Source organism: Longimicrobium sp., assembly GCA_036389795.1.
Taxonomy (GTDB): Bacteria; Gemmatimonadota; Gemmatimonadetes; order Longimicrobiales; family Longimicrobiaceae; genus Longimicrobium.
Window position 1 is genome coordinate 1 of sequence record DASVWD010000222.1, and the last position, 52,895, is coordinate 52,895.

Annotated in this window: 39 protein-coding genes; 10 read left to right on the forward strand and 29 right to left on the reverse strand. The window is 73.4% G+C overall.

The annotated features are described in order from the left end of the window. Positions 1–203: 203 nt before the first annotated feature. The 18 genes from VF746_25825 to VF746_25910 all read right to left on the reverse strand — a co-directional run bounded on the left by VF746_25825 (position 204) and on the right by VF746_25910 (position 22,424). Positions 204–1,589: a hypothetical protein gene (locus tag VF746_25825; GenBank protein ID HEX8695861.1), complete on the reverse strand. Its 1,386-nt coding sequence runs from the start codon at positions 1,587–1,589 to the stop codon at positions 204–206. Between the two features lie 16 nt (positions 1,590–1,605). Beyond that, positions 1,606–3,603, reverse strand: coding sequence for an ATP-binding protein (locus VF746_25830; protein ID HEX8695862.1), 1,998 nt, complete (start codon positions 3,601–3,603; stop codon positions 1,606–1,608). Then, a complete protein-coding gene (locus tag VF746_25835) occupies positions 3,596–5,146 on the reverse strand; it encodes a hypothetical protein (GenBank protein ID HEX8695863.1) in 1,551 nt (516 codons plus the stop codon). Before VF746_25835 ends, VF746_25830 begins: the two co-directional genes overlap by 8 nt. Further along, entirely contained in the window at positions 5,143–7,368 is a 2,226-nt protein-coding gene (locus VF746_25840) for a phage tail protein (protein HEX8695864.1), read from the reverse strand. Before VF746_25840 ends, VF746_25835 begins: the two co-directional genes overlap by 4 nt. Position 7,369: 1 nt before the next feature. Then, positions 7,370–9,574, reverse strand: a complete 2,205-nt coding sequence (locus VF746_25845; protein HEX8695865.1) for a putative baseplate assembly protein — start codon at positions 9,572–9,574, stop codon at positions 7,370–7,372. Positions 9,575–9,580: 6 nt separating this feature from the next. Continuing rightward, positions 9,581–9,967 carry a GPW/gp25 family protein gene (locus tag VF746_25850; GenBank protein ID HEX8695866.1) on the reverse strand — a complete coding sequence of 129 codons (387 nt, stop codon included), beginning with the start codon at positions 9,965–9,967 and terminating at the stop codon, positions 9,581–9,583. Further along, the gene (locus VF746_25855) at positions 9,964–11,697 is read right to left on the reverse strand and encodes a hypothetical protein (GenBank protein ID HEX8695867.1); all 1,734 of its coding nucleotides are present in this window, start codon (positions 11,695–11,697) and stop codon (positions 9,964–9,966) included. Before VF746_25855 ends, VF746_25850 begins: the two co-directional genes overlap by 4 nt. A gap of 201 nt (positions 11,698–11,898) precedes the next feature. Continuing rightward, positions 11,899–12,558 carry a phage baseplate assembly protein V gene (locus VF746_25860; GenBank protein ID HEX8695868.1) on the reverse strand — a complete coding sequence of 220 codons (660 nt, stop codon included), beginning with the start codon at positions 12,556–12,558 and terminating at the stop codon, positions 11,899–11,901. Then, entirely contained in the window at positions 12,555–13,643 is a 1,089-nt protein-coding gene (locus VF746_25865) for a contractile injection system protein, VgrG/Pvc8 family (protein ID HEX8695869.1), read from the reverse strand. The genes VF746_25860 and VF746_25865 overlap by 4 nt, the downstream gene beginning before the upstream one ends. Continuing rightward, positions 13,636–13,812: a hypothetical protein gene (locus VF746_25870; protein ID HEX8695870.1), complete on the reverse strand. Its 177-nt coding sequence runs from the start codon at positions 13,810–13,812 to the stop codon at positions 13,636–13,638. The genes VF746_25865 and VF746_25870 overlap by 8 nt, the downstream gene beginning before the upstream one ends. After that, on the reverse strand, positions 13,809–15,359 hold the full coding sequence (locus tag VF746_25875) for a hypothetical protein (protein ID HEX8695871.1): 1,551 nt from the start codon (positions 15,357–15,359) through the stop codon (positions 13,809–13,811). The genes VF746_25870 and VF746_25875 overlap by 4 nt, the downstream gene beginning before the upstream one ends. Positions 15,360–15,508: 149 nt before the next feature. Next, positions 15,509–16,090: a phage tail protein gene (locus VF746_25880; protein HEX8695872.1), complete on the reverse strand. Its 582-nt coding sequence runs from the start codon at positions 16,088–16,090 to the stop codon at positions 15,509–15,511. Between the two features lies 1 nt (position 16,091). Beyond that, a complete protein-coding gene (locus VF746_25885) occupies positions 16,092–18,146 on the reverse strand; it encodes a phage tail sheath C-terminal domain-containing protein (protein ID HEX8695873.1) in 2,055 nt (684 codons plus the stop codon). A gap of 132 nt (positions 18,147–18,278) precedes the next feature. Continuing rightward, a complete protein-coding gene (locus tag VF746_25890) occupies positions 18,279–18,734 on the reverse strand; it encodes a phage tail protein (protein HEX8695874.1) in 456 nt (151 codons plus the stop codon). 14 nt (positions 18,735–18,748) lie between these two features. Then, on the reverse strand, positions 18,749–20,590 hold the full coding sequence (locus VF746_25895) for a phage tail sheath subtilisin-like domain-containing protein (GenBank protein ID HEX8695875.1): 1,842 nt from the start codon (positions 20,588–20,590) through the stop codon (positions 18,749–18,751). A 28-nt stretch (positions 20,591–20,618) separates the two neighbouring features. Then, positions 20,619–21,464 (reverse strand): hypothetical protein, encoded by an 846-nt coding sequence (locus VF746_25900; protein HEX8695876.1) that lies wholly within the window; start codon positions 21,462–21,464, stop codon positions 20,619–20,621. After that, positions 21,461–22,066, reverse strand: a complete 606-nt coding sequence (locus VF746_25905) for a DUF4255 domain-containing protein (protein ID HEX8695877.1) — start codon at positions 22,064–22,066, stop codon at positions 21,461–21,463. Before VF746_25905 ends, VF746_25900 begins: the two co-directional genes overlap by 4 nt. A 4-nt stretch (positions 22,067–22,070) precedes the next feature. Continuing rightward, a complete protein-coding gene (locus VF746_25910; protein HEX8695878.1) occupies positions 22,071–22,424 on the reverse strand; it encodes a hypothetical protein in 354 nt (117 codons plus the stop codon). A gap of 377 nt (positions 22,425–22,801) precedes the next feature. Here VF746_25910 and VF746_25915 point away from each other — a divergent pair, with 377 nt between their 5' ends. Beyond that, positions 22,802–23,290, forward strand: a complete 489-nt coding sequence (locus VF746_25915) for a hypothetical protein (protein HEX8695879.1) — start codon at positions 22,802–22,804, stop codon at positions 23,288–23,290. A gap of 28 nt (positions 23,291–23,318) precedes the next feature. Here the strand turns inward: VF746_25915 and VF746_25920 are convergent, their stop codons facing one another. The 5 genes from VF746_25920 to treZ form a co-directional block, all read right to left on the reverse strand. Continuing rightward, positions 23,319–24,548 carry a hypothetical protein gene (locus VF746_25920; GenBank protein ID HEX8695880.1) on the reverse strand — a complete coding sequence of 410 codons (1,230 nt, stop codon included), beginning with the start codon at positions 24,546–24,548 and terminating at the stop codon, positions 23,319–23,321. 59 nt (positions 24,549–24,607) lie between these two features. After that, entirely contained in the window at positions 24,608–25,291 is a 684-nt protein-coding gene (locus VF746_25925) for a response regulator transcription factor (protein ID HEX8695881.1), read from the reverse strand. A gap of 668 nt (positions 25,292–25,959) precedes the next feature. After that, positions 25,960–27,099 (reverse strand): pyridoxal phosphate-dependent aminotransferase, encoded by a 1,140-nt coding sequence (locus VF746_25930; GenBank protein ID HEX8695882.1) that lies wholly within the window; start codon positions 27,097–27,099, stop codon positions 25,960–25,962. 638 nt (positions 27,100–27,737) lie between these two features. Next, on the reverse strand, positions 27,738–29,792 hold the full coding sequence (locus tag VF746_25935) for an amylo-alpha-1,6-glucosidase (GenBank protein ID HEX8695883.1): 2,055 nt from the start codon (positions 29,790–29,792) through the stop codon (positions 27,738–27,740). Continuing rightward, positions 29,785–31,743, reverse strand: coding sequence for a malto-oligosyltrehalose trehalohydrolase (gene treZ, locus VF746_25940; protein HEX8695884.1), 1,959 nt, complete (start codon positions 31,741–31,743; stop codon positions 29,785–29,787). The genes VF746_25935 and treZ overlap by 8 nt, the downstream gene beginning before the upstream one ends. Before the next feature lie 337 nt (positions 31,744–32,080). On the opposite strand from treZ, the gene VF746_25945 reads away from it, so the two are divergent. Beyond that, positions 32,081–32,638 carry a hypothetical protein gene (locus VF746_25945; GenBank protein ID HEX8695885.1) on the forward strand — a complete coding sequence of 186 codons (558 nt, stop codon included), beginning with the start codon at positions 32,081–32,083 and terminating at the stop codon, positions 32,636–32,638. 1 nt (position 32,639) lies between these two features. On the opposite strand, the gene VF746_25950 is transcribed toward VF746_25945, so the two are convergent. Next, positions 32,640–35,120 carry a BTAD domain-containing putative transcriptional regulator gene (locus VF746_25950; GenBank protein HEX8695886.1) on the reverse strand — a complete coding sequence of 827 codons (2,481 nt, stop codon included), beginning with the start codon at positions 35,118–35,120 and terminating at the stop codon, positions 32,640–32,642. A 139-nt stretch (positions 35,121–35,259) separates the two neighbouring features. Between VF746_25950 and VF746_25955 the strand changes: the two genes are divergently transcribed. The 5 genes from VF746_25955 to VF746_25975 all read left to right on the forward strand — a co-directional run bounded on the left by VF746_25955 (position 35,260) and on the right by VF746_25975 (position 39,283). Then, on the forward strand, positions 35,260–36,024 hold the full coding sequence (locus tag VF746_25955; protein HEX8695887.1) for a DUF4257 domain-containing protein: 765 nt from the start codon (positions 35,260–35,262) through the stop codon (positions 36,022–36,024). 104 nt (positions 36,025–36,128) lie between these two features. After that, on the forward strand, positions 36,129–36,482 hold the full coding sequence (locus tag VF746_25960) for a hypothetical protein (GenBank protein HEX8695888.1): 354 nt from the start codon (positions 36,129–36,131) through the stop codon (positions 36,480–36,482). Between the two features lie 15 nt (positions 36,483–36,497). Next, positions 36,498–37,589 (forward strand): hypothetical protein, encoded by a 1,092-nt coding sequence (locus VF746_25965; GenBank protein HEX8695889.1) that lies wholly within the window; start codon positions 36,498–36,500, stop codon positions 37,587–37,589. 356 nt (positions 37,590–37,945) lie between these two features. Continuing rightward, positions 37,946–38,383 carry a hypothetical protein gene (locus tag VF746_25970; GenBank protein ID HEX8695890.1) on the forward strand — a complete coding sequence of 146 codons (438 nt, stop codon included), beginning with the start codon at positions 37,946–37,948 and terminating at the stop codon, positions 38,381–38,383. Positions 38,384–38,656: 273 nt separating this feature from the next. Continuing rightward, positions 38,657–39,283, forward strand: a complete 627-nt coding sequence (locus VF746_25975) for a hypothetical protein (protein ID HEX8695891.1) — start codon at positions 38,657–38,659, stop codon at positions 39,281–39,283. Here VF746_25975 and VF746_25980 read toward each other — a convergent pair. Then, positions 39,231–41,879, reverse strand: coding sequence for a BTAD domain-containing putative transcriptional regulator (locus tag VF746_25980; protein ID HEX8695892.1), 2,649 nt, complete (start codon positions 41,877–41,879; stop codon positions 39,231–39,233). The genes VF746_25975 and VF746_25980 overlap by 53 nt on opposite strands. A 185-nt stretch (positions 41,880–42,064) precedes the next feature. Between VF746_25980 and VF746_25985 the strand changes: the two genes are divergently transcribed. After that, on the forward strand, positions 42,065–42,967 hold the full coding sequence (locus VF746_25985; GenBank protein ID HEX8695893.1) for a hypothetical protein: 903 nt from the start codon (positions 42,065–42,067) through the stop codon (positions 42,965–42,967). Positions 42,968–43,104: 137 nt separating this feature from the next. Here VF746_25985 and VF746_25990 read toward each other — a convergent pair whose 3' ends face one another. Then, positions 43,105–44,037: a ribose-phosphate pyrophosphokinase gene (locus tag VF746_25990; protein ID HEX8695894.1), complete on the reverse strand. Its 933-nt coding sequence runs from the start codon at positions 44,035–44,037 to the stop codon at positions 43,105–43,107. Positions 44,038–44,175: 138 nt separating this feature from the next. Between VF746_25990 and VF746_25995 the strand changes: the two genes are divergently transcribed. Together VF746_25995 and VF746_26000 are read left to right on the forward strand one after the other, a co-directional pair. Continuing rightward, positions 44,176–44,541, forward strand: coding sequence for a hypothetical protein (locus VF746_25995; GenBank protein ID HEX8695895.1), 366 nt, complete (start codon positions 44,176–44,178; stop codon positions 44,539–44,541). Further along, positions 44,538–45,026 carry a hypothetical protein gene (locus VF746_26000; protein HEX8695896.1) on the forward strand — a complete coding sequence of 163 codons (489 nt, stop codon included), beginning with the start codon at positions 44,538–44,540 and terminating at the stop codon, positions 45,024–45,026. The genes VF746_25995 and VF746_26000 overlap by 4 nt, the downstream gene beginning before the upstream one ends. A gap of 453 nt (positions 45,027–45,479) precedes the next feature. Here the strand turns inward: VF746_26000 and VF746_26005 are convergent, their stop codons facing one another. The 3 genes from VF746_26005 to VF746_26015 form a co-directional block, all read right to left on the reverse strand. After that, positions 45,480–48,086 (reverse strand): hypothetical protein, encoded by a 2,607-nt coding sequence (locus VF746_26005; protein ID HEX8695897.1) that lies wholly within the window; start codon positions 48,084–48,086, stop codon positions 45,480–45,482. Between the two features lie 25 nt (positions 48,087–48,111). Continuing rightward, positions 48,112–49,830, reverse strand: a complete 1,719-nt coding sequence (locus VF746_26010) for a hypothetical protein (protein HEX8695898.1) — start codon at positions 49,828–49,830, stop codon at positions 48,112–48,114. A gap of 381 nt (positions 49,831–50,211) precedes the next feature. Further along, positions 50,212–52,503 carry a fused MFS/spermidine synthase gene (locus VF746_26015; GenBank protein ID HEX8695899.1) on the reverse strand — a complete coding sequence of 764 codons (2,292 nt, stop codon included), beginning with the start codon at positions 52,501–52,503 and terminating at the stop codon, positions 50,212–50,214. Positions 52,504–52,895 lie beyond the last annotated feature (392 nt).

Below are 52,895 nucleotides of genomic sequence, written 5' to 3' on the forward strand. Positions count from 1 at the left end.
ATCCGATGGGGCCGATGCGGGGTCGTCATGTCCACCTCTCCCGAAGTCGGGAGAGGGTTGCCGCTCCAAGGCGGCGGGTGAGGGCCTGCCCGCGGGGCGCCGACGCCCGCCCGCCGAACGAGAGTACTTTCGCACTTTCGCACTTTCGCACTTTCGCACTCTCGCACTCTCGCACTTGCACTTCGCACCTCGCACTTCGCACTTCACCCGTCTCCCCGCACCGCCGCCAGCATCCGCGCGCTCCGGGCGGCGTCGGCGCGGGCGGCCAGCGCCTCGCGCAGCGCCACCTGCTCCTCCAGGAACGCCACCGTCAGCGCGTGGCGCTCGGCGTCCCAGAGGGCGGCGGCCAGCGCCTTCTCGGCGTCCGCGTGGTCGGTGGCCAGGGTGTCGCCGTCCACGCCGCCCAGCTCGGTGAGCGTGGCCTCGGCCTCCAGGAAGCCCACCACCCTGCGCCAGACGCTCTCCGGCAGCGCCGACGAGAACGCCGTGAAGTCCTCGGCGAAGGTGGGCGGGGCGCTGCCGTCGGCGAACTCCACGTACTCGCCCTGGGCGTCGGTGAAGGCCGTGCGGGCGTCGCTGAGCGCCTGCTCCGCCGTGTCGACGGCGGGGGCGGCGCTCACGTCGGCCGTGGGGTCGGGGGCCAGCGCCGTGGTCAGCGCGTCGCCGAGGCCCACCTCGGCCTCGATCACGTCCTTGCGGGCGTCCTCGCGCGCCGTGCGCTTGGGCACCGCCGCCGCGCCCGCCGTCTCGCGCGCCGCCACCTCCGCCTCCTCGGCGTCGGTGAGGAGCGAGGTGCCCGCGTTCACGGCGGCCGCCTGCACCAGCGCCTGCGTCAGCCGCCCCGGGCCCTGCTTCACCCAGGCGCGCAGCGCGGCGTCGGCGCGCGCGAAGCGCAGCTGCAGCGCCGCCGCCTTCTCGTCGAGCCCGCCCTTGCCCTCCAGCTCGGCCAGGAGCAGGTCCTCCACCGCCTCCAGCGAGGCGGCCTGCTGGCTCCGGCGCAGGTCCTCCACCTCCACGCCCTTGCGCGCGGCGGTGAGCAGGTCGGCGGGGATCTCGTCGGTCACCCGCTTCTTCGCGTCGTCGAACTCGGTGCCGGCCCCCTTGGCGGCCGCCGCGTCGGCCGCCAGCGTGTCGAGCGGGGGGTCGGCCACCGCGTCGCGCAGCTCCTGGCGCCGGGGGCCCTCCACCGCCTCGCGCACCAGCTCGGCCTGCGCCTCGGAGAGCGCCGCCGAGACGCGGTCCAGGAAGCCCGAGGCCGCCTTCACCTCGGCCTCGCCGCGCGCCACCGCGTCGGCGTCGTCCAGCAGCGCGGCCTGGAGGGCGCGCGCCTCGGCCTGCAGGTCGGCCAGCTCCTCCACCAGCGCCGCGGCCTCGGTGGGGACCTCGGCGTCGGCCAGCTCGGCGCGCTTGGCGGCGATCTCCTGGTTCTTGGCCGCCAGGGACTCGCCGCCCGCGCGCACCCGCTCGCGCGCGGCCGAGAGCGAGGTATTCGCGGCGGCGACGGACTCCTGGGCCTCGGTCTTCGCGGCGGCGTAGAGGGCGGCGACCTGTACGGCCAGGTCCTGCAGGGTCTCGGGGACGGCGGCCATGGGGGATCCTCTTGGTTCAGGGCGCGGACATCCCGGACGGCAGCCCGGGGAAGGCGCGGCCGGTCTTGTCGTACTCGCGCCGCACGGCGCGGACGGCGTGGCGCCGGGTGATCGGGGTGCCCTCCGCGGCCGCCAGGAAGGCGGCGGCCACGGCGGCGTTCTTGATGAAGCCGCCCACCACCGGGTACAGGGCGGCCAGCTCGGCCGGGTCCAGGTCGGGCGCCCGGGGCGCGCCCGCCGGGAGGTGGCAGCGCCAGAGCGCCTCGCGCTCGGCGGCGGCCGGCTCGTCGAAGTCCAGCACGAACTCCAGCCGGCGCAGGAAGGCGGGGTCGATGTTCTGCCGCAGGTTGGTGGAGAGCACCGCCAGCCCCTCGAAGCGCTCCAGCCGGGTGAGCAGGTACGCCGTCTCCAGGTTGGCGTAGCGGTCGTGCGCGTCGCTCACCTCGGTGCGCCTGCCGAAGAGCGCGTCGGCCTCGTCGAAGAGCAGCACCGCCTGCGCGCCCTCGGCCACGTCGAACACCTCGGCCAGGTTCTTCTCGGTCTCGCCGATCCACTTCGAGACCACGCGCGAGACGTCCACCAGCAGCAGGTCCACCCCGAGCGCCGAGGCCAGCACCTCGGCCGCCAGCGTCTTCCCCGTCCCCGGCGGCCCGGCGAAGAGCATGCGGACGCCGCGCGCGCCGGGGCGCCCCTCCAGGAAGCGCCACTCGTCGAGCACCGTGGCCTGGTGCAGGATGCGGCCGACCGCCTCGCCGAGCACCGCCTTGCGCTGCGGCGGGAGGACCAGCTGGTCCCACCCGGCCGTGGGCCGCACCAGCCGCACGCCGCTGGAGAGGGCGAGCCCGGCGCGGGTGCGCACGCTGCGCCCCACGTCGCCGGCCCGGGGCGCCCGGTCCTCCAGGGCGGCCAGGGCGCGGGCGTCGTCGGCCGCGGCGCGGGCGGTGGCGGGGTCCACGGTGTAGCGCGCCCCCAGCGCGGGCGCCTCGTCGGCCAGCTCGGGGAGGAGGCGGGCCCACATCTCGCTCCGCGCGGCGGTGGTGAGCCGCCGGGCGGGGACCTCCAGCACCGGCCGCTCGCCCCTGACCCGCGCCCCGCCCGCGCGGGCGCAGAGCACCACCGGCCCCGGGTGCCGGGCGAAGGCGGGGCACTCGCGCGCGCCGGGTCCGTCCGCCGGCGGCAGCCGCAGCACGGGCACCATCCCCCGCAGCAGCGAGTGCAGGGAGACGAGCGACTCGGCGCCCTCCGGGTGCCCGTGCGGGAGGGTGAAGCGCGCGGGCTCGGCGCCGGCGGCCGCCGCCAGGGCGGCGCCGCGCTGGGCGGCCAGCTCGTCGGAGTCGGCGCTCACCAGCACCGTCCACGGCTCGCCCGAGGCCAGGGCGGCGCGGGCGGCCAGCGCCTCGCGCTCCTCCAGCCAGTCCTCCAGCCCGGCCAGGACGATGGGGCCTTCGGCGCGGGCGAGGGCGGCGGGCCAGGCGTCGAGCCCGTGCAGGGCGGACCACAGCCCCTCGGCCGGGTGCAGGGTGCGCTCCCAGAACGGCCCCTCGCCGTCGGCGCGCACGGCCCCGGCGCCCGTGGCGGCGCCCGTCTCCAGCACCCGCCGGAAGAGGAGCCGCTCGCCGGGCGAGGCGCAGAGGAGCTGGGCGGCCAGCCCCGTGGTGGGCCGCGGCTCGCCGCGGGGGTGGAGCGTGCGCAGCACGCCGGCGTAGCCCTCGTGCTCGTCGGGGAGCCCGGCCAGGAGGAGGAGGTCCACCTCCACGGGCGAGAGGCGGAGGGCGCCGGCCAGGCGGTCGAGCGGGTGCGGCTCGGCGTCCGCGGCGGCGGGCGGCTCCTCGTCGGCCGCGGCGGCCATGGCGCGCAGGAAGTCGCGCGCGGCGCCGTGCTCGCCGGGCTCGGGGAGCGCGTGCTCCAGCAGCTGCGCCAGCCGGGCGGCGAGCGCGGCGGCCTCGCGGGCCAGGCGGGCGCCGGGCGCCTCCGCGGCGGGCGCGGGGAGGGCGAACAGGGCGGCGCTACTCATAGACGAACCTCACCGCCACGCCCAGCCAGGGCACCCAGCCGGGGTCCAGGTCCAGCCCCGCCCGCCGCACCTCCGTGGTCACCTCGTCCAGCATGAGCCGCACGTCGATCCACCCCGGGTCGGCCAGGACGACGGCCGTGCGGCGCCCCACCTCGCGCAGCAGCGCGGCGGCCGCCCGCGCGTCCGGCGCCTCCTCGCCCCGCACGCGCTCGTGCAGCGCGCGGGCGACGCGGCGGGCCAGCTCCCCGATCCGCGCCTGCTCCTCGTCGTCCACCGGCGGCTCGCCGCGCGAGGGCGGGTCGCGGTCGGGGCCCAGGCCGCAGAAGGCCAGGGCGGCGGGGTCGCGCTCGTCCAGCGCCAGCAGCTGCAGCGCGAGCCGGTGCAGCACCCAGCGGAACGGCCGCGCGGCGAGCGCCTCGTCCGCGTCGATCTCCTCCGGGAGCCCGAGCTCGCCGACCAGGTGGACCAGGAAGAGCAGCCCGCCCCACCGGGTCTCGCCCTCCGCGCGCACCGAGGGGAGCGGCCGCTCCTCGTCTTCGCCCGCTTCCGCCGGCGCGACGGCCTCTTCCCCCGTCCTCGGGCGATCGAAGTCGCTCGACACCTCGGCGCGCCGTTCGGTCCGCTCGGCCACGGCCGGCTCCCGCTCGTCGGCGGCCGGCCCCGCCGGGCGCTCGGGGGACGGGGCGATCCCCATCTCCCGCTCGACGTGGCGGAGGACGGCGGCGGCCTCGGGCGGCGGGCGGCGCAGCGCGGCGGGCTCCGTCTCCAGCAGCGCCAGGACCGCCAGCGAGCGGACCACCTGCGGCGACGAAGTGAACGGAGTGAACGCCGCGCGGGCGATCGCCGACGCGCGGACAGCGCGCTCCGCGATGATGGTCGTCGCAGGCGAGTCGAGAGCCTGGGGAGACGGGGATGCGTCCGCGGCGGCGGCGAGGAGCGCGGCGGCGGCCTCGTCCCCGATCGATGCGGCGAGCGCGGCGCGGGCGAGGAGCGTCCAGAGCACGACCGGGACGCGCGCGGCGAGCGCGGGGAGGGCCCCGGCGCGGGCGGCGGCGGCGAGCGCGGCGGGCGCCTCCGCGGGGTGCCGCAGCAGGACGCGGCCCGCCTCCTCCGCCGCGGCCGCGGCCGAAGGCGACTCGCCCGCGCTCCAGGTCCCCAGCTGGCGCCACGCCCAGGAGCGCCGCAGGTCGCCCGCGGCCACGGAGACCAGCAGGTCCACCAGCGCCTGGGAGCGCGAGCGGTAGCGCACCACGCCGGGCCCGCCCGCGGCGAGCGTGGCGCGGATCGCCTCGGCCAGCGCGGCGCCCCACGCCGAGGCCAGCGCGCCGTCGGCCTCGCCCAGGCTGAGCCGCGTCGACGCGTCCACGTGGCGGAGGCACACCTCCTCGCCCGCGGCCACGCCGGAGCGCTCCAGCGCGTCCTCGAGCGCGCCGTCCAGCACCTCGCGCAGCACGCGGTCGAGCCGCGCGCGGGCCTCCGGCGACCCGGCGGGGAGGCGGTAGCGCGCCTGCAGACGGGAGACGTGCACGGCGTCCATCGTCACCCCACCCGCGTGTCGACGTTCAGCCGGCCGGCGCCCGCCACCGTCCCCGCCTCGGGGCGGCCGACGATGAAGCCCCGGCCCAGCGCCGAGCCGCCCAGCTGCAGCGTGCGGAAGCCGCCCGTGTGCCCGATGGTGGACGAGATCCCCACGTGCAGCCCGCGGCCCACGCGCATCCCCGCGCCCAGCGTGCACACCTCCACCAGCGTGTGCGCCGGCCGGTGCACCTCCAGCACGTCGTTCACCACCGCCAGCTGCTCGGCGTCGAGCGAGCCGCGCACCATCACGCTGAAGCGGTGCGCGTGCGTGGCGAAGGCGTCCTCGGTGGTCCCGGTGAGCGGCGACTCGCCGGGGTCGCCCACGGCGCCGCCCACGCGGAAGCCGCCGCCCAGCACCGCGCGCGACACCGGCGGCCCCGCCTCGCCCACGATCCCGCCCCCCATCCCCCGTAGCCGGAAGTGCTCCAGCACGATCACGGGCTCGCCCAGGTAGATCTCCAGGAAGCGCGCGAGCCCCGGCACCGTGCCGCGGAAGCGGAAGAGCCGGGCGGCCTCGGCCACCAGCGTCCGCCGCGCCGCCGCCGGCCAGCGCTCGTCCAGCGCCATCCCCAGGAAGCTGGCCAGCCAGGGGAGGAGGTCCTCGGGCGTGCCGTGGGGGTCGAGCAGGTACTCGCGGTGGGCCGCCTCGTTCTCCAGCTCGCCCAGCAGCCCCTCGAAGATCGCCAGGTAGCGCCGCAGGAAGTCGGCGTCGACCGGGTCGCGCGAGAAGGTCTTGGGGATGCGGCGCAGGTAGTCGTGGCCCCTGCGCTCCGCGCGCAGCGAGCGCACCCGCGGGCTCACCCGGCTGTTCCCGGTGAGCTCCAGCGCCACCCAGAGGAAGCGCCCGGGCCCGGCGTCCACCGGCGCCTCGTAGGTGACGAAGGTGTCGCCGCGCTGGGGGAACGCCCAGGCCAGCTCGCGCCCGCTCTCGCGCCGGTGCAGGGGCCGCCAGGCGGAGTCGTCCTGGGGGAGGACCTCGTGGTTCTCGTCCTCGGGGAGCAGCGACATCGGCGGCATGGCCGGCGAGAGGTCGAAGCGGTGCACGGTGTACGACGGCAGGTTCCCCGGGAGCGCGCGGTTCAGCGCCGGCTCGTCGAACACCTCGTCGGTGGTGAAGAAGGCGGCCCGCAGCGCCGTCCCCGCCGGGACGCAGGCGTCCAGGAAGAGCCGCCCCCACTGGCTCTGGTACTCGCCCGCGTCGAGGCGGTAGGTCATCACCAGCCCCCGCTGCGCGTAGCGGACGCGCGCGGTGGCGGCCGGGCGGAAGCCGTGCGCCGTCCAGAAGCCGATGCGCCCGTCCGGCGCGCGCGCGATCCCCATCCCGTCGTAGCCGCGCGCCATCAGCGGGAGCTGCTCCTCCGTGGCCCCGGGCACCAGCCGGAAGCGGCGGAAGGTCTCGCCGGGGAAGCGGGCGGCCACCAGCACGTCGTCCGACTCCCACTCGATGTCCGTCGCCCGCGGCACGGGGAGCACGTCGTGCGGGCGGCCGACCGGGACCACGGTGGCGAGCGCCGTCCCCGCGCCCACCAGCACCGCCAGCTCGCCCTCGGGGGAGACGGCGACGCGCGTGGGGGCCAGCACCTCGGGCGGGAGCGGCACCAGCTCGGGCCCCGTGCGCGCGGTGAGCTTCAGCAGCACGGGGGAGCCCTCCAGCACCGCCCACACCGTGTGCCCGTCGGCCGCCAGGTCCAGCGGCCGCGTCCCCGGCGGGGTCGGCACGGTGCGCAGCAGGCGCCGGCTCCAGAGGTCGAACACCAGGATGCGCCCCGCGCCCGTCTCGGCCACGAAGAGGCGGTCGTCCACGTCCACCGCCAGCCCGCGCGGCCCGGCCAGCGGCCCCCCGCCGGGCGCCTCGGGCGCGAAGTCGCCCTCCGGCTCCTCGGGAAGGGGCTCGAACAGCTCCACCTCGGGCGGGAGCGCGGCGTGCCGGCCCAGCGGGGTGGACGGCCTCCAGTGGGTGCGCGCGACCTGCCCGGCCGCGGGGTCGCTCCGGTACAGGCGGCACTGTGCGTCGAAGGCCAGCCCCGCGGGCGCGGGGGGCGGGCCCGCGGGCGCCTGGCCCTCGCCGGGCGGCGTCCAGGCGAGCTCCACCACCCCCTCCTCCAGCTCCAGGAAGGTGTAGTGGTGGCTGGCGCGGGCCCACGAGTCGCCGCCGTCCACCAGCGCGAAGGGGCGGATGCTGCTCACCTCAGCACTCCTCGCGCAGCGTGGGGATCGGCACCGCCACGCCCGTCCCCAGGTCCGGCGGCGCCAGCTGCTCGCCGGGGGCCAGCGGGGCGCCCTCCACCACGGTGATCTCGGCCAGCTCGGGGACCTCCCACGGCTCCAGCTCCACCGTCCCCTCCACCCACGAGCCCCCGCCGGAGCCGCCCTCCACCCAGCGCGCCACCTCCAGCCCTTCGAGATACTCGACGCCTTCCACCTGCAGCGCCGCCGCCTCCAGCTCGGGGCCGTGCACGCGCCGGCCGAGCGGCCACCCCTCGCCCGCGGGGCCGTACGGCGGGAGCGGGGCCAGGTACTGTCGCAGCACCAGCTCCACCCAGGCGCGCACCGCCTCCACCCCGAAGCCGGGCTTGACTACCAGCCCCACGGAGACGGCCACCTTGCGGTAGGTCGGCGGGACGACGTAGAGCTCCGTCGTCACCAGCCGCCGCTGGTCGAGCCAGGCGCAGACGCAGCGCAGCAGGTCGCGGTCGGGGAGCGGCGCGTTCGGGTGCAGCGCGTCCTCCCGGGGCCAGACCACGACGGTGACCACGCCCGCGGCCTCGCGCAGCCGGGTGGGCGGGTGGAAGCGCGGCAGCACCTCGGCGCGGCCCACGCTCGCCCCCGGCGTCTGCAGCGCCAGCTCGCGGAAGTCGTCGCGGGTGACCGCCCGGTCGCGGCGGCGCAGCTCGCCGGGGATGCGCTCCACGGCGTCCTTCACCTCCTCCGCGTCGGCCCCGCCGAACGCCGGGCGCGGGTTCGACGCCTTCACCCCGCCCACCGAGACCTTGCTGATCGCCTTGGCGGCCACGTTGCCGGCCGTCCCGCCGCCGTAGCGGTACTCCTTCGCGCGGATCCGCTCGCCGATGCGCGGCGGCCGCCCGCGCGTGCGGTCGCCGAAGCGGACGGTGCCCGCCTCCAGGTCCACCGTGTAGACGCGGTCGTCGCGGCCGCTGGCGGAGAAGTCGTCCACCTCGGCCCAGCGGGTCCACCCCCCCGGCTCCTCGACCTCGACCACGAGCGAGTCCGCCAGCACGGGGGAGTGCACCAGCGCGTACGCCTGCCCCGCGTCGCCGGTGCCCGTCCCCAGCAGCTCGGTGCGCGCGGTGCGCACCTGCAGCACCTCGGCGGCGTTCATCCCCACCCAGGTCACGCGCTCCAGCGGGCGGTCGCTCCGGCGCCGGTAGCCGCGGATCCAGAAGAGGAGCTCCGCCGCCAGCGCCTCGTCCTCCAGCACGGGGGGGAGCGCGCCCGTCCCCTCCAGCACCTCCTCCACCGCCGGGAAGCCGGGGCGCCGCGGGTCGGGCTCGGCGGGCGGCGGGTCCTCCGGGCGCAGCGGCGTCTCGGTAGGCAGGCGGAGGCGGACGACGCCCTGCTGCGACAGCCCGCGCGTGGTGTCGCCGACCACGGTGAGCGGCCGGTAGACCGGCTCGCCGGCGTCGGTGAGCGCCGCGGTGGAGACCTCCCACGCCACCTCGTCGGTGGGGCTCTCGCCGTCCGCGCCGGGGCAGGGGTCCACCTCGTCCATGGTGAGGACGACGGGGTCGGGGATGAAGCCCAGGTTCACCACCGCGTCGCCCAGGCGCCCCACGTCGGTGTCCCTGGTCTTGAAGACGGCGATCCAGAGGATGCCGTCCACGGTGGCCCCGAAGTCCACCGCCTGGAAGCCGGGGACGGTGGGGTCGTCGCCCAGCACCTCGGCCACGTAGTAGGCGGGCGTCTCGTCCTCGGCCAGCTCGCGCGCGGAGACCGCCGCGGCCGCGAAGACCCGCGCCTCCTCGGTCTCCGGCTCGCCCGAGGTGAGCTTGGCCACGGCGCGCGCCGAGAGCGGCCACGCCTTCACCTCGTCCTGCGTCTCGAAGGCGGTGCTCCCCGCCTTCGCCTCGCTCCCCCTGGCGACCAGCACCTCCGCCCCGGTGGTGGTGAGCGCCAGCATGGCCCGCGCGGGCCGCGCCGGGCGGAGCGGCACCTGCAGCAGGCGCAGGAACTCCAGCCGGGTGGCCTCGGGGACCTGGTTGAAGCGGAAGAGCAGGTTTTCGCCCAGGAAGGCGAACAGCTCCAGCAGCGTGATCCCGGGGTCGCTCGGGTTGTGGTCCGTCCACTCCGGGGTGTAGACCGGGATGCGGCGGACCAGCTCGTCGCGGAGCTGCTGCCAGGAGCGGTCGTCGAGGATCGGGGTCGGGAGCGGCATGCGCCCTCACTCCAGGTAGAACGGGTACACCAGGTTCCCCGGCTTCCCGTCGCGGACGTGCGTGTAGCCCACGTGCACCAGCACCATCGCGGCGTCGTCGCCCGGCTCGGCGCGCACCTCCTGCACCGACACGCGCGGCTCGTGGCGGCCGATCGCCTCGGCCACGGCCTGCTGGATGAGGGCCCGGGTGGCGGCGGTGTTGGGCTTCATCAGGAAGCGGCGCAGCCCGCACCCGAAGGTGGGGCGCATCACCCGCTCGCCCGGCTCGGTGTCCAGCACGATCCAGAGCGCCTGGCGCACCTTCTCGGCGCCCTCCTCGTACTGCAGGTCGCCCCCGCGCGGGGCCACGGGGAAGCGCCACCCCCGCCCCAGCCGCTCGGCCACGCGGCTCACGCCCCCACCTCCCAGCGCTCCACGCGCGGCTCGTACGCCAGGCCGACCAGCACGGAGCCCGCCTCCACCTCGTCGCTGCGGTCCGTCGCCACCTGGTCCCTGAGCGACCGGAGCGCCTCGGTGGTGTACGCCGCCCTGATCTGCGCCGGCGGCGAGTCCGAATCGGCGAAGGCGGGGTCCTGCAGGTCGGCCGTGTCCAGCGTGCCGTCGAAGTTGGTGTCCTTCAGCCCCGAGTCGCCCAGCCCCGCCAGCCCGATGTCGGCCGCCAGCAGCACGTCGAGCTCGGCGCCCACGTGCAGCCCCAGCTCGCCCTCGATGTCGGCGTGCAGCTCGGCCCCCGCGCTGAAGGAGACGCTGGGGAGGATGCAGAACCTCAGCCCCAGCAGGAACCAGAGCTGGAAGACGAACACCACGATCGGCAGGAAGAGCATGAACACGAAGGTGGCGACGATGGTGATGAGCGGGATGGAGATGAAGCAGATCTGCGGCAGCTCGCCCAGCCTGCCGTCCACGGGCTTGTCGTCGTCCACCTGGAAGCTCATCGCCGAGCCCGCGGGGGAGACCATCTGCACCGGCAGCCGCGCGCCCACCGTGGCCGCCAGCGCCGGGATGTCGGGGAGCTGGATGGTGACGGGGTGGTTCCCCGTCCCCACCGGGTCGAACGGCGCCGCCAGCTGGAAGACGTCGCTCGCCTCGCTCCACACCAGCTCGCCGCCGCAGTCGTTCCTCTCCCCCGTCTTCGGGCAGTCGCACCGGTGGCGGCGGACGTAGCAGCGCACCTGGTAGCGGCTGGCGTCGTCGAAGCGCGCGGTGCCGCCCGCCTCCACCTCGCGGCTGGAGACGGGGAGCATCCCGAAGTAGAGCGTCTTCCCCTCCGCGTCGTGCCCCGCCGTCCGGGGGTCGGCCACCAGCGGGTAGAGGGGATAGACCTGCTCGGTGACCTCCTCCGGCGTCTCGCCCACCACCTGCCAGCTGCCCACGTTCTCCGTCCCCGAGGGCACCCACCCCTCGGCGAGGGTCACGGCGTCCGCGTCGACCTTCCACTTGGCGATGTCGGCGCGCACCGCGGCGAGCTGCGTCTGCAGCTCCGCGCGCTTGGCGGCCGTGCTCGCGTCCAGCGCCTGGGCCAGCTTCGACTTCGCGGGCGCCAGCGCCGCCCCGGCCATGGCGCCGAAGACGCCGCCCTTGGTCACCCGGTGCCGCTTCTTGAGCACGCGCTGCTGCCCGGAGCGCTCGACCTTCGCCAGCTGCGCGGTCAGCGCCCCGGCCTTCTGCACCAGCTCGGCGGCCAGCGCCGCGTGCTCCCTGCGGAAGGAGAGGCGGCAGCGGCGCACCACGAAGCCGGCCTCGCACACCTTGTCGCGGGAGACGCTGGGCAGCCCCGCCTGGTCGCAGTGGAGCTCGCACACCACCAGGTAGAAGCGCTTGTGGGTGGGGAGGAAGAGCTTGCGCACCCCCGTGGGCTGCAGCGAGTAGCGCGACAGCGTCTTCGACGGCTTCACGTCGGGCCCGGCGACCACCTTCTGCACGATGTCGTCGTCGCCGTAGAGGAGCGACTTCTGCGGCTCCTTGACGAAGAGGCTCACCGGGTCGGAGGTGTCGTACTTCTGCACCACCGGCCGGGTGGAGCGCACGTCGCGCTTCGGCGCGCCCGGCGTCTGCGGGACGAGCTTCGGCCAGCGCCACCAGGGGGCGATCAGCTTCCAGGGACGGTCGTCGCAGTTGGCCATCGCCTCACACCCGTCCTGGGGCGGTTGATGCGACTCTGCTCGGGGAATCCGTAGGGTCGAGGCATGCCTCGACCGGCGGATGCTGGCTCGTGCGCGGCAGGCGGCCTTTCGCGCAGGTGCAGCCTGTGCTCGGACTCGCATGCTCGCCCCTACGAGACACACCGCGAACCGCGGCGACGGCGACGGGGCTCATCGTGCCGCTCACCAGATGTTGCCGGCGCCGGGGGTGTACATCGGCGAGACCACGCCCACGCTGCAGACGATGGTCTGGCAGTTGATCACCCCGTCGAAGTTGGCCACCGGCGCGTGCACGTTCATCACGCTGGCGGTCACGTCCACGGCCACGTTGGCGTTGATCTTCACGTTCCCCGCGGCGTCCATGGTGATGGTGCACCCGTTGGAGTGGCTCAAAGTCACCTGCTGCGCGCCGTCATCCAGCACCAGCTTGTGCCCGCTCTTCATGGAGAGCGTGACCTTGAACGCGCCGGCGGTGTCGTCGAACTCCAGCAGGCTCCCCGCGCGCGACTTGATCAGCCGCTTGTTGTTCTGCGCGTCGGCCTCCTCGGGGAGCGCCTCCTTCCCGTTCCAGCAGCTGCCCACGATGTAGGGGCGGCGCAGGTCCCCGGCCTCGAAGGCCACCACCACCTGCGTGTCGACCGCGGGGAGCGCCTCGAACCCCTGGTCGTCGTCGGCGTACGGCGTGAGCAGGGTGGCCCAGGCGCGCACCTCGCCGTCGTCGCTCCCGAGCCAGGGGAGCCGCACCTGGATGCGCCCGATCCGCTCGGGGTCCACCACGTCGGTGACGATGGCCGGGTAGACGCCCCAGTGCAGCGGCGGCCCGGCGGCGCGCGGCCCGCTCACGAGGTCCCCTCGTTCACGGTGGCGCGCTCGGCCTCGAAGCGGGTGCGGAAGCCGCTCTCGCGGTCGTAGCTGTGGCGCACGCGGGTCACGTAGTAGCCCCCGCCGTTGAAGGGCGCGCCCACCCGCTCCAGCGACAGCCGGCTCCCCACCACCATCTCCGGCGTGCCGTTGGTGGTCCCCACCGCCGTCACGAAGCCGCGCGCGCGGCGCAGCATCTCGGCGCGGGCCCACTCGCGCGCCTCGCCGTCGGTGAGCGGCACGTCGCGCACGCGCCGGCTCACCCGCTCGCCGAAGGCCCGCTGCAGGACGTCGGGCCCCGTTTTCCCGCCCGTGACCTCGGCCTGCACCACGTCGCCCTCCGCACTCTCGTCGATGGTGTCGCGGTCCTTCGCGTCGTAGCCGCTCACCTGCACCTTGGTGCGCTGGTGGGCCAGGTCGGCGCGCAGCGCCACGTCCAGCAGCTGGTTCCCCTGCACCAGGGTGATCTCGGTGCCCGTGCGGCTGGAGCGGCTCTCGAAGTGCAGCGTGTCGTCGTCGACCCACACCTCGGCCTGGATGCGCCCGGCGCGCTCGCGCAGGAAGGCCAGGTCGCTCTGCCCCCACTGCTGCACCACGTCGTAGGTGGGCCCGTCCGCGTTCACCTGGGGCGAGAGGCCGTGCTGCGAGGCGATCTCGCTGGCGATGTCGGCGTCGCTCTGGTTCTCGTAGGTGCGCATCCGCCGCGTCATGCGCAGGTCCATCAGCCGGTCCTCGGCGAAGAGCACCACCTGGGGCTCGCGGGTCTCGGCCCACACCGCCTCGATGGCGCTCACCAGGCCGCGGAAGACGGTGCGGGCGGTGCCGCTGGGGCCCAGCGCCAGGTCGATCTTCTTCCCGAAGTCGACCAGGCTACCGTCCAGCCAGCGCTCGGGGACCTCGGGCGTGTCAGGGTGGGCGGGGGTGCCGGCCACCCGCACCGTGAGCGTCTTCAGCCCCTCGGTGGTCTCCTCCACCTCCAGGCGCAGGCAGTCGCGCGCGAGCTCGCCGGTCACGGTGCCGTCCACCTGGAAGACGGGCTCGGCCGAGTAGAAGATCGGCTCAGTCATCGAACCCGTGGGCGCGGGTGCGCAGGCCGTCGCGCAGCAGCCGCATGGCCGCGGCGGCCGCCTTCTCCTGCTCCTGCCACTCCATCGCCTGGGCGCCGCTCTCCGCCCCGGTGGTGGGGGCCGCCTCGGCGGTGACCTCGGTGGAGAGCTCGTCGACGCGCACGCTCATCTCTGCTTCCCTCCCGGCCCGCAGCCGCACCCGCACCCCGTGCGGGCGCCGCGCGGGCGCTGCCTCGTCTCGGACTTCGTCAATCCGGTCGCCGCCGGGAAATCACCGGGACCGGACGTCGACCCGCCGACCTTCTTCCGCCGCACCGGGCCGCCGGAGGGGAGCTCGCGCGTGGTGGAGGCGGCGGGGAGCTGCTCCCAGGGCGGGATGGTGGGGTCGCGGGTGACCGGCACCTCGGCGGCGCTGTAGTACGGGCGCAGCGCCACCACGCCGGAGCGCGCCTGCGCGGCCCCGCTCACCAGCGGCCGGAGCGGCACCCCGAAGCCGTAGCTCACCGCGCGCGGGTCCGCCCGCGGCGGCGCGTACGCGGCCGGGGTGGCGGTCGACGCGGCGGAAGCCGACTCGGGCTCGACGGAGATCACCGTGGCCCCCTCGGGATAGGGGGACGGGGCGGCCGGCGCGGTGGGCACGTAGGACGCGGCCGCGCCGGAGGCGAGCGCGCTGGTTCCCCCCGAGGGGACGCTGGCGGTGGCGCTGGCGCCCGCCGCGCCGAAGGAGCGGATGGCGGACCCCGCGGCGGCCTCGGCCTTGGCGATGCGCACCGTCTCGACCGCCGCGCCCACGCCCCCGGCCGCGGAGAGCGCGAAGCCGGACGAGGCCGCGGGGGTGGCGCCCGCCCCGGCCCCGGCGGAGAGCGAGCCCGAGCGCTCCAGCCCCAGCGAGGCCTCGAGCGAGGCGCCCACGTCGGCCCCGAAGCCGGTGCTGACGCCCACGCCGGCGCTCAGGTTGAGCGAGGTGTCGACGTCGATCTCCACCCCCGCCTCGAGCGAGAGGGTGCCGTCGACCCCGGCGGCCAGCCCGCGCCAGGCGCCGGGGTCCACCCCCACGCGCGCGGCGAAGTCGGCCAGGCTCTCCCCCGCCATCGCCTCCAGGGTGAAGTCCGCCGAGAGGCCCAGCTCCAGCCCCACGCCGAGGCCCAGGTTGAGCCCCAGCCCCAGGCTCCCCGGCATCCCGAAGCCGATCCCCCCGGTGGCGGAGGGGGCGTTGCCCTCCTTGCTGGAGCCGGGGCCCGACTTCATCAGCTGGTAGTCGGCGTTCTGCTCCTTGATGGAGACGCTCATCTTGGCGCGGAGCGGGAAGCCGTTCTCGGCGAAGAGGTCGAAGTCGAGCGACACCGTGCTGATGACGCCTTTGATCTCAAGCCCGCCCCACTCGAACTTCACCCGCGGGGGCGACTGGCGCTTCCCGGCGGGCCCCTGGGGGAGCACGAACTGCTCGACCTTGGCCGTCTTCTCGCGCACGTTGCGCGGCTCACCGCCCCCGCCCGTCTCGTCGGCGGTGTCGAACACCAGGTCGAAGGAGAGCTCGGTGGCCGAGTTGCCGGTGAACTGCTGCGCGGTGCGCCCCTTCTGCGCGCCCCCCTCGGTGTTGTTGGTGAGCGTGAGGCGCAGCGACGCCGGGTTGAACTGGACGGTGATCGTCTCCAGCTCGGTGTCCTTGGAGTCGTTGCTGAGCTTGATCAGCTTCGCCTTCTCGAGTGCCGCCACGCGTCCTCCCGAGTGGTTGCCGGTGCCTCAACTGCTTTCAGGTCTCACACAGAGGACACGGAGGACACGGAGAAACTGCATCCGATGCGTCGCTCCGGTCTCGCTTTCCTCTGTGTTCTCTGTGTCCTCTGTGTGAGCTATGCCGTTCCTTACAGCGCCAGCTGCAGCCCCTCGTGCGCGATGTGGAGCTCCTCGATCGCCACGTCGCCGGTCTTGGCGTTCAGCTGCGGGCCGGAGACCTTCGCCGGGAGGCCGCGGGTGAAGGTCCAGGTGGCCAGCACGGTGGCGCCGTCGAACCCAAGCACCTGGATGGTGCCGTCGTAGCGGGCCACGGGGCGCACCCCGTTCAGCACCCCCTGCAGCCAGGCCCAGAGCGCGGTGTTCACCCGGTTGTCGCTGCCGTAGAACATCCCGCGCTTGAGCACCAGGTTGGTGTACTTCCCCCGCCCCACGCGGCGGATCACCCCGTTGTTGCGCCCGCCCTCCTGCAGCTCCTGCACGTCCATCTCGACCTCGAGCCCCGAGCACTCCTGGAAGCCGCCGTCGCCGAGCGACTCGCCCCCCGCGGAGCTCCCCAGGGAGATCTCCACGGAAATGCTGGCGGAGATCCCCGCGGTGGCCCCGGCGGCGCCCGTGGTCCCCGACTGCCCCGACTCGGCCGCGGCGCTCTTGCGGAGCGACACGCGGAAGTTGAAGGTGCCCGCCAGGCGGTGGGCGGCGTCGACGGCCATCTCACTCCTCCGTCACCAGGGTGCCGTCGCCCCCGCGCGAGAGCTTGAGGACGATGAACTCCAGCGGCTCGGCCGGGGCCACGCCCACGTGGCAGAAGAGCCGCCCCTGGTCCACCTCGTACGGCGGGTTCAGCTCCTCGTCGCACTTGACGAAGAAGGCCTCGGCCGGCGTCTGCCCGCGGAAGGCGTTGGCGGTGAAGAGCTGCCCCAGGTAGAGCTCCAGCAGCCGCCGGAGCTCGTCGCGGAGCGCCGCGCTGTTGGGCTCGAAGACGGTCCACTGCATCTGCTGCAGGAGGGTCCGGCCCAGCATGGTCATCAGCCGGCGCACCGAGAGCTGCCGCCAGAGCGGGTCGCGCGAGAGGGTGCGCCCGGCGGTGAGCACGATCCCGTCGCGCTCGGGGAGGAAGACGTTCACCGCCTGCTGGTGCAGCTCGTCGTGGCGCGCGGGGCTCACCCGGTCCAGCACCGACACCGCGCCCACCACCCGCGCGTTGGCCGGCCCGTGCGGCACCCCGAAGGCGATCTCCTGCTTCGCCACGATCCCCGCCGCGAAGGCCGAGGGCGGGACGGAGACCAGCGGGTCGCGCTCGTCGTCGGGGCGCGAGACGCGCAGCCACGGGTGGTAGCCCGCCGCCCACCAGCTCGAGAACCGCGCGCGCCACTCCAGCACCCTGCGGTGGGGGAGCCCCGGGGGGACGTCGAGCAGCACCACCCACGAGCGCAGCTCCTCCGCCAGGTCCACCACCTGCTGCTGCCGCGCGACGATCTCGTCGAAGTCGAGCTCCGGGTCGAGGTGCAGCGCGACCAGCTCCCCGGCCGACCCGTCGGGCTCCGCCGGCCCGTCCGGGCAGTCCACGCCGGAGGAGGGCGGCTCCGGCTCCACCGCCAGCTCCACGCAGGGCTCGAACGCGGGCCCGGCGAGGCTCACGTCGGCCGCGTCCTTGCGCCCGGCCAGCGGCTCCGGCGAGTACAGGTCGGGGACGCAGACGATGGAGAGGTCGTCCAGCTCCACCAGGGCGTGGATCCCGCTCCGCGGCTGCTCGTCGCCCGGCGTCCAGCGGCCGTCGAAGAAGTCGTCGTGGACGATGGCCTCGTAGCGGTCGCGCCCGCAGGTGAACTGGGGCGAGGGCGGCGCGGGCGGCGGGCGCAGCTTGGGGTCGTCCACCTCCAGGTCGTCCTCGATCCAGGCCGGGTCGGGGTAGACGAGCGACGAGTCGCGGTAGAGCACGGCCGCCATCCAGCGCGGGTGCAGCGCCGAGAGCCCCAGCCGCTCGTGCACCTCGGCGCGCTCGATCCCGTCGTCGGCCAGGTCGACCACCGCCAGGTCCGCCTCCACCACCTCCACCCGCTCGGGCTTGGAGGCGGCCGCCGACTCCAGTACGGAGACCCGCCGCCGCACCGGGTCCTCCGGGTCCCACTCGTCGCGCACGGTGCTCACGAAGCGCAGCTCGGCCACGCCGCCCGCCAGCCAGAGCCGCAGCAGCGTCCCCGCCGGCACGGGCGTCTGGGCGGTGGGGACGATCTCGGCCGCGGTGGTGGGGGCGTCCTCGAACGGGAGCGGCCGCACGCGGAAGGAGAGGGTGGCGCGCAGCCGGTTCCCCCAGCTCCCCTCGTCCCGGGCCCGGAGCCGGAGCGTCCCCCCCAGCCGCGGCGTGGCGCCCCTCACGTCGCCGAAGGCCGTCCCGTGCTCGTTGGAAGCGATCCCCTCGCCGTAGTCGTGGACCACGCGCACCACGTAGGCGCGCCGCCCGCCCTGCTCGAAGAAGGCGGCCACCGCGTAGGGGAGGAGCCCCGGCCCCTCGAAGCCGCCGTAGAGCCGGCGGTAGGCGCTCCAGCTCTCCACGGGGACGGCCACCGAGCGTAAGCCGAGCGTGGGCGCGGCGGGCCCGCGGGGCGGCTCGGCCCACGACGCCGTGAAGGCGGGCAGGCGCGCGGGCCCGCGCGGGGCCACGCCCACGAAGGCGGCCACGTCCATGCGCACGCCCGTGAGCGCGCGCACCGGCTCGTCCGGCAGGGGGTAGACCCCGGGGGCGCCGAGGAGCAGTCGTTCCCGCATGAACTCCAGTGCGAAGTGCGAGGTGCGAAGTGCGACGTCCTTTAGTGCTTAGTGTTTTAGTCCTTAGTGCTCAGTCCTCGGCGTCGTACCTGGCACTCAGCACCGAGGACTAAGCACTAAAGCACTAAGGACTCATTCGAACTCGATCCCCTCGTGCACCAGCGACAGCTCCTCCATCGCCACCTCGCCGCCGCCCTTGGCGGCCAGCGTGGGGCCGGTCCACTTCTTCGGCTGGGCGTTGCGCAGCCGCCAGGTTGCCACCGCGTTGCGCGCCTCGTCCATGAGCGTGATGCTCACCGCGCGCGGGGCGGCGGTGCCGTCGCGCACCCCCCGCAGCCACTCCCACAGGTTGGTGGACCCGATCACGCCCCGCTTCAGCGTCACGTCGTCGGGCTTGTGCGTGTTGGGGATCTTGCGCACGGTGTTGAACTTCTCGTTGCCGTTGCGATACTCGGAGTAGTTCACGTCCGTCCCCAGCCCGCTCACGTCGGAGAAGCCGCCCAGAATGCTCCCCTCCGAGCCGTCGATGCCGTCGATGGAGACGAGGAAGTTGAACGCCCCGTACGGGTTCTCGCGGAAAGTCGGCATGGCTCACTCCCTCCTCAGCTCGTCGGGTTGATGGCGTCGCCCGTCCACTGGCCGATGCGGAAGATCACGAACTCCGCCGGCTTCACCGGGGCCACGCCGATCAGCACGATCAGCCGCCCGTTGTCCAGGTCGTTCTGCGTCATGGTGGTGCGGTCGCAGCGGACGAAGTACGCCTGCTCGGGCTTCTCGCCCAGGAGCGCCCCGTTCCTCCACTGCACCAGCAGGAAGTCCTCGATCGTGCGCCGGATGTTGGCCCAGAGCCGCTCGTTGTTGGGCTCGAACACCGCCCACTGCGTGGCCTTGTCGATGGAGTGCTCTAGGAAGATGAAGAGCCGGCGCACGTTGACGTACTTCCACTCCGGGTCGGAGCTCATCGTCCGCGCGCCCCACACCCGGTTGCCGCGGCCCTCGAAGAAGCGCAGCGCGTTGATCCCCTCGGGGTTCAGCACGTCCTGGCGGGCCTTGTTGATGTTGGCCTCGAAGCGGGTGAGCCCCCGCACGATCTCGTTGGCCGGCGCCTTGTGCACCCCGCGCTCGATGTCGCTGCGGGCGTAGATCCCGGTCACGAAGCCCGAGGGCGGCAGGAGCAGCTTGCGCGGCGGGGCCCCCTGCGCGGCGCGCTCCAGCGGGTCCAGCACCTCGATCCAGGGGTGGTAGAGCGCGGCGTACTTGCTGTCGAAGCGCCCGCGGAAGTCGCGGATGTCGTTCATCGACGCCTCGCGCGGCCCGTCGACCACCGCGATCCGGTAGTGCTGCGGCACGTCGGCGTGCGACACCAGCGCCGACGCGGCCACGAAGGGGTCGGCCATGGTGGCGGCGTCGGGCGCGGCCACGATGGCGATGTCGTCGATCTCGGCCAGCGCCTCCAGCCCCGTGGCCTTCACCAGAGGGTTGTCCAGGTCGGCCGGCTCGCCCGCCAGCTCGACGTCGGTGATCAGGTCGCCGTCGTCGCCGTTCTCCAGCCGCCCGCCCACCAGCCCCCCGGCCAGCTCCAGCGCCGAGGCGGCCAGCGTGGTCTCGTCGGTGTCGTCGGGGGTCCAGTCCAGCCACACCACCGCGTTCTCGTCGGCCGGGTCGTCCTTCTGCAGGATGCGGCCGATGTAGCGCTTCTGGCGCGGGTCGAAGGCCAGCTCGGGGTAGAAGTCGACCCGCTCGGCGTCCACCACCACCGAGACGTTGACCTCCACCGGCACCAGGGTGTCGCCGGTGAGCGTGGTGGCGCCGCCCGAGTCGAAGTAGCTCTGGACCCCGTCGGCGTCGACGCTCACGTAGATGAGTCGGCCGCCGTCGATCGGCAGCGGCTGGCGGGTCACCGGGTCCAGGCCGCGCACGGTGTCGCCGCCGGCCACGTCGTACTGCTCCAGCACGGCCCCCGTGCGCACCCCGTTGGCCCGCATGGTGGCGCCGCTGCCGCTGGCCACGTTCCTGCCGCGCTTGACCGAGACCTGCACCAGCACGTTGCCGAAGGCGCCCGGCCAGCGCGCCCGCCAGGTGGCGGCGATGGCGCCCGAGGCCACCGACGCGGCGGCGCCGCCGTTCTCGGCGCGCGAGACGTACAGGCGCTTCCCGCCGTTCAGGAAGAAGGCGCGCGCCGCGTGCGCCAGGAACGGGATGCGCTCGCCCACGTCGCCCAGCTGCAGCGGCTCCAGCCCGCCGTAGACGCGCTCGAACTCGGTGAAGCTGGTGATGAGCCGCGGCTCGCTGGTGGTGGGGGCGGTGAGCACCGTCCCCCACTGCACGGGGCCGTAGCGCGTCATCCCACACATCCCGGTGGTGCTGGTGGGCACGCCCTCGATGCTCTTCGAGCGGAAGCTCACCTCTTCGACGTAGACCCCGGGGGCCAGGTATTCGGGCATCGTCTCGCTCCTTGGCTGGCTGCCGCCTTCAGTTGAACTCGAAATCCACACTCTCCAGCCCGTCCAGCTCCAGCTGCAGGGCCCGGCTGGCGCCGCTCACGTAGCCGGGGGGGTGCTCCTCGCCGTCGAGCACCGGGTCGGCCAGGAACTCCAGCGCCTGCCCCGCTGGCGCGGGGTCCACCACCTCCAGGGGGAGGTCCCAGAGCGGGTCCACGTCCGAGCCGGGCACCGTGGCGGGGTCCAGGGGCGTGGTGGGCCCGAACACGGTCACCGTCACCTCGACCGGGAGCGAGAGTTCCACCCCGCGCACCGCCGCCGCCCCCAGCAGCAGGAGGAACTCGCCGCGGTCGTCGCCGTGGGCGCGCCCCGCCAGCGCGCTGTCGGAGGTGCGCCGCGCCTCCACCCGGGCCCAGCGCAGCGGCGGGCCGGTGGGGCCGCCGCGCCGCACCGTGCCGCGCACCCCCACCGCCCCGGCCGGCACGTCGTACGCGGCGCCGGGGAAGAGCGCCGGCCGGCAGACGCGCCCGGGGCGCCCGGGCGGGGGCGGGTTGGGGAGGGGGATGCTCAGCCGCCGCGGCACGTAGCGGCGGGAGTCGTCCACGAGCCGCACGTCCACCGTGGGCTCCACGCCATCGCGGAAGAGGAGCACGTGGCGGCAGCTGCGGCGGCGCCCGATGCGGGTGAGCACGTCCTGCCCCTTCCACCACGGCACGGCGGGGTCGCGGCGCGTGCGCGCCAGGGGGAAGGGGATCCCGTCCACGGCCACGTCCAGCACGGTGCCCACGCGCGCGGCGCGCACGGGGTCGGTGGGCTCGAGCCCCAGGGCCAGCCGCACGACCCGCTCGCTGAAGGCGGAGCCCAGGAACTCGTTCACGGCGCGGGGGCGGGAGTGAGCCCCGCGATCACGGTGACGGTCTCGGTGGGCGGTGCGGCGTGCAGACTGTCGAGCCGGACCACGCGGGCCACGTAGGGGACGCTCAGCTTGTAGTCGTGGGGGAGCGAGTCGAAGGTGCGCATCACCGCCTCGGTGGGCACCTCCTCCATCACCACCTGCACCGAGTCGCCCGGGGCCCAGCCGCCGTCCTCGGAGAGCAGGGGGCCGGTGAGGCTGGGGTGCTCTTCCAGGCACTGCATGGCGCGCCCCAGGATCTGCAGCTCGTGCTCGGCGTTGGAGGCCCAGGGGGTGATCATGAAGTGCAGGTCGAGCGGGAGGTACGCCCGCCCGTTCAGGCTCCCCACGGCCGACCAGCCGGCGCGCATGGCCTTGTTGAAGTCCACGCGGTAGAGGAAGATGGAGAGCGCCGGCGGGGTGATGACGTTCCCCGAGCCGCCGATCTGCTCCAGGTCGTCGGTGCGGATCAGCACGGCGCGCACGGTGGCGTCGCCGTCGGGGATCGGGCTCTGCTCCGTGAAGCAGGCGTTGATGAGCCGCTCCAGGCTCTTCCCCGTGGCCGCGATGCACTGGAAGCCCGCCATGGCCCTAGCCCTCCTCGGCGGCCCGGCGCACGGCCTCGGCGAGCCCGCGCGGGGTGGGGTCGGAGAGCACGCGCCGCTCGGGGACCAGCCGCCAGAGGGCGACGCGGCGCCCGTCGGGGCTCACGGTGAGCAGCTTGAGGCGCGGGTAGCGGTACATCAGGCGCAGGTGGAGGTCGGAAAGGCCGCCGCCGCCGTTCTCGGCGAGCACCACGTGGGCGCCGCTCGCGGCCACGGCGTCGAAGAGGTCTCCCGCGGCGCTCCCCACCACTTCGACCCCGGGCTCCTCCGCCAGCGCGTCGCGCACGATGTCGGCGAGCAGGGGCGGGACGGCGGCGAGGAGCAGTCGGGTTCGCGGCACGGGCGGGGTCCGGGTGGAGGGCGCCGGCACGCCCGTACTCTGCGCGCGCCGCCGCGGCGGGCCAATGGGCCGGAAGGCCCGGGTGGGATCGGGGTCGAGGGCCCCGGATCTTTCGGGGACCGGGCGAGGGACGAGGGGATCCCCGGGCGGGGAGGACGGCGGGAAGCCGGGCGGGGAGGACGGCGGGAAGCCGGGCGGGGCGCGGGTCCGGCGGGAGGAAAGGGGGATCGGAGGATCTAGATCCAGGGGCCTCTCACGCAGAGGAAGCAGAGGGAGCAGAGGAAAACCCGCCGGGCGATGAGTTCTCCGCTTCTCTGCGTCTCTGCGTGGGAAATGCAGTTGTCTCGGGCGGTCCCGTCTCACCGGTCCATCACGACATGACGAAGCGCGGCGATCCCTTCCTGGAGCCCCTGCTGGTCGAGCTGGAGCGCGACGGCGTGGCCTACCGCCTCCTCCCGCCGGAGGACGCGGAGCACCGCGCGGCGCAGGAGCGGTGGGAGCGCGCCTTCCCCGTGGCCTCCTGGGGGCGCGTCGACTGGGAGAAGGTGCCGGGGAGCACCCGCCTGGCGGTGCACGACTACGACGCGGCCGGGGAGCGGGTGCGGGAGCTGCTGGCCGGCGCCGCCCGCCCCGGCGAGCCGGTGTGGGTGATGTGGAGCAACGCGCTCCGGCCGATGCTCCGCCTCCCGGCCGCCGCCGTGGCGAAGCACGCCGCGCTGGTGGTCGAGGTCGACTGGGACACCTGGATCTTCGACGGCGAGCCCGCCTGGTGCATCGAGCACTACCACGAAGACGAGCTGTGCTTCGGCCGCGCGCCCGCGCCCCCGCGCGGCACGCCGGGGGGAAGAGAGGAGGAGGGAGGGTAGCGGGGGAGGAGGTGCGCCCGCGGCCGGCTCAGTCCTGCGTCCCCAGCCGCGGCCGGCCCGTGAACCACAGGTAGACGCAGAGCACGGCCGCGAGCAGGGCGACGGCGGCCGCGGCCGATACCGTCCAGCCGGAAAGGGGGAAGAGAGCTCCTGTCTCCGGGGCACGGATCACGGTGTCGACCCGTGCCGCCGCGCCCGCGCCGTCCGTCGCCGGTGACGGCGTGCGCGCCACCACGACGGTCGCGGCGGCCAGCAGGAGCAGCCCCGCGCCCAGGGCCAGGGTGGCCGGAACGAACAGCCGGCTCCACGCGCGGATCATGTTGCGGTGCAGCACGCGGGCGGCGGAGCTCGGCGGCCGGCGTAGCGCCCAGCCGCCTCCCGGCTTGCGCCGCGCCGACTCGCCCCAGTACCGCTCCGGCATCTGCAGCTCGTCGTACGCGAAGACCGTCAGCACGTAGAGCACGAACGCCACCGCCAGCGCCCCCAGCGCCGCCCCGAACAGGGCCAGCAGCGCGCCGCTGGTCTGCAGGTAGGGCAGGAACTCGCGGTCGAAGGCCTTGCCGATGAACCAGCCCAGCAGGCCGACGATCACCACGCCCAGCAGCTCCGCCACCTTCATCTTCGACGCGATCTTCTCCTTCAGCTCCGGGAGCGCCTTCGTGTCGGCGGCCGACGGCGTGAGCGCCCACAGCAGGCGGCAGTCCCGGCGGCGCGGGAGCTCGCCTCCGCGCAGCCTGGAGATCTCGATGCAGAGGATCTCGCAGCCGGCGACCGCCTCGGGCGTCCCGGTCAGCGCCTCCGCGATCCACCCGAGCTGCGGCTGGTGGCCGACCGCGAGCACGGCGTTCTCCTCCCCCCGGCCGCGCAGCCGGCCGCACAGGTCGAGAACGACCGTCCGGCACCCGTCTTCCACGGCGCGCCGGAAGCTCTCCGGGTCCAGCGCGTCGAGAGCGGACAGCGGGACGGGAGACTCGAGCGCGCGGGCGACGATCTCGGCCGTCTCGACCGCCGCCCTGTAGTGCCCGTGGAGGACCTCGCCGATGGTGATCCGCTCCACGCCGCCCTCGCCCGCGCAGATCTCGCGCAGGGCCGCGGCGACTTCCCCCGCCTGCTCGCCGCCGACCGGCGCCAGCGTCTGATCGCGCTCGCTCCCCGCGGAGCTCCGATCGCGCCGTCCGTGCCGCATCAGCAGCAGGTAGCCGGAGGTGCGGGGACCGGCGGCCGGCCCGGCGGGGTGCTTCTCGGGAGGAGAAGGCATCGTGACGGGGTGAGGGGCGAGGAGGAGCGAACCCGGCGGAGTGGAGCGGCGGGAGACCGTCAGCGCGGCTCGGGCTCGCGCAGGCGGGCGGCGGCGGCGCCGCGGCGGGAGACCTGGAGCTTCTCGAGCAGGCTGTGGACGTGGTTCTTGACGGTGGAGAGCCCGATGCGCAGCCGCCGCGAGATCTCCTTGTTCGACATCCCCTGGTCGATGAGCGCCGCGATCTCGCGCTCGCGCGGGGTGAGCGCCGCGCGCGCCGCGCCGTTGCGGCCGACCGTGAGCGAGCCCACCCGGCGGAAGAGCATCCCGGCCACGTGCGGCGGGCACACCAGCTCGCCACGCGCCACCGCCTGCAGCGTGCGCACCAGGTCGTCCATCGAGGCGCCGCGGGCCACGTACCCCGCGAGCCCCGCCTCGGCGCACGCCAGCACCGCGTCGTCGCTCTCGGCGATGGCGAGCGCCACCACCCGCACGCCCTCCTCGCGCGCGGCGCGGGCGACGTCGGCGGCGCCGGGGGTGCCCAGGTCCAGCAGCAGCACGTCGGGGAGCAGGCTCTTCACCAGCTCCAGCGCCTCGGGCACGTCGCCGGCCGTTCCCAGCACCTGGGTCTCGGCGCGGCGCGACAGGCTGTGGGCCAGCCCCTCGCGGTAGAGGCACACCTCGGCGACGACGGCCACGCGCAGGGCGGGCGGGTCGGGCCGCTCGCCGGCCGGCAGGGATGGGTGGAGGTTCGGATCGGGCACGTAAGGGCGCTTGCGGCGTGGCTTGCGTGGCCTCGGGGGACGCGGGCGGCCAGTCCGGCCTCCCCGCTCGCGGGGGGGCCGGATCGCTCTCGTTACACGAGCCGGGGGCCTGGCTCCTCGTGCTCCACCGGGCGGCATCTTCCATGCCCGGCGCCCGTTTTTCGCCAGCGCGGGCACAAGACCCGGCAAAGCAACGGCTTTGGGCAAACCCTCGAAATCATCTGTTCTGCCCCCGTCGGCGCGACTGAGGCGCGCGCGGGACGGCAAGGTGGGACGCGTGCGGGCCATGCGCTCCCAATGCGCTATTCATTAGTCGCACGCAAACTGCTACATGAATGAGGATCACACGGAACCGATCCCGCAAAGGCGACCGCTTTTCTCACGCAGAGGAAGCAGAGGCAGCAGAGAACACACCGTTCGGCCACTTTTTTTCTCTGCTTCATCCGCGAACGGCGAAAAGCCTCACACGGAGTCAACGGAGTCAACAGAGAAACCCGCAGTTCTCCGTTAACTCCGATTCCTCCGAGTGAGACATTCAGTTATGGATCTCGATCCGCGAACGATCCTCTGCAAGATGGTAGAACACAAACGGAGCCGGGGAGGAACGACGGTCCTCCCTGGCTCCGTTTGAAGCCGTGTGAGGCGGTCCGGATCCCGCCGACCCGGCGTCACCCCGCCAGCAGCTCGCAGGCGCGGTCCAGGTCCTCGTCGGAGAGCGCGAAGCAGAAGCGCAGCATCCCCGTGTCGCCGCCGCGCGTGAAGAACTCGCTGGCGGGGATGGCGCCGATCTTCTTCGTGCGGATCAGCTCCTCCATGGCCTCCACGTCGCCGCGCCACCCCAGGCCGCGGTAGTCGGCCAGCACGTAGTAAGCGCCGTCGGGAATGCGCGCCTGGAGCCCGGCCGCGTTGAGCGCGGGGACCAGCCGCGCGGCCTTCGCCTGGAACTGCGCCGAGATCCCGGCGAAGAAGTCGTCTCCCTTCCGGTAGGCGTGGGCCACCGCGTGCTGGAAGGGCGCCGGCGCGCAGACGTAGGTCTCGTCGCTCTTCACCCCCAGCGCGGGCATCACCTCGGCGGGGCCCACCGCCCACCCCACCCGCCACCCGGTGACGAAGAGCGTCTTGCTGGCGGCCGAGAGCGTCAGCGTGTGGTCGAACATCCCCGGCAGCGAGGCGAGCGACACGTGCCGCGCGCCGCCGGAGAGGATGTACTCGTAGACCTCGTCCACCACCACGATGACCCCGCGCCGCCGGCACGCCTCGCCCACGGCCTCCAGCTCGTCGCGCCGGAAGACCTTCCCGGTGGGGTTGTGCGGGTTCGAGAACACCAGGAGCTTGGTGCGCTCCGAGAAGGCGGCCTCCAGCTGGTCAACGTCCAGCGACCACTCCGGCGGCGCCAGCGGCACGAACCTGGGCACCGCGCCGCGCTCCTCCACCTGCCGCAGGTGGTAGTTGTAGACGGGCTCCAGCAGCACCACCTCGTCGCCCGGCTGCAGGAACGCCTTGCAGACCGACTCGAACGCGCCCGTGGCCCCCGCGCTCACCAGCACGTTCTCGGGCTCGATCCGCATCCCGTTGTACGCCGCGTAGCGCTGGACCAGCGCCTCCTTGAGCGGCCGCACGCCGTCGAACGGGGTGTAGTGGTTGTGCCCCGCCTCCATCGCCGCGGTGGCGGCGGCGATCACGTCGGGGTGCGGCATCAGCGGGCAGACGCCCTGCCCCAGGTTCACCCCGCCGATCTCGCCGATCCAGCGGGTGACGGCGCGGATGTACGACTGCCGCAGGTTGTGCGCGACGAGCTGCTCTTTCATCTCTGCGATCCTGGTGCGCGCGCCGGCCCCACGGCGGCCGCGGGGAAAAGACGGTCGGGAAGAGGAGCGTCCCGGGAACATGCGCCCGCGCCCCGTCCCGGTCAACCGCGGCCAGCGGAGCCGCCATCGGGCAACGGGCCCCGGTGGCCGGGGGACAGGCAGGTGGCGCCGCTCGCCGCGTGAGCACGAAGCGGCGCCCCGGAAGGGCGCCGCTCCTCATTTACGCACTTCGCGCGGCGCGCGCCGGGTCCCCGTCCGGGGCCGCGCGCAACCGCCGAGCCCCGGAGGCCTAGTCGGCACTCTCGTCCGAAGAATCGGACTCTTCGGCGTCTCCTCCGCACGAGACGGACACGGACGTCCCGCAGGCGCAGGTGGTGGAATACCTGAACGTCGCGCTGTGCTTGTCGCCGCTGTAGCCGCAGTCTGCCACCCATCGGCCGCAGTTGCTGCAATAGAACGTGTGGGACATGATGCCTCCATTCAATCGGGGGGAACGAGGAATCGCCGGCGAGTGAGCCGACCGGCCCAATGTAAGCACGCTCCTCTTCCTCCTCCAAGCTATTCGTCGCTCGTGCAGCGACGCCTTTCAGAATGAGCCGTAAGCAATTTCGCACTCACGCACTCACGCACTCACGCACTCACGCACTCACACACTCACGCACTTCCCCCTCCGCCGTCCGCACCCAGCACCGCAGCACCTCCGCCACGCTCCACGCCTGGCTGATGCAGCCGCGGGCGGTGAACGGCGGCTCGGCGTCGAACACCTCGGCGATGGTGCCGATGCCGAACTCGCCCAGGTGCGCCTCGAAGCCCTCCAGGAACGCCCTCGCCTCCCGCTCGCACCCCGGGTGGAGCTTGAGCCAGGCGTCGACGAACGGGCCGATCAGCCACGCCCACACCGTGCCCTGGTGGTACGCCGCGTCGCGCGCCCGCAGGTCGCCGAAGTACTTCTCCTTGTAGTCGGGGTGCCCCGGGGCGAGGGAGCGCAGACCGACGGGCGTCAGCAGCCGCTCCTCGACCACGCGCAGCACCGGCTCCCAGCGCTCGCGGTCCAGCACGGGATGCTTCAGCGAGATCGAAAAGACCTGGTTCGGCCGGCACGCCGGGTCGTCGCCGTCCTCGCCGTCGACCACGTCGTAGAGGTAGCCGCCCTCCGCGTACCAGAAGCGGCGGTTGAACGACTCGCGCGCCCGCTCCGCGGCCTCCGCCAGCTCGGCGGCGCCCTCCATCCCCTCCTCGCGCAGCCACCCCTCCAGCAGCCGCAGCGCGTTGTGCCAGAGCGCGTTGATCTCCACCGCCTTCCCGCGCCTGGGCGTCACCACCCACCCGTCGACCTTGGCGTCCATCCAGGTGAGCTGGTACCCCTCCTCGCCCTGGCGCAGCAGCCCGTCGGCCGGGTCCACCCCGATCCCGAAGCGCGTCCCCCCCAGGTGCCGGCGGACGATGTCGGCCAGGGTCGGCAGGATCACCCGCAGCGTCCCCCGGTCGCCCGTCACGGCCAGGTAGCGGTCCACGGCGTGGAAGAACCAGAGCGAGGCGTCGGCGGTGTGGTAGAGCCCCTCGCTGGCGCCGTCGGGGAACAGGTTGGGGATCAGCCCGTCGCGCGCGTAGTGCGCGAAGGTGCGCAGGATGTACCCCGCCTCGTGCCAGCGCCCGGTGGCGAGCGTCAGCCCCTCCAGCGAGATCATGGTGTCGCGCCCCCAGTCGGTGAACCAGTGGTAGCCGGCGACCACCGTGCGCACGTCGTCGCCGGCGGCGCGGGCGCGGGCCACGTCGCTGGCGCGGTAGCCGGGGGTGACGATGAACTGGTCCGCCGCCAGCACCAGTTCGGCCGCCAGCCCTTCCCGGGCCGGAGGGGGCGCGGCGGCCAGCAGGCGGCGGCGGCGCTCGGCCTCGGCGAGGGGCGCGTCGGCGGGGCGCAGCGCCAGCGCCGCCTCCCAGGCGTCGGTGGAGGCCACCAGCGTGGCCGCCTCCCCCGCCGCCAGCTCGGCGCCGAAGTAGCCGGGGCTCCACAGCTCGCCCGTGTCCTCGTAGCCGCGGTCGCGCTCCACGCGGTAGAGCAGCTCGCGCTCGCGCCGCCCGTCGACCACGAAGACGGTGTGGCCGCCGTGCAGGTACAGCTTGAGCGCGGGGAACTCGGGGCCCACGGAGAGCTCGATGCGGCCCTCCACCGCCTGCAGCACGTACGGCCCGCCGAGCGGGTCCGACACGGGCCGCTCCATGGGGCGGAAGTGCACCGAGGGGCGCAGGTGCAGCGTCACCCGCCCGCTCCCCTCCAGCAGGCGGTAGGCGACATGCACGGTGTTCTGCTCGTGCACCATCAGCACGCGCCGCTCCAGCACGGCGCCGTCCACCGCGAAGGTCCACACCGGCAGCCCCGCCTCCAGCCGGAACTCGCGGAGGTGCGTCCCGCACGGCGGCGGCGAGCCGCCCAGGCGCTCGTCGCACGTGAGGCGCACGGCGCGCCCGCCGGCGAAGCGCAGCGTCTCGTCCAGGTGGCCGAGCATCACCACCCGCCCGAGCGGCGCGGGGAGCGCGGCCACCAGCAGCCCGTGGTAGCGCCGGGTGGCCACCCCGGCCACGGTGCCCGAGGCGAACCCTCCCAGCCCGTTGGTCACCAGCCACTCGCTCTCGACCAGCACCCGCGGGCCGTCGTCCCGCCGCCACCGCAGCCGCCGCACCGGCTCAGCCATCCTCCCCGCCCCCCTCTCCCCCGGTCTCGTCTTCCCCCGTGTCGTCTTCCCGGCCTTCGTCCCGCTCCCGGCGCCCCGGCCCGGGGGCAAGGACCACCGCCGCCTCGCCGGGGAGGCACCAGGCGCCCGCCGCCTCCTCCACGGTGGGGATCCCCGTCCCCCCGTAGCGCGGCTCCTCGCTGTGCCAGAGCACCGTCCAGCGCGAGCCCGCGGGCGGCGCCAGCAGCGGCTCGGGCGCGGGCGTGAGGTCGGTCTCCACCCCCAGGTTCACGATCAGCAGCCGGTCCCCCGCCCCGCCGTCCACCCGCCAGCGCAGGCAGAACGCCTCGTCCGCCAGCACCGCGCCGTGCAGGCGCGCGGCGTCCTGCGCGCGGAAGGCGGCGTCCTCGCGCCGGAGCCGCAGCAGGTCGCGGTGCAGCGCGTACCACTCGCCGTGCGTCTCCCGCTCCCCGAGGTCCAGCCTGCAGCGGCGGAAGGTCTCCGGGTCGGCGGGGTCGGGGATGCGCGCCTGCAGCTCGGGCGCGGAGAGGCCGGGGAACTGGGCCAGGAACTCGCGGCGCCCGGCGTGCACCCTGGCCGCCAGCTCCGGCTCGTGGTCGGCGAAGTAGAGGAAGGGCGCGCTCGCGGCGAACTCCTGCCCCATGAACAGCATCGGCGTCTGCGGCGAGAGCAGGGTGAGCGCCGTCAGCGCCCTGAGCCGCCCGGGCGAGGTGAGCCGGTGCAGGCGCTCGCCCGCGAGCGAGTTGGCCACCTGGTCGTGGTTCTGGAGGTAGTGGACGAAGGCCGGCGCGGCCAGGTCGTACGCCGGCTCGCCGCGGCGCTGCCCCTGCCAGGCGTAGCGCTGCCCCTGGTAGAGGAAGCCCCACCGGGCGGCCGAGACCAGCTCCTGCGGCGTCCCCCGGTAGTCCTTGTAGTAGGCGTCGCGCCGGCCGGTCAGCGCGACGATGGCCGCGTGGTGGAAGTCGTCGTTCCAGAGCGCGTCCATCCCGAAGCCGCCGCGCCCGGGCGCGCGCACCAGTGCGGCCTCCTGCGGCTCGTTCTCGGCGACGACGACGATCGATCGCTCCCCGGCGGCCTCGCGCGCCGCGCGGGCGAGCTCGGCCAGGACGTGCGGCTCGCTGGTGTCGTAGACGTTCTGCGTGGCATCCAGCCGCAGCCCGTCCAGGTGGAACTCGCGGATCCAGTACGCCGCGTTGGCCAGGTAGAACTCGCGCACGCCCGCGGACCCGGGGCCGTAGAAGCGCAGCGGCTCCCCCCACTCGGTCCGGTGCCGGTCGGTGAACCAGGTGTCGGAGAACTGGGAGAGGTAGTTCCCGTCGGGCCCCAGGTGGTTGTAGACCACGTCCAGGAGCACGCCCAGGCCGGCCGCGTGCGCGCGGTCCACGAAGCGGCGGAAGTCGTCGGGCCGTCCGTACAGCCGCGTGGGAGCGAAGAGGTCCACCCCGTCGTACCCCCAGCCGAACCGGCCGGGGAACTCGGCCACCGGCATCACCTCCAGCAGGGTGACGCCGGCCCGGGCCAGCTCGGGGAGCTCGCGCGCGGCCGCCTCCCACGTCCCCTCGGGGGTGAAGCACCCCACGTGCAGCTCGTAGAGCACCTGCCCCGCCAGGCGCGCGCCGGGCCAGCCGCCGTCCGTCCACCGGAACGTCGTCGGATCGATCACCTCCGACGGCCCGTGCGGCCCCCGCGGCTGGAAGCGCGAGGCGGGGTCGGGGAAGGCGTCCCCGCCGTCCAGCCGGTAGCGGTAGAGCGTCCCCGCCGCGGCCGCCGCCACGGTGCCGGCGAACCAGCCGCCCTCCCCGGGGCGCAGCTCGACCGGGCCGCTCCCCTCGCCCGGGCCGCCCTCGACCACCACCTCCACGCGCCGGCGCCTGGGCGCCCAGACGCGGAAGTGCACACCGCCCCCCGGGAGCACCTCCGCCCCCACGGGCATCCGACGCGCCTCCGTCATCCCCCTCCCGTGCCGCTGCCGCGGTCGTCGAAGCAAGCCGCCCGGGCGACGCAGGTTCGATACCGGCGGGGACGAGAACTCTAGAGTGAGCCATCGAGAAATGAGAAGAGCGATCCGAAGTCGCCCGCCGCGTACATGGAGGGGAACGCCTGACCGGGAGCATCGGGGGTTGTAGCGAGCAGCGCCTGATTAGTCTCAGATGACCGGAAGTAAAAGCGGTTTCTGGAGTTGAGATCAACCCGGAAAAGCGATTGATCTCCGCGGTTTAGCATTGTATACGCGGACCAGCGCCGGGTAGGCTGCGGTTCCGCGGTACTCGCAACCAGCGGAGGAAACAATGAGCAAATGTGCCGACATCGTGCTCCCCGGCGACGTATTGCGACGTGTCGCCCACGCGGCGGATGGGATGCGCGGGAAGAGATGGTATTTCATCATCCGGAGCAAAGGTTTCGAGTTCTACGACAAGGAGCCCGACGACCCGAAGGACGCTATCGTCATCTCCTGCTATACGGAGGACAAGGTGAAGTACCGCCCCGACCCGCAGATCGAAGTCTGTGTGCCGAAGATTGGACTTACCAAATGCAGCGACATCTCAGATACCTGCGACGCGCTGTTCTGGAGCGAATCGGCAGTCGAGAAGTTCGCAGTCCCGTACTATGCGAGCTTGGCGGGCTCTGAGGCGGCCGGGGAGGTGACTGACCTCATACTCGCCTACCGGGATTCGGACGTGTACGGCTTGGTTCACCTGCCGAAGTCGGATTACGTCCCTGAGCTTCGGGCGGGGCGGGTGGAAAAGACGAAGGCGGAAGATTTCTTCGGCGTGCTGCTCGCCAAGACAGGCCCACAGGGGCCCGAGCTCGAGGTCATGAGCCTGCGGGAGTATAAGCGGCGGTAGGCTAAAAGGACGCGATCTCGTCGTGCAGTTCCCGGAAGAGCGGGTCGCGCTCTAGGTATGACTTGAGACTACGACGGGCCTCGATGTACAGGCGCAATAGCCGCAAGGCCTGCTCTCGTTCACCCAGAACCAAGCGAAGATAGGCTTCGTCGTAGGCGAGGGAAGTCTGAAGCTGCTGGTCTTTGGCAACCTCGCGACGCGCCCTCGCGATCACCGCGCGCGCTGTGTCTACATCTCCGGCGCGCGCGGAGATCGCGGCGGCAACCATCCGCCGGTAGATCGGGCTGTAAGCGCGCCCCGCGGCTTGGGCGCGCGGCGCAGGATCGAGCCGATCAAGCTCCGCTACCAGCCGCCAAGCGAAGTCAGGATCAGGCGTAGCTGCCTGATCCTCACGAAGCAACGTGAGCTTGCATTCGAGAAAACGCCGGTCGCTCGGAAACTCGCGGCGGCCCCGCTCGCACCAGCCCATCGCTTCCCGATAGTCGCCAAGCTCCAGGGCACTCGAATAAAGGCGGTAGATCACGCCGTCCGTCGTACTCAGGAAAGCATCCTCTTCCAGAGCGCGGCGCGCGACCTGTTCCGCCTCCGCAAACGCACCCCGGTAGCGAAGGAGCTGGCTCAACGTGCTCAACGCAGTTGCGCGAGAGGGCTGCAGCGCCACCGCGGACCGCAGGTCCTGCTCAGCCGCCCGCATGATTTGGGGAGTTCCCGGCGAGCCGAGCGTCGCCACTGATTGGCGCCAGCGAAGGGTTCCGCGTAGCTCCAGCGCACCGGCATTGTCGGGATCTCGCCTGAGAGCCTGCTCCGCGAACGCAAGGGCTCGGCTGATTTCGGGATCATCCTCCGCCAGATTCGAGAGATCCAGCGCCACCCAGCCGCGCAGGATGATGGGTTCCGTCCACTGAGGATCGGCAGCTTCCGCCTGGGACAGCAGCGAGTCCGCGCGCCTCAACAGAGCGACGGCGGATTCGGCATCCAGCCGGTGTTCGTTCTCGCCGATCTCTGTTGCGTTCTCCCTGGCCTCTACCGCCTTCAAAAACAGCTCGCGGGCCCGAACGCTCCGAGTGCCTGTTCGAATCTCCCGGAGGCGAATCTCCTCACCCAACAATTTCCGGAGAAAAATGGCGACTTGATCACCGACCGCGTCCTCCAGCGCGAATAGTTCATCCATCGAGCGCTCTAACGTCCGACTCTGAACCTCCTCGCCGGTATTGGCATTAATCAATCGTACCGTAACCCGCAGGCGTTGCCCGGAACGCTGCAGGCTTCCCTCGACGACGCTTCCAACCTTCAGATCGGACACGATGCTGTCGAGGGGAACCCTCCCTTCGCGGTATGGCTTCACCCCGTTTCGCGAGATGACGTCAAGTGCCTCGACTTGGCTGAGCACGTGGATCAACGTCTCGGTCAGCCCGTTGGCCAGGTATTGGGACTCGCCACCCGGGCTATGGTCGTCGAAGTACAAGACAGCAATACGTCGGGGGTCGTGCTGCGGGTCCGGTGGCTGATTGAGAATTACCGAAAGCGCAAACCCCGTGATGAGCCCGGCCAAGCCACCATAATATGCCATCCTGTTCGGTTTCCATCTATCAGATCTGCCATGCCACAGCAAAACCGCATCCGAAGCGCGCGCCCCGGAGGCCAGCGGTCCCGCGCCGACGAGAGGCCACGCGGGCGCGAGTTGTGTCGGAGGATTCCCGATCGAATCGGCTACAATCTGCGCAGCGTCCGGCCGGGGCGCAGGCAACTCCATAGCGGGCGTGCCGTTACTCGCCCCATCGGACCGCAGGCGTTGTATGAACTCCAGAAAGTCCTCGTCAGGCTCGACCTCGAGTTCGTCGCGCAGCAGCGCCGCGTGCGCCGCGGCGAAGCGGAGCGCGGCGGCCCGCTCCCCCGCCGCATCCAGCGCCATCACCAGCCGCAGCGCGATCCTCGAGCTGTACGGGTCGTGGCTGGCCAGCTTCCGCCACCACTCCACCGCGTCCACCAGTCGCCCGGCCCCCTCCTCCCGCTCCGCCAGGGTCTCAAGCGCCTTGGCATACGCACGCGCCAACCGGTCCCGCTCCCCTTCCGCCCACCGTTCGAACTCGGCCGCGTCGGCCACATAGAAGCCGTCTAGGAACGCTCCCCGGTAAAGCTTCGCCGCGCACTCCAACTCGCCCGATTCCACCGCCGCCTCGAACGCCCCCACGTCGCTCCTGATCACCTCCTCGTTCAGCCCCACCTCGTCGCCGGCTGTAACGAACACGTTCTCCCCCAGTTCTTTCCGCAGCACGTAGAGCGATTCGCTCAGCACGTGGCGGGCGGAGTCGGTGGGGCTCTCCGGCCAGAGTAGCCCGATCAGCCGCTCTCGGCTTACCGGGCGGCGCGCAACGGCGAGGATCGAGAGCAGCGCTAGGCGGCGCTTGTGGGCGGCGCGTCCAGCCACCGGGCCGCCGCGCCCCTCCAGCACCGCCCCACCGAAGAGCTTGAGCGAGAACACGTTGAGAGGAAGAGAAGGAGAATTGATGAATCCGGGGAAAGCGCCTTGAGGCGCAGGGGGCATAGTGGAGCGCGCGTGCGGCGGACGCAAGACGTCATTCGCAGCACGCCTGATCATCCACCACCCCCAGGAGGACATTATGAGACCCCCCCCTGCTCCCCGAACGTTAGTCCGAAGGTGCATCCTTCCCCTGCTGGCAGCCGCTCTCGCGTTTGCGCCGCTGGCGGCCCAGTCCACCTCACCCTCGCGGCAGGAGGCCCCTACCGCCCCGTCGGCGACTGCCACCCGCGCCGATTCCCCTACGAAGGCTGGAGCCCGGAGCACCGCTGCGCCAGGCAACCGGCCGCCGCCGGACCCCGCCTTCCCCGAGCCGTTCGCGCTAGCGCTCCTGGCCATCGTCCTCTGTGGAGCCGTGGGCGCCTTCGCGGCCGACCTGGTCACCGACGGGGGGCGGCTGGACCGCTGGAAGAACGACAACGACGGCTGGACGCTCGGCGCGCTCGGCAAGCTGATCGTGGGCTCGGTGGCGGCCGTGGTGCTGCTCACCCTCAACCCCTCCGGCGATGCGTGGCCGCCCCTGATCGGAACCGCGCTGATGGCGGGGCTCGGAGCGGAAGGGATCCTCCTCTCCGTGGTCAGCTCGCGGAAAGCGCAGGACGCCGAGAACGCGCGGGCGGCCGCGGAAGAGGAGGCCCGGCGCACCGAGGCCATGGGCCGGGTGCAGATCGACGCGGTCGCCGACTTCAGCATCCAGGAGAGCCGCCGGCGCCTGGAGTTGAATGGGCTGATTATCTCCCGCGGCGCCGGAGTCGGCGAAGCTGCGGAAGCAGGAGCGGACGCCGCCTTCGAAGAGGCGGTGAAGGAGGCGGCCGAGCGCGCGAAGGCCGCATTGGCGGTCCGGTGACCCGCACCGCTCGAGCGGGCTCTGCGGCGCCAGTCCCGATGGAAAGCGCACCCTCGTTTCGTGCGGCGAGCACGTACACACAACAAACCTACTGGGAGGCAACGATGAGGAAGATGGACGAGATCATGGACGCGCTCCGGGCCGGTTTCGAAGAGATGGTCGAGGAACTGAAGGAGAGCGCCCGGGAAGACAGCGTGGAAGTGGTGGTGAAGCTGGAGGTCCCGGGCTCGGATCGGAGACGCGCCTTCGTCGGCGGGCGGAGGGTGCGTTTCGACAACGGGACGGGCCGCATCAGCGTGGCCCCGGGAACGTACCGCCTGATCTGGGACGTGCAAGGCATGCCCGGCACGGAGTACAAGGTCGGGATCACGGCCCCACCGCCGGCGGCCTTCGAGCGCACGCTCACCATAGGCGATGGCGGGGACGACGGCGGTACTCACAAGTTCCAGGCCAGCTAACCCGAGGAGACTACGATGAGCCTCTCATCCCGATACTCACGCCGGCTTCTCGTGCTCCTGTCGAGCCTCTGCACGGCGGCAGCACCCGGTGTGTCGCTCGCCCAAGCCTCGGACGATGCGGCCAGGGAAGCTCTCACTCAGCGACGACTCTTCGATCCCACGCTCGACTCGCCGACGCGGAGCATCAACCCCGCGGTGGTGCTCTCGGCGGTGCGTGGCGAGGGCGTCGCCGAAGCACAGGTGGGCTTCAAGACCACATCTCTCGCCTTCATCGTGAAGGCGTCTGCGCCGTTCAGCGAAAGTCAACGCAATCGCGATTCGGAACTGGCGGACCTGGAGGGTCTCCGCGCCGGCACGACGCTCTCGCTGACCGTCTCCGGCCTGCAGTGGGGGCCCGAACGGATTACGGAGGAACAGGAACTCGCGCGGGAGAACTGGTGCAAGGCGCAGGTCGAGAGGGGCCGTCTCGCCCAGGGAGCGATCAACTGCGAGAGCTTTGCGCAGTCCGACCTGGAGAAACTCGGCGACGAGACGCTGGTCGAGGAGTTCCGCCGCGTCAGGCGGCTTGGCTGGGACATCCCCGTCCAGTACGGGTTCCAGGTGAAGGTGTCCCCGCAGACGTTCGATTATCTGGACCCGGCAACGCTGGAGCATGCCTCATCCGACCGGGTCGGCTTCTGGGCCGGAGGCGGAGTCGGGGTGTTCCTCACGCCGCTCACCCGGGTCGATCTCGAAGCGAACTACGAGCGCGCATACTCCCCGGGACTCAGCGGCGAGGTGTGCCTGCCGCTCTCTGTACCCGGGGCTGCAAGATGCGGAGAAGAGGTGCTTGGCGGCCCTTCCGAAACGTCGGGAGCGGTCCTGCGGGCGGGCATTCGCCGCTTCTTCAACTTCGACCGGTTCGACATCGGCGTCAGCCCGCGCCTCACATACCGCAGCAGCGAGGAATCCCTGGTACTTCGCGCTCCGATCTACTTCATCCCGGACACGAAAGGCAGCACGCTCATCGGGGGCGTGGCACCAGTCTGGGATTTCGACCGCAGCCGGGTCGGACTCGTTCTGTTCGTGGGGCCGGCATTCGGTCTTGACGGCTCGCCGGTCCGGTAGCTTGCCGGCCGTATACCTAATTAGAGCGGGACCGGCCACGCCCGGTCCCGCCCGCGCTCCCGAATCCTGGTCCAAACTTTTGAACCTCTCCAACACCCCCCACTTGGCAGATTATGCGACGGATCATCTGGATCGGCGGAGGAGAAGGTGCACATGAGTTTTCCTTACGCCCCGGGAAAAATCCCCCGCGGGTCCGTCCAATCCAGCAATCCCCCTCTCGTCGGCCCCCGGTCGGCGCCGCGCCCTGCCCGCGAGTTGACGCGCGCGGGGAAAGCGGGTTGACCGCCGGTCCCTACGTTCGGGGGGAAACCGGCACTGCTGCCGCAGGTGGAACGTGGCAACCAGGAGGTCGAGGGATGCTGATCGAGAACGTGCCCCTTCCGGGCTACGCCGTCCCCGTCGAGGTCACGCTGACGGGGGGGTTCGAGCGGGGAAGCATCAGCGTGGCGGGGGCGACGATCGAGCTGGGGCCGGGCGGGCGGGGCGCCGGGCGGGTGTTCCTGAGCCCCCCGGAGATCGAGGTGCGCGTACAGGCCGTGGCCGCCTGGCCGGCGCGCTTCGCCTTCGCGGTCACCATCAACGGCCGCACGGTCGCCGAGCGGGGCACGGTCCAGGGCGGCAAGGCCCGCGTCACCCGCGCCTACTCCTTCGCGGCGTTCGGGCTGGACCCCACCGCTCCCCCGCCCGAGGAGCGCCCGCGCCGGCGGGGCCGCGGCCGCCCGCGCGCCGCCCAGCGCGAGCTCCCCCGCTGGCTCCCCGCCCTCGGCCGCTCGGGGCCCGCCCCGGCGCCGTGACCGGGTGAGCCCCCGCCGCGCCCGGTCCGCCGCGCCCGCGCCGACGGACCGGGCGCCGGCCGGGGGCGCGACGGCGGGACTCCACGCCCCCGCGGACCCCCTCTTTTCGGAAACATCCGGGGCACGGAAACGGCGCCGATACAGGTGTTTCCGCTGGTTGACTCCCTCGCGGAAACCGGGTTGAGACCGGCGGCCTAGCTTGCCGGGCGGATGCGGGGCCGACCCCTACCGGTCCCGGACATCCGCACACATCTCATCCACGGGAGGCGCTTCATGGACAACCACGCGAAGCCCGACGGCTCCGAGAACGGGACCGCGGGCCGGGAGGGGGAGGCCGCGCCGAAGGCGGCCGTCTTCACCGGGCAGGTGACGACGGCGCAGGACCCCGGCGGCGTCCGGCCGATCTGCGCCGGCCTCAGCCGGAGGCTGGCCGCGGCCGCGGACGGGCACCGCAACGGGCAGGAGATCTTCTTCGTCGCCCGCTACGAGGCCGACGAGACGGGCGACTTCGAGCTGGACGGCCCCTACTTCCGCGACCAGCTGGGGAAGCTGCGCGTCCCCGACGGGTTCGGGATCTTCGGGCCCTACTGCACGGCGGACTGCGACGACGACATCAGCCGCACCCCCATCAAGTCCATCACCATCGAGCTGCGCGACGGCCGGAGGCACACGTTCGAGGGCGACCAGTTCGACGCGCTCTTCTGGAGCGTCTCCGCGCTGGAGAAGTTCGTCATCCCCCACTACACGGTGGTGCGCGGCGTCAGGAAGGCCCAGCAGATCCTGCGCGAGTTCGTGGACACCGACGTGTTCCTGCTGGGCCACGACCCCAACACCGAGGAGACCATGTTCAAGATCGGCCGCGGGGAGGACGAGCAGGCGCTGCAGGCGGCGCCGGTGTGACCAGCGCGCGGAAGCCGCGGTGGTCGCGCAGGGTGCGGAACTGCACGTCGTCGTCCAGGAACTCGCGCAGCCGCGGCTTCCGGCGCAGGTACTCCTCCAGGGCGGCCACCGCGCTGTCGGGCTCGTTCAGCAGCACGTGCACGTACGCCCGGTCGTAGAGGAGCGGCACCACCAGCGCGGTGTCGGAGCCGGCGGCGGCGCGGGAGCGGGCCATCACGGCCCGGGCGCTGTCGGCCAGCCCGGCGCGCGCCAGCACCCGCGCCGCCGCCATCCGCCGGTACAGCGGCCAGTACGCCCGCCCGGACGCGCGCGCCCGGGCGGGCGGGTCCATCTGGTCCAGCTCCTCCACCAGGCGCCAGGCGGCCCGCACGTCGGGCGCGGGGCCGCCCTCGTACCCCAGCAGGGTGAGCCGGCACTCCACGAAGCGCCAGCTCGCCGGGAACTCGCGCCGGCCGCGCTCGCACCAGGCCGCCGCGCTGTCGACGCGCGCCAGGGCGTAGTTGGTCCGGTAGAGCCGCTCGTGGATCAGCTCGGCGTCTTCCAGGTACGCGTCCTCCTCCAGCGCCCGGCGCGCGGCGGCGTCGGCCTCCAGCAGGTGGTCGCCCCTGAGCCGCAGGTACTGGCTGAGCGTGCTCCACGCGGCGGCGAGCGAGGGGTCGGCCGTGAGCGCCGCCTTCAAGTCGCGCTCGGCCGCCCGCATCAGGGTGTCGTTGTCCGCGGCGGGGAGCACGTCGCGCCCCGCCATCCGCCAGCGCGCCGTCCCCCTGAGCTCCAGGGCGCGCGGGTAGCCGGGGCGCCGCTCGAGCGCCCGTTCGGCGTGGCGGATCGCGGCGCGGAAGCCCGCCAGCGGGTCGGGCTGCGGGGCGAGGCGCGCCTCGCGCAGCCGCACCCACCCGCGCAGGACCCAGGGCTCGGGCCAGCGCGGGTCGGCCTGGGCCGCCCGCGCCAGCAGCGAGTCGGCCGTGGCCAGGCGCCGGAGCGCGGCGGGCGCGCCCAGGGGGCTGGGCTCTCCCGCCAGCTCCTCGGCCTCGGCGCGCTCCTGCTCGGCGCGCAGCACCAGCTCGCGCGCGCGCAGGCTCTTGGTCCCCTCCGCCCGCTCGCGCAGCCGCACCTCGGCGCCCAGGCGGCGGCGGAGGAAGCCGGCCACCTCGTCGGCCAGCCGGTTCTCCAGCTCGAACAGCTCGCCCATGGAGCTCTCCACCGTGCGCCGCTCCAGCTGCTCGCCGGTGTTGGCGTCGATCAGCCGCACCGTCACGCGCAGCCGGTCGCCGGAGCGCTGCAGCGTCCCCTCCACCACGCTCCCCACCCGCAGGTCGGTCACCACGCTGTCGAACGGCACGCTGCCGCCGCGGTACGGCTTCACCCCGTTGCGCGAGACCACCGTGAGCGCCTCGACCTGGCTCAGGCGGTCGATCAGCCCCTCGGTGATCCCGTTGGCCAGGTACTGCATCCCGCCCCCCGGGGTGTTGTCGTCGATGTAGAGCACCGCGATCCGGCGCGGGTCGAAGCGGACGACGGCTTCCGCCGCGGCCGGGCGCTCCGCCGGCAGCACCGAGAGCGCCAGCCCCGCCACCATCCCCACCAGCCCGGCGTAGTAGGCGGCGTCGGCCGCCCGCGCCCACGCCGCGCGCCGGGACGGCGGCCGCGCGGCGGCGGCCGGCGCGTCCGGGACGGCCGGACCCGGCGCGGGGACGGGGGCGGGCGGCGCCTCGATCCGGGCCGGCGGCGCGGGGAGCGCCACGGCGGGCTCCGGGTCGAGCTCGGCCACCAGGGTCCCGCCCGCCTCGCCCCCGGCGCCCGGCGCCAGGGCGGGCGCGGACGAGGAGGCGGCCGCCGCGCGGGAAGAAGGGAATGCGCCGTTGCGGGCGGGGGCGGCCTCGCGCACCACCCCGGCGCGGAGCCGGTCGGCGCGCCCGGCGAACTCGTCCTCGGGCTCCACCCCCAGCTCGGCGCGCAGGAACTCCGCGTGCGCCGTGGCGAAGCGCAGGGCCTCGGCGCGCTCCCCCGCCTCCTCCAGCGCGGACAGGTACCTGAGCGCCACCCGCGAGCTGAACGGGTCGTGCCTGGCCAGGAGCCGCCACCACGCCAGGGCGTGCACCTCCCGCCCGGCGCCCTCCTCGCGCTCGCCCAGCCTCTCCAGCGCGCGGGCGTAGGCGCGGCCCAGGCGGTCGCGCTCCCCGTCCGCCCAGCGCTCGAACTCGGGGGCGTCGGCCACGTAGAAGCCGTCCAGGAACGGCCCCTGGTAGAGCGCGGCCGCGCGCTCCAGCTCGCCCGCCTCGAGCGCCGCCTCGAAGGCGGCCACGTCGCTCGCGACCGTCTGCGCCACGAGCGCCACGTCGTCGCCCGCGCTCAGCAGGGCGTCTTCGCCCAGCTCCTTGCGCAGCACGTACAGCGACTCGCTGAGGAGGTGGCGGGCCTTCTCGGCGGGGTGGTCGGGCCACAGGTAGCCGATCAGCCGCTCGCGCCCCACCGGGCGGCGCGCCACGGCCAGGATCGCCAGCAGCGCCAGCCGGCGCTTGTGGGCCGCGCGGCCCGTCACCGGCCCGGCGCTCCCTTCGAGCGCCACGCCGCCCAGCAGCTTGAGAGAGAACACCACGGGATACAGCGGATGGGGGATGGAGGTGGACTGCGGCAGGACGCGTTGACTGCGGCAGGGAAACGGAGTTGAGACTCCCGCGCGATAGTTAATGACGTATGCGGCACAAGCGCAAGACGCCCTTCTTCCGCCGGGACCGCCGTCGGGCCGCGGGCGCCGTTCACCCCCTTGCCAGGAGGACGAGGATGAGCCCTTCCCCGCTCCCGCCGCCCGCCGGTCCCAAGCGTATCCTCTTTGCCTCCAAAAAGTTCCGGCCGGGCGCCACCGGCCGGGGCGCCCGCCGGGGAGGGGGGGAGGCGACGCGCGGGAGCCGCGGCGCCCCGGGCCCGCGGACGGCGCGGGGAACGGCCCCGCGGACGGTTGCTGACGATTTCCGGCGGCTCCGGGTCACGCGGCCCGCCTCCCTGGCCGCCGCGGGGACGCTCCTGGGCGCATCCCCCCTGCTCGCCCAGGCCGGGAGCGCGCAGGCCGCGGCGGGCGCCGGGTTCCCGGAGCCGTTCGGGCTGGCGCTCCTGGCGATGGTGGCGGCGGGCGCGCTGGGGGCGCTCACGGCCGACCTGGTCCCCGACGGGCGGCGGCTGGAGCGGTGGCGGCGGGGGGTGCAGGGGTGGACGCTGGGGGTGCTGGGCAAGCTGATCGTGGGCTCGGTGGCCGCGGTGGTGCTGCTCACGCTCAACCCGCCCGCCGGCGCCTGGGCGCCGCTGGTGGCCACGGCGCTGATGGCCGGGCTCGGCGGCGAGGCGCTGCTGGTGGCCGTGGTGAGCGCGCGCAGGGCGCAGGACGCCGAGAAGGACCGCGAGGCGCTCCGCGGCGAGCTGGCGCGCCGCCGGGCCGAGGCGCTGGAGAAGGTGGAGAGCGTGGGCGCGCTGGCCATCGCGGCGCACCGCGACCGGCGCCTTCGCCTGGAGCGGCTGCGGATCGCCGGCGCGCTCGGCGACGGCGGCGGCGGCGAGGCGGCCTCGGGCGAGGACTCGTCGTTCGAGCGGCTGGTGCACACCGCCGTGGAGCGGGCGAAGGCGGAGCTGTCGGCGGGGCGGGGGTGCGTGAGTGCGACGTGCGAAGTGCGAAGTGCGAAGTGCGAGGTATGAAGTGCGAAAGTCGCCGTTCTCCCTCCCACTCGCGCGACGGGGGGGAGGGCCGGGGAGGGGGCTCCCCGCGGTCGCGGCGGAACGACCGCCGGCCCTCCGTGCCGGCCGTCCCCTGTCCCCCTGCGCTTCCGCCGGGATCAGAACATCTCGGACACCGACTCATGGCACACCATGCGGCGGATCGCCTCGGCCAGGAGGGGGGCCAGCGAGACGACCCGCAGGCGCGGCCACTCCCGGCAGGGGACGTCGACCGTGTCGGTGACCACCACCTCGCGCACGCCGGCGGCCTCCAGGCGCTCGCGGGCGTCGCCCACCAGCAGCCCGTGGGTGGCGGCCACGAAGAACTCGCGGGCGCCGGCCTCGCCGAGCGCCTGGATGCTGGCCACGAGCGTCCCCCCGCTGGAGATCATGTCGTCCACGATCAGGCAGGCGCGGCCGCGCACCTCGCCCACCAGGTGCGTGACCGTGGTCTCGCGCCCGCTGGTGCGGTGCTTGAGGAGGACGGCGAGCGACGCGTCCAGCCGCCGCGCGAATTCGGTGGCGGTGCGCACCCGGCCCGCGTCGGGCGAGACCACCACCACGTCGCCCGGGAGCCGGCCGCGCAGGTCTTCGCAGATGAACGGGGTGGCGGACAGGGTGTCGACGGGGACCTGGAAGAAGCCCTCCACCTGCGGCGTGTGCAGGTCCACCGACAGCACGTGGTGGATCCCGGCGGCCTGCATCAGCCCGGCCACCAGGCTGGCGGTGATCGGCTCGCGGCGGCAGTCGCGGCGGTCGGCGCGCGCGTAGCCGAAGTACGGCACCACCGCGGTGATGCGCCCGGCCGCCGCCCTCCGGCAGACGTCGGCGAACGCCAGCAGCTCCACCAGGTGGTCGTTGACCGGCGGCGAGGTGGGCTGGATGACGAAGACCTCCCTGCGCCGCACCGACTCCAGCAGCTGCACCGACAGCTCGCCGTCGGGGAAGCGCTCCACGCGCGAGGGCGCGAGCGCCACCCCCAGCTCGCGGGCCACGGCCTCCGCCAGCGCCGGGTTCGCCGTGCCGCCGAAGAGCACCAGGTCTTCTTCCATACGCCACCGTCCGCTCCGCCGGGCCCGACACACGTCCGTTCCACGGCGCGCCGGGGCAAGTCGTGCGCCGCGGGGTGTCCGCCGGGCCGGCCCCGGGTTAGCTTGGGGGCCGATCCCCCCGTCTCCGGAGGACCCCCGGTGGAACTGATCATCCGCGACGAGCAGCTCCGCGTGCTGGGCGAGGCCGCCCGGGAGCGCTTCGTCCGCGGCGCGCTGGAGAAGCTGAGGAAGCACTGGCCGGGCGCCTTCCGCGAGCTGGGCGAGGCCGCGGCGCGCGCCCGCGTGGAGCGGGCCGTGGCCGAGGCGGAGGGCTTCGGCATCCGCGCCGAGGCCGACGTGCTGCGCTTCGTGAACCTCGCCTTCGCGCTGGGCGACGGGTTCGCGGCCGACCCGCGCCGCCCCTGGGCCCGCGCGCTCCTGGCCGACACGGCGCTCACCCCCACCGAGCGGCTGGACCGGCTGGTGGAGCTCGCCCTGGACGAGCTGGACGGAGGCGGGCCGTGAGCGAGGCCGAGGGCGCCGCCGCGCCGACGCTGCCGGACCCGTACCTGGGCGAGCGCTCCGACGCCGCCCCCGACGACCCCGCCGAGGCGCTCGCGGCCATGGACGAGGAGATCGAGAGCGCCACCTCCACCCTGGAGGTGGGCTCGCCGATCCTCCCCTGCCAGCGCCCCTGGCTGGAGCTGGTGCTCTTCGACGAGGAGCAGCGCCCGGTGGAGGGGGCGCCGTACACGCTGTCGCTCCCCGACGGCACCCGGCGGCAGGGGACGCTGGGCCCCGGCGGCCGCCTCTACGAGGAGGACGTCGACGCCGACGCCGAGAAGCTGATGGTGGTGGTGGAGGTGGAGGAGAACGAGGACGGCACCGTCAAGGCGTTCCACGTGCAGGTGGTCCCGCGCGAGGAGGAGCCGGAGGAAGAGGTTTCCGAGGGGGAGCCCCCCGAGGAGCACCTCCGCGCCGACTTCCCCGCCCCGTGGATCCCCGGCTGAGGCGGGGCCTCGTACCGGATTCGAGATCGATCGTGCGGAGGGGCGGTCGTCCCGGGGGAGCCGCCGCGCCGAGCCTGCCCCGGCAACGAGGTCTGGCGGCGGCCGAGGGATCTACTCACCCCGGAGCGAGGCCGGCTTCCGCGCACCGCATCCGGCCACCGGACACGCGGAGTAGATCCTTCGGTCGCGTCCGACCATCGGCGCGGGAGCGGATTACGCGCGGACGCTCCCTCAGGATGGCTTCGCGTGTGGCATGGAATGCACGGTCGGTTCCGGAAGGGATCATACCACTTTGCAGAGCATCGTTCGGGTACAGCTTTCCGATAAAGCCTCACACAGAGGACACAGAGAACACAGAGAAACTTTAATCGAGTCTTCAGTTCCTCCGTGTTCTCTGTGTCCTCTGCGTGATTCCAATCCGTTCGGAACCAGAACCATGCTCGGCAACTGATATCAGAGGGTGAGCTCCACCACCACGGGGAGGTGGTCGCTCACCCCTTCGCCCTTCCAGATCTTCTTGTGGTACTTGGTGAACTTGGTCGCCGGAAAGGCCGGCTTCGCCTTCCGCGTCTTCCAGTCCTCGGTCAGCTCCACCACCAGGTCGCGCAGCTTCGCGTTCTCCACCTTCGTGAACCCCACCGTGAAGATGTGGTCGTAGGCGTGCGAGGTGTGGTTGGCGAGCGTGGCGTTCTTCCCCGGCGCCTTCATGCTGGTGCGCGTCTGCACGATCTGCCCCACGTAGATCCCCTCGGCCAGGTCGCGGATCGAGTCGCGCGCCGCCTTCGCCAGCCCGGCGGCCGTGAGGTCGACGGCTCCCTTCGCGCTGTTGCCGGCGACCTTCGTGCTCTTGGCCGCGTTCGCCGCCGTGAGCACCGGCCCCGCCGCCTTCTCCGCCCTGAGCGCCGCGTCGCCCACCTTCTTCGCCGCCGCGGTCGCGGCCGGCTTCCCCGCCTGGTCGACGGCGGTGGCGGTCTCCACCACCGCCTCGGCGAACGCCTGCAGGTACGGCGTCGACTTCTTCATGATCTCCTCCGCCAGCTTCAGCGCCGAGTTGCGCGCCTTCCTCGCCGCGCCCGCCGCGTTGGCCGCCGGGAGCTGGTAGGCGGCCTTCGCCTGGCCGCCCAGGGGGGCGGCCAGCCCCGCGGCCACCTTCCCGTCGTTGTCGGCGGCGGAGCGCAGCGGCGCGTTCGCCACCACCTTCTCGGCCGCCGCCGCCGCTTCCACGGCCGCGGCGCCGGCCTGGTTCGCGGCGAGCGCGGCGCTCGTCGCGGCCTGCTCCGCGGCGGGGTCGGTCCCCGCCGCGTTCCATAGACCGGCCTGCAGGGTGGCCTCTTCGGTCTCGCTGGTGGCCGCGATCACGGCGCGCAGCACGCGGATGGCGTCGGCCGTGGGGAAGGCGGCGCCCAGCTCGCCCACCAGCGGGTTGTAGGCCTTGACGTCGTCGTCGTGGCCGCCCGGGTTGGTCTTCTTCTTCCCGTCGCCGCAGGGGTCGGTTTTCGGCATGGTGCAGCAGTTGAAGTCGCCCACCACCACCACCGGCAGGGTGCGCGCCGCCGCCAGCTCGCTGATCAGCCCGATCTGCGCCGTCCCCGTCTGGGCGGCGAAGTTGTTCTTTCCCTGCTTGGAGTACTTGGGCGCCGGCGTGTGCGCCCCCACCACCAGGAAGCTCTTCCCCGACGCCTTCTCCTTGAACTGCACCAGGTACGGCCGGCGGTGGATCTTCTTGTGGAACTTGAGCTTGTTCCCGGCGTTGTCCTCGTGCTCCACCTGCCCGCGCAGCACGCTCCCCACGTCGATCACCAGGTGCCGGAAGCCGGCGCCGGCCACGCCCAGCGTGGGGTTGCCGCCGTCCAGGTTCGCGCCCCAGACCCCTGCCGCGGCGGCGCCCGCGCCGTCATCGATCCAGTACAGCTTGCGGCGCGCCGGATCGACCGCCACCTCCACCGGGTTCCCGGCGGTCACCACGTCGTCGATGTTCCCCGTCCCATCCAGGCTGCGCGCGCGGATCTTGTTCGGCGCACCCTGCTCCACCCAGAAGATCCGGCCCACGGCGGGCGCCAGCGCGAAGGGGCCGGGCTTCACGCCCGTGGCCACGTCCGTCCGCGCGCTCCCGTCCAGACCCGCGCGCTCGATCTTCTGGGCGGTGGAGTCGGTCCAGTACATCCAGCTCGACTCCAGGTCGACGGCGAAGCGCTCCGGGTCGACGCCCTTGACCAGGTCCTTGAGCTTGTGGCCGGTCTTCAGCGGGTACGTCGACTGGATGGCGCGCTTGGCCGGGTTGGCCAGGAACGTCATGTCGTACACGCCGTCCACCGTGAGCCCGGCGGGGACCACCTGCTTGCTCAGGAGCGTCTCGGACGTCTTCGCGGCCGGGTCCACGCGCTCCACGTCGCCCGCCGCGGTCGAGACGTAGAGCTTGCCGTTCTTCGCGTCCAGCGCGATCCCGCGGCGGCCGGCGGTGTTCGCCACCACGGCGACGTTCTGGTTGGTCCCCGCGGCGTCGGCCGCGCGGACGGCCTTGGCGGCCGCGTCCACCCAGTAGATCCGGCCGCGGGCGGCGTCGAGCGCGATCTCCGCCGGCTGGGCGTTGGTCACCACCTGGCGCGCCCCGCCGCCCGCGACCGCGATGCTCTGGATCTCCTGCTTCCCGATGTCGGCCCAGTAGAGCACGCCACCGGTGGCCGCCGCGTTCCAGGGGCCGGGGATCGACGGGTCCTTGCGCGGGCCTTCGAGCTCCAGCTTGTCGGAGTCGTAGAACACGCCCACGGCCTCGGACTTCTGCCCGAAGGCCAGCGACACCGGCGGCACCGCCCGCCAGCCGGCGTGCCGCGCCTGCAGCCCGGCGAGCAGCTTGGTGAGCCCCAGCGGCCCGTCGCCGATCCCCAGCTCGCCGGGCTGCAGCCCCTTGAGTGTCTTGGGCTCCAGCACCACGAACACGTCGTACGCCGGCGGCTTGGCGGCGGGGCTCACCGCGTCGAGCACGCGGCTGGCCCGCGTGGTGTCGCCGGCCACGCGGGTGCCGAAGTTATAGATGTTCCAGGAGATCAGCTTGATGGCCATGCGGGCGGTGCCGGGGTGCCGGGTGCTATACCGCCTGGAGCGTCCAGGCCGCGTCCTCGCCCTCTTCGGACACGGCGTAGAGCTGCACCCGCCGCGCGTACGGGTCCAGCGTGAGGCCGAAGTCCACGAAGTCCTTGCGGTCCAGGTCTTCCGAGGGCACGGCGAGCGCGTCCCACAGCACGCCGAAGAGCTTCGTCTTCATGATGTCGAAGAACGTGGTCCCCTGCCGCGCCCAGCCGCGCACGGTGAGGTCGGGGACGGTGAGGCCGGCCTCGAAGGCGACCGCGTCCGCCCACAGGGTTCCGCCGATGTCGAGCGTGACGCTCCGGCGCGAGCCGTCCCACGGGTGGTTGATCTGCCAGGTCAGCACCACCGGCTCCAGGCGCACGGGGAAGGGGTCGTAGCCCACCTGCCCGCCCTCCAGCACGAAGGTCACGTCCGTGGGGGCGCGCGAAGGGAGGTCGACCCCCAGCGCCACCCGCAGGAGCCTGCCGCGCGAGGTGTGCTTCAGGAAGGGGGGGAGCCTGCCCACGTCCGCGTGCCATCCCTCCCACCCGCCGATGTAAGGCGAGAGCTCTGCGAGGGTCTTCAGCGGCGGCGCCTTCTCGGGGTCCAGCCACTCCTCCTGCGTGCGCCAGCAGATCACGCCGTCGTCCGGGGGGAGCTGCGACCAGAGGTTCAGCCGGCCCTCGCCCGCCTTCCAGACGCCGCGCAGCATTGCCGCGTGGCGCACCCCCTCCCACTCCTCCTCCACCTCCACGTTGCTGCCGTCCTCGTCCTCGGAAGCGCCCTCCCCCTCGTCGTCGCCCTCCACCCACTCCCGCGCGGGCTCCCGCACCCTTCGCCCCTCCACCGAGAGCGAGGCCTCTTCCAGGGTCACGCTCCCGAAGGCGAGCTTGAAAGGGGTGGAGGCCAGGTTCAGCACCGGCTCGCCGTCCACGATGTCGATGCTCCCCGTGAGCCAGGGGTCGAACCCGAACCACGTCCGCACGCACGCCTGGAGGTTCGCCCCGAAGCGGAAGCGCGCCTCGAAGTTGCCTCCCGGCTGCAGTTCCAGGGGGAACCGCCACGGAGAGGGGCAGGCCTGCGCGGTGAAGAGCAGGGCGGCGGACGAGAAGGTGAGCTCCTCCAGCTCGGCGTGGTCCAGCTCGGCCAGGAGACCCTGCTTCACGTCCTGGTCCGGGACCTCGATGCGCACGGCGGAGAGCTCCCGGCCCATGCTGTCGAGCCAGAACTTCGCCGTGGCCCTGTAGTTGGTCCCCGCCTGGACGCCGGAGACGGTCACCTCGCGCGGCCTGTCGCGGTAGAAGGCCTCGCGCCGCTTCTGCTTCCCGCGCCGGTTGCCGGTGGCGAGCGCCCCGACGACGACCGACAGGCGGCGGACGTTCGTGGGGTCCCCGAGATCGGTGGAGACGTACGTGAACCTGACCCTCCCGGTGCGCGTGAGCCTGCCGGCGGCGAGCGGTGTCCCGTTGGCCACCAGGAACACCGTGATGCCCTTGCGGAAGACCCTCGTCTCCCGTGGCACGTACGCGCTGACGATCTGCGCCGGCTTCCGGAGCAGCTTCCTCTTCTGCTTCGGGGCGGGCTCCACGTCGGTGCTCACCGTAGGCTGGGTGATGACGATGCTCTGGCTCTGGAAGAACTTCTGCGCCACCCCCGCAGGCACCACGTCGGTGCCGAGGGTGACGTCGCCGAGGGAAGCCGCGAGCCGGAGCTGGCCGTAGAGTTTCGCGAGGGACATCGCAGACCGGGCGGGGGCGGGCGGCGGCGGAAAGGGGACGGCGGTGGGAGCGCGGGGGAGAGCGCCCTCGCCTCACAGGCTAACGCCGCCGGCTCGCGGCTGTCAATCGCGAGGGGCAGGGCTCATACCATCTTGCAGAGCATCGTTCGGGAATAGGTCCTGAAAAGGTCTCACACAGAGAAACAGAGAAACAGAGGACTTCGGTTTCTCTGTTCCTCTGTTTCTCTGTGTGATTCCGATCTGTCTGGAACCAGAACAATGCTCGGCAACATGGTATCGCACGGGGGAAGCGGAGGCAGCGGAAAAACGCCGGGATCCTCCGCTTCCTCCGCCGACTCCGCGTGCGGCGTTCGGGAAGTCCCGGTCCCGAGCGGAGCCCGCTCAGCGGCGGCGCCCGAAGACGCTCAGCAGGCTGGAGAAGTCGTCGGTCCAGGGCTCCACGCCCCGCAGGATGCGCCCGCCGCGCCAGCGCGCGTCGGCGGCCAGGGGGCCCAGGTCCGCCTCGCTCCTGGCCAGCACCGCCCAGGTCGACGCCGAGTGGAAGGGCCGCCGCGGCGGGCGGTGCTCGGCCACGCGGATCGACATCCCCCGCTCCTTCGCCAGCGCCGCCACCACCGGCTCCAGGGAGAGGTAGCGGTTGCTCAGGTGGAAGACGACGAGGCCCCCCGGCGCCAGCTTCTCCAGGTACATCCCCAGCGCCTCGCGCGTCATCAGGTGCATGGGGATGGCGTCGGAGCTGAACGCGTCCAGGACGATCAGGTCGTACGCGGCCCGCGGGGCGCGCGCCAGCGACAGCCGCGCGTCTCCGAGGACCACGCGGATGCTGGCCCGCGAGTCGCGCAGGAACGTGAAATAGCGCGGGTCGCGGGCGATCCGCTCGATCCCGGGGTCGATCTCGTAGAAGGTCCACGCCTCGCCCGCGTTGCCGTACGCGGCCGCCGTCCCCGTTCCCAGGCCGACGACGGCCACCCGCCGCCGCCCCGCGTCCGCCGCCCTCGCGGCGAACACCTGCCCGAACGGCCCCTCGCGCAGGTAGTACGTCACCGGCTCGGTGCGCCGCCCCGGCGCGAAGGTCTGCGCACCGTGCAGGGTGGAGCCGTGGTAGAGCGCGTGGAAGCCCCCGTCCCGGGGGATGTCGAGCACCATGTAGCGCCCGTAGAACGAGCGCGCGGCCAAGAGCACCCGGTCCTGCCGGAGCGCGATGAGCGTGCTCACCAGGAGCGCCGCGCCGATGCAGGCGAACAGCCAGAGCGGGGCGCGGCCGAGCGCCAGCGAGACGAGCACCACCAGCGCGGCCGTGGCGGCGAGCTGCAGGATCGGCGGGATGCCGGGCACGTCGGGGCGCGCCACCAGCAGCATGGCCACCACGAACCCGGCCGTCCGCAGCGCGTAGCCCCGCCAGGTGCGGCGCAGCACGGCGCGCTCGGGCCAGGGGCGCGCCAGGCACGCCAGCGCCAGCAGCAGCGGGTACTCCCAGGTGCGGCTGAAGACGACCGGCGCCACCAGCACGTTGAAGATCCCGCCCAGCACCCCGCCCACGGCGATCCACAGGTAGAACTCGGTGAGGTGCCGCACGTCGGGCCGCCGCCGCGCCAGCTCGCCGTGGCACACCATCCCGGTGACGAAGAGCGCCAGCAGGTGCAGCGGGATCACCAGCCGCGGCTCGCGGGTGAAGCCGTACATCAGCAGCAGCGCCACCACGGCGATCACCGACGGCTGCACCCCCACCATCCACGCGTGCCGGAGCGGCGGGCGGGTGGAGAAGGCGAGGGTGAAGGTGAGCAGGTAGATGGCGAGCGGCACCACCCACAAGAGCGGCACCGGCGCCAGGTCGGTGGTGACGAAGGTGGTGACGGACAGCAGCAGGCTCGACGGGAGGAAGGCGAGGCCGATCCAGACCAGCCGCTCCCGCGCGGACACCCGCTCCGCGGCTCCCTCGCCCGCCGCGCCGAGCGCCGCCTCGGCCGAGGCGGGGCCGGCGGCGGGGTGCTTCCAGAGCACGAGCGCGCACCCGGCCACCAGCAGGCCGAGCGCGGCGTAGCCCAGCGCCCACGCGGCGCTCTGCTCGGCCAGGCGGAGCCGCGGCTCCATCAGGAAGGGGTAGCCGAGGAGCGCGAGCATGCTCCCCAGGTTGCTGGCGGCGTACAGCCAGTACGGGTTCGCGGCGTCGGGGCGGCCGGTGTGCGCGAACCAGCGCTGCAGCATCGGCCCCGTGCCGGAGAGCACGAAGAACGGCAGCCCCACCGTGGTCGCCATCAGCAGGAGGAGCCAGGGGATCGGCGCCTCCCCGCCCCGCGGCGCCGCGCCCGCCACGCTCACCGGCAGCACCACCGCGGCGAGCGCCAGCAGCGCCAGGTGCAGGAGCGCCTGCGCGCGCACGCCCAGCCGCCGCGCGCCCAGGTGCGCGTACAGGTAGCCGCCCAGGAGCGCCGCCTGGAAGAAGAGCATGCAGGTGTTCCACACCGCGGGCGTCCCCCCCAGCAGCGGCAGCACCATCTTGCTGAACATCGGCTGCACCAGGAACAGCAGGAAGGCGCTCGAGAACACGGCCGCCGCGTAGACCACCAGCGCCGCGCGCGACCACCCGCCGCGCGACGCGGCGGCGGCGGGCGCCTGCGCCGGCTCGCTCGGCGGGACGTCCGCGGGGGCCGCGGCGGGGGAGGGGGAAGTCAAGGAGATGCTTCCGGGGACGGGTTCGGCGGACCGGGATGCAATGTGCCCGCAAGGTCGGTCCGCGCGCGCGGCGCCGCAAGGACGCGGCTCCCCGGACGGAGGCGCCGGCTCCACCCGGCCGGGGGGACCGGGCTGGCGGCGGAGGCTCGTACAGACGACTTCAGGCCTCACGCAGAGTCAGCAGAGTCAGCAGAGAACACCTCTGCCGATACCCAGATTTCGCGATCGATCGTGCCAAAGGAGATGTCATTCTGAGTCTTCCACCGCGCTGCGCGCGACCACGGAGGATGAAACGGGGTTGTAGTTCTCCCTCCCACCGCGCAGCGGGGGGAGGGCCGGGGAGGGGGGCTACCCGCGGCGAGCACCGAAGCCCGTCACAGCGCACGAGCCAG

Bases quoted from the DNA above. Each gene is read 5' to 3' on its own strand.
- VF746_25920 (HEX8695880.1), bottom strand. From the start codon at position 24,548: ATGCCTTCTCCTCCCGAGAAGCACCCCGCCGGGCCGGCCGCCGGTCCC.
- VF746_25935 (HEX8695883.1), bottom strand. From the start codon at position 29,792: ATGGCTGAGCCGGTGCGGCGGCTGCGGTGGCGGCGGGACGACGGCCCG.
- VF746_25845 (HEX8695865.1), bottom strand. From the start codon at position 9,574: ATGCCGCTCCCGACCCCGATCCTCGACGACCGCTCCTGGCAGCAGCTC.
- VF746_25930 (HEX8695882.1), bottom strand. From the start codon at position 27,099: ATGAAAGAGCAGCTCGTCGCGCACAACCTGCGGCAGTCGTACATCCGC.
- VF746_25915 (HEX8695879.1), top strand. From the start codon at position 22,802: ATGACGAAGCGCGGCGATCCCTTCCTGGAGCCCCTGCTGGTCGAGCTG.
- treZ (HEX8695884.1), bottom strand. From the start codon at position 31,743: ATGACGGAGGCGCGTCGGATGCCCGTGGGGGCGGAGGTGCTCCCGGGG.
- VF746_25965 (HEX8695889.1), top strand. From the start codon at position 36,498: ATGAGCCTCTCATCCCGATACTCACGCCGGCTTCTCGTGCTCCTGTCG.
- VF746_25955 (HEX8695887.1), top strand. From the start codon at position 35,260: ATGAGACCCCCCCCTGCTCCCCGAACGTTAGTCCGAAGGTGCATCCTT.
- VF746_25895 (HEX8695875.1), bottom strand. From the start codon at position 20,590: ATGCCCGAATACCTGGCCCCCGGGGTCTACGTCGAAGAGGTGAGCTTC.
- VF746_25960 (HEX8695888.1), top strand. From the start codon at position 36,129: ATGAGGAAGATGGACGAGATCATGGACGCGCTCCGGGCCGGTTTCGAA.
- VF746_25825 (HEX8695861.1), bottom strand. From the start codon at position 1,589: ATGGCCGCCGTCCCCGAGACCCTGCAGGACCTGGCCGTACAGGTCGCC.
- VF746_26010 (HEX8695898.1), bottom strand. From the start codon at position 49,830: ATGTCCCTCGCGAAACTCTACGGCCAGCTCCGGCTCGCGGCTTCCCTC.
- VF746_25865 (HEX8695869.1), bottom strand. From the start codon at position 13,643: ATGACTGAGCCGATCTTCTACTCGGCCGAGCCCGTCTTCCAGGTGGAC.
- VF746_25905 (HEX8695877.1), bottom strand. From the start codon at position 22,066: ATGGCGGGCTTCCAGTGCATCGCGGCCACGGGGAAGAGCCTGGAGCGG.
- VF746_25890 (HEX8695874.1), bottom strand. From the start codon at position 18,734: ATGCCGACTTTCCGCGAGAACCCGTACGGGGCGTTCAACTTCCTCGTC.
- VF746_25970 (HEX8695890.1), top strand. From the start codon at position 37,946: ATGCTGATCGAGAACGTGCCCCTTCCGGGCTACGCCGTCCCCGTCGAG.
- VF746_25880 (HEX8695872.1), bottom strand. From the start codon at position 16,090: ATGGCCGTCGACGCCGCCCACCGCCTGGCGGGCACCTTCAACTTCCGC.
- VF746_25885 (HEX8695873.1), bottom strand. From the start codon at position 18,146: ATGCGGGAACGACTGCTCCTCGGCGCCCCCGGGGTCTACCCCCTGCCG.
- VF746_25990 (HEX8695894.1), bottom strand. From the start codon at position 44,037: ATGGAAGAAGACCTGGTGCTCTTCGGCGGCACGGCGAACCCGGCGCTG.
- VF746_25945 (HEX8695885.1), top strand. From the start codon at position 32,081: ATGAGCAAATGTGCCGACATCGTGCTCCCCGGCGACGTATTGCGACGT.
- VF746_25985 (HEX8695893.1), top strand. From the start codon at position 42,065: ATGAGCCCTTCCCCGCTCCCGCCGCCCGCCGGTCCCAAGCGTATCCTC.
- VF746_25870 (HEX8695870.1), bottom strand. From the start codon at position 13,812: ATGAGCGTGCGCGTCGACGAGCTCTCCACCGAGGTCACCGCCGAGGCG.
- VF746_26005 (HEX8695897.1), bottom strand. From the start codon at position 48,086: ATGGCCATCAAGCTGATCTCCTGGAACATCTATAACTTCGGCACCCGC.
- VF746_25855 (HEX8695867.1), bottom strand. From the start codon at position 11,697: ATGGCCAACTGCGACGACCGTCCCTGGAAGCTGATCGCCCCCTGGTGG.
- VF746_25975 (HEX8695891.1), top strand. From the start codon at position 38,657: ATGGACAACCACGCGAAGCCCGACGGCTCCGAGAACGGGACCGCGGGC.
- VF746_25830 (HEX8695862.1), bottom strand. From the start codon at position 3,603: ATGAGTAGCGCCGCCCTGTTCGCCCTCCCCGCGCCCGCCGCGGAGGCG.